The sequence below is a fragment of the Nocardia sp. NPDC051929 genome (assembly GCF_044548645.1).
GTDB lineage: Bacteria > Actinomycetota > Actinomycetes > Mycobacteriales > Mycobacteriaceae > Nocardia > Nocardia sichangensis.
In genome coordinates this window covers 1-57671 of sequence record NZ_JBIUCG010000021.1, presented here as the reverse complement: position 1 = coordinate 57671, position 57671 = coordinate 1, and the positions used below count along the sequence as shown (strand labels likewise).

Genomic DNA, 57671 nt, shown 5'->3' with positions numbered 1-57671 from the left:
ATGATGTGATATTGCCCGGACAGCGTGATGAGGATGTCCTCGATGTCCTCTTTGAGCCCCAGCTGGTCCATGGTGCGCAGCTTGGCGCGCACCACCTCGGTGTTGCCCGCACCCGCGATCTGGAGGTCCAGGGACTTGGAGCTGCCGAGCATGCCCAGCGCCATGCCGCTGTTGTAGTCGACGACGGCGGCGCCGATCGCGCCGTCGATCACCATCATGTCTTTGAGGGCCAGATCCATATTGGACATATGCTTTCCTTTCAGTGGGTTTTCGTTGCTTGTTCGCTTCCCGCGTCGGTGGTCACCGACGTCAGCAAGTCGGCGATCGCGCGGGCCGCCGGACGGGATTCCAGATGCAGCCTGCCGATGTTCACCTCGGGGGCGGCCAAAACGGTCAGCGACGTCCAGCCCGCCGCGTAGATGACCACGTGCCCTCCGGTGCCGTGGACCACGACCTCGCTGAACCCGCCGCCGTGCGCGGTGGTGGCGAGCCGGTGGGACAGCGACAGCTGCGAGGCGGCCATGGCGGCCATCCCGTTCGGCTCGATCTGCGCAGGCAGATCATGGGCGACCAACAGTCCGTCGTTGGACGCGACCAGCGCGCCGGTCAGTCGCGGAACTCGATTGCGCAGCGCTTTCAACTCCGTGAGCACCGCCGCGTTCGGTTCGGGTCCGGACATCGCCACCTTGGTCAACCTTCCCATCCAATCGCCGAGCAGTTTCTTCCGCGTGGTCACGCGAGCTCCTCCAAAGCCGCTTGCAGGCGGACGAGCAGGTCCCGGTCGGGCGGCTCCAACCGATCGGCGACCGGGACCGGTGGCGCCGAGTGCCTGCCACGGCGGCGGGGAAGCCGGCCCGGCTCGGCGAGCACAGGCGCGACCGCTACGGACTCGGGGCGCACCGGCTCGAGCCCGACCGGCCCGGCGGCCACCGGGACCGGCGTCGCGAGGGGCGGCTCGATCAAGCCCGCCGCGGTCAGATCCCGCACCGCCACCAGACATCCGTAGGTGGTACGGCCGAGTTCGCGACCGATCTCCGCGACGCTGCGCCTGCCATCCGCGGCGGCCAGCACCTCCGCCTGCCCTCCGGTGAGCACCAAACGCCGTCGCCGCACTCGGCGGACCGGCACGACCGGGACGCGATCGACCAGGTCGGCGGGCCACGGCCCGGACTCGGGATCGCCGCGCCGCGCGCACTCCTGCACGAGAGCACGGGGCGTGATGTGACAGACGGGGGCCAGCCAGTGCGGTGGGGCCGGGCGGAACTCCGGGACGGCGGGCGAGGCCAGCAAGAAATAGGCGGCGTCGAAGACCGAGAGCATCGCGAGGGTTTCCAGCCGTGGCCGTCCCAGCACACGGCCGGGATCGCCCGCATCGGCGCGCCGCCAGTCCTCGGCGGTCGCCACGCCCGCTTCGACGACCAGCCGGTCCAGCCCGGTGGTGCGACGACAGTCGGCGGAAACGATCGCGCCTTCGGCGAGATGGAAAGCACCGTCGGCCGCGTGCAGCACCCCCGTACGTCCTTCCTGCTCCAACCGCCGCAATTCGACCGCGAGTTCAGGACTCATGCGCGTCCTCGGCCAATTCGTCGAGAATTCCGTGCAGTTGGTATCGCGCCATCGCGAGATTTCCGGCGTCCTCGTCGAACAGCACGTGCACGAAAAGCCGTCCGTCGAAGTCGCCGTTCACCAGGTTCAACAGGTGATATCCGCGGGTGCCGTAGACGATGATCTCGGTGACGTCGTCGCCGTCGGTCGACAAAGCCGGACAGGCGAGCACCGCGCGCACCACATCCGTTGTGGCAGCGGCATCTTCGTGCTCGTCCACCAGGTCGTGCCTGCCGTCGGCGGCGATCGCCAGACCGCTCGCACCGTCCACCAGCGTCACGCTGCGCGCACCGGGAATATCCATGATGCGTTTCAGACAACCGTCGATTCCGATCACGCGCCACCACTTGTCATGTGAGGGGGTTTACGGGTTCCAGACGCTACACACGGGCACCGCGCGATGTACAGCAAATCGGTGAGAAATTTCCGGTAAAAAACGTCGTCCCTGGAAACGCGCGATAAATACCTTTCGGTATCAAATACCTATTGGTATTCATACCCTTCGGTTTTCGTTTTCCGACACGCCGACCCGGCCACAATAAATCCTCGATACGGCCGCTCGACGGCCCCCGTGCCACTTTCCCGGCACGCCTGCGTCCGCGCACGCACGAACGTGTACCGCCGGAACGACACAGCCGCGCGAGTCTTCTCGCTGTGCGCGGCGCACGGCGGCAGGGACCTGCCCGGAGACGGCAAGGGCAAGTAGTGATCTCGCAGCAATCACCAGATCGGCCGCACTGCCCGCCCGCGAAGCCGCGACTTCAGCGCCTGCCACGCAGGTAGTCGCTGACCACGGCGGCGCCCAAGCCGTCCAGGCCGGGCGCCACCACCCGGCCGCCGCTGCGGCGGGCCACCAGGTCGACGAACGCGGCCAGGCGCGGGTCCTCGCCGAGCATGAACACCGTCACCGACGCACCCAGCTTGGCCAGGGCGTCGACCTGCGCCATCGTCACTGCCAGCGTGCGTTGCGCGGGTGGCCAGTTGAAGTAGGTCTCCCCGTCCGGCTCCAGGTGCGCGGTCGGCTCACCGTCGGTGACCACGAGCACGACCGGCACCGCGTCCGGGTGCCTGCGCAGGTGCGCCGCGGCCAGCAGCAGTGCGTGGTGCAGATTGGTGCCCTGTTCCCAAACGCCTTCCAGCGCGGTGAGTTCGCCGATGTCCACGGTCGTCGCGTGCCTGCCGAAGGTGATCACGCTCAACGCGTCGGAGCGGAACCGGGTGCCGATCAGATGGTGCAGCGCGAGAGCGGTGCGCTTCATCGGCACCCATCTGCCGTCCTGCACCATCGACCAGGACGTGTCGACGCACAGCGCGACGGCGGCCCTGGAGCGCTGCTCGGTCTCCATGATCTCGACGTCGGAAACGTCCAGCCGCACCTGGCGATTACCCGTCGACGCCGACCGCAGCACGGCATTGCGCACGGTCCGCGACACGTCCCACGGCTCGGTATCACCGAAGCGCCAGGCCCGGGAGCCGCCGGTCGGCTCGCCCGCGGCGCCGGCCGCGGCGGTGTCCCGTTCGCCGCGCCGAGACCGCAAGCGCCCGACGACATCACGCAGCGCCACCTCGCCGAGACGCCGCAAAGCCTTGGGCGTCAACCGGAGCGAGCCGTCCTGCGCTCGTTCGAAGATGCCTTGCCTGCGCAATTCGCGTTCCAGTTCGGCCAGCCGCGCGGCGTCCACGCCCGCGTCCGCGCCGAGGTGGCGCTCCAGCGCGTCCAGATCGATGTCCTCCAGCCGGGCGCCCGCGTAGGTCTGGCCGAGTTGCTCGGCGAGCGCGTCGAGTTCGGCGAGATCTTGCAGGGCCTGCGCGCCCGCGCCGAGGCCGAGCGGATCCTCGCCGCGAAACCGCCGCGCGGAGTTCCAGTCCTCACCGGGACGCAGCGCCCGCAGATGCGCGTCCAGCGCGGCGACCTGCTGGGCGATCGCCGGATCGCCGAACGCCTGGCCGATCAACTCGGACAGCTCCGCGCGCTGCTGCTCGGTCATCGAATTCATCATGCGCTGCGCGGCGGCGGCTCGGGCCGCGAGCGCGTCGATCAATTCCTCGGTGTCGCGCGGGTTCTCGGGGAAGAACTCGCCGTGCTCGGCCATGAACTCGGCGAACCGCTGCTCGGTGTTCTCGCCCCTGGCATGGGCGGCGAGCAGGTCGTTGAGGTCGGACATCATCCGTCCGACCCGCTCGACGTCCTCCGGGGTGGTGTTCCGCAAAGCCTGTTTCATGCCCTGGAAGCGCGATTCCAGCAGCTCGCGGCCGAGCAGGTCACGGATCTTCTGATAGTTCTCGCGGCCGGTCTCCGATCGCCAGGCGTAGTCGGCGAGTTCGGTGACGGCGGCGGCCGTGCTCGACGGCAGGGCGTCCAGCTGCGCTTCGGCGAACCTGGCGTCGTCGGAGGGGTCGGGGAACAGTGCGCCGCGCTCGGCTTCCAGCGCCTCCTCCAGCAGTTCCCGGACCTGCTGCAACGTGCCGTCCAGCCGGTGGCTGCGAGCGATCTCCGCGCGGCGCTGCCACAACCGGCGAGTCAGCTCCTCCAATCCCGGCGTGCCGCGGGTGCCGCGCCGCAGCAGCTCTTGCAGGGCGTTGCGTGGCGAGCTGCCCTCCATCACGTCGCGACCGATCCGGTCCAGTGCCTCGCGCAGGTCCAGCGGGGGCGCCAAGGGATCGGGCCCCTCGTGGTAGGGGCCGTAGGAGTAGCGATCGGGGTTGGTCACGATGCCTCGCCGGGAACAGCGGCGGTCATCGGCCGTACACCGCCAGACCGTCGTCGGAGTCCTTCGCGATCTGCCGGGCCAGGTAGAGCGCCTCCAGCGCGAACTCGACGGCCGAGGCGATCCGCGGCGGCGGATCGGCAGCGTCGACGCCGAGCCGTCCGGCCACCTCGTGCAGGACCGGCAGTTCGGGCAACGCCGAGAGGACCTCCGCGCCGGGCACGCGTTCGCCGGTGGTGACCAGATGCCCGTCCCCGACCGCCTCGGCCAGCGGCCGCAGATTCAATCCGCCGAGCAGGGCCCGCGCGGTCTCGGAGAACGAGCGGCGCAGCAGATGGGTGAGATGTTCCTGCTCACGCCCCTCCTCCCCGGACTCGAATTCCAGCTTGCCGCGCAAGACGGCGGGAACGGATTCCAGGTCGACCGGACGCGCCACGGCAGGGCTCTCCCCCGTCACCGCGGACCTGCGCAAAGCCGCCGCGGCCACCGTCTCGGCCGCGGCCACGGCGAAACGAGCGGATACGCCGGACCGCTGGTCGATCGCGGACGACTCGCGCAATTGCCGCACGAACCGGGCGAGCACCTCGATCAGCGGGTCGCCCACTTCGGCAACGAGCTCGGCCTCCTGGCGCACCAGCGCCACCTCGGCCTCCACGCTGAGCGGGTAGTGAGTGCGAATCTCCGCGCCGAAGCGGTCTTTCAGCGGCGTGATGATCCGGCCGCGGTTGGTGTAGTCCTCCGGGTTGGCGGTGGCGACCAGCAGCACGTCCAGCGGAAGGCGCAGGGTGTAGCCGCGGACCTGGATGTCGCGTTCCTCCATCACGTTCAGCAACGCGACCTGGATACGTTCGGCGAGATCTGGCAACTCGTTGATCGCAACGATGCCGCGATGCGCGCGCGGGACGAGTCCGAAATGGATGGTCTCTGGGTCACCGAGACTGCGGCCCTCGGCCACCTTCACCGGGTCGACGTCGCCGATCAGATCGCCGACGGAAGTGTCCGGCGTGGCGAGCTTCTCGGCGTACCGCTGCGAGCGATGCCGCCACGTGACGGGCAGCTCGTCGCCGAGTTCGGCGGCCAGCCTACGACCGGCGGGGCTGATCGGGTCGAGCGGATGTTCGCCCAGTTCGGCGCCCGCGATCACGGGCGTCCATTCGTCCAGCAGGCCGACCAGGGTACGCAGCAGCCGGGTCTTGCCCTGGCCGCGCTCACCGAGCAGCACGACGTCGTGTCCCGCCAGCAGGGCGCGTTCCAGCTGCGGCACGACCGTCCGGTCGAACCCGACGATGCCGGGCCACGGGTCGCCACCGGAACTCAGCAGGGTCAGGAGGTTCTCGCGGATCTCGGTCTTCACGCCACGCGGCAGGTAGCCGGCCGAACGTAGCTCGCCCGCGGTCGTGGGCAGGTGTTCGGGAACTTTCACGAATTCGACGCTACGTCCATTCCGCCATCGGGTCGACCGAAAGAAATCGATGGACGCTAGATTGCTAGCATGCTAGCCTGGATGGCGCGCCGATCAAGACGACATCCCGGACAACCGAAGCAACCCGAGGAGAGAGCGATATGACGACGAAGGGCATCGAGGGCGTCCACGTGGAGACGCACAACTGGGGCGCGACCGCGAGATTCTTCCTAGCCCTCGGCTATGAGCCGGAATTCACCACCGACCACAACTCCGGGCTGTTCCGCAACGGCGACGGACCCTATGTCTTCATCGCGGAGATCCCGAACAATCAGACGCCCCGCACCCAACTGGTGCTGACCGTCACCGACGCCGACGCGTTCCAGCCGAACAGCGATATCGACGTGGTCGCACCGTTCGAGGCAACCCATTACGGCACAAAGGAAATGACGGTGCGCGATCCCGACGGGCGCACCTGGAGTCTGCAGGCTCAGGGCTGAAAACGCCCCAGACACTGTGCGCCGTTGCGCCGCGCCGCAATTCGGTCCGCGCTCCGGCACGCCGTCCGTTTGCAGGTGAGCGGCAAGACGGTCCGTAAACGAACTCGCCAAGTCGGCCTTGCTGAACTGTGCTGTCTCCGAACGGATTACGGCCCGTTCAGGTCATCGCGTGGTGAGTTGCGGTTCGTTGGACGCGTGCGGCGCGGTCGCGGCGGGGTCCTCCGGTTCGTGCACGACCGGAGACGGGTGCACGGCACCGACCGGCGTGACCTGCTCCATCCGCGGCGCGTGGTCGTTGCCATCGGGTGCGTAGTGCTGGGCCATGCCCGGCTCCAGCGCACGACCATTCGACTCCGAACGCGTCGCGGCAGCCTCCGAGAGCGCGACGTGCCCGGTGGGCTCCACCGTGCCAACGGCGTTCGACTCGGGGGGCACCTCAGGGGCCGCCGAGAGCATATGTTCGGTGACCGCCTCGGCCGCGCTGTGTGCCGTCGACTCGGGATGCGCCTCGGCGGTCTCGCCGCGCGCACCATGCTCGTTCGCCGCCACCGCGAATCCGGGGGCACTCGGCTCGGGCACGGCCACGGAAGGCTCCACCGGCTGCTCGCCCGGCTCCGCCTGCCTGCCGGTGCGAATCCGGTCGAGCGTCTGTCGCACCGCCGCCGCCAGACGTGCGTCCAGGACAGCTTCGTCCGGACTGGCTGCGGCAGGCGCTTCCGGACCGCCCGCGCCGGCCGCGGACGGCCGTTCGATCGCGGGCAGCGGCGTCGTTGCCAGCCACAGCTCGGTGAGTTCGGCCGCCGCGGCGGCGGGCGTGGCAATCGGGGCTTCGACGGCGGGCTGCTGCCCCGCCGCAGCGGCCTGTCCGTGCTGCGGAGCCGCGGGGGCCCCGCCCTCCCGGCCGGGTGCGGGCGGCTCACTCGCGGCGGATTCGCTCGCACGGCGAGCCGTCGGCTCCATGAGGATGCTCGGAAGGATCTGGTTCCCGGCGCCGCCGACCTGGGTGAGCGCCGCCAGTCGTTCCTGGAGATCTTCGTGGTCGGGGACGGCGGCGGTCGCCTGCTCGATCGCGCGCCCGTATCGCTCGGCGACGAGCCGGTGGGTGACGAGCGCGACGCCGATCATGATGGGCGCGATCGCGTGGATGCCGATCCCGGCCACCTCGCCCGTCCTGATGTAGGGAAACGTGTTCAACGCGATACTCGCCGTCAGCAGGACGCCCTCGACGGTGTAGACCTGCCACAGCCGATCGATCACGCCCCACTCGGCGGTGTCCCCGGTGGACAGCATCAGCGCGACGAGTACCGCGCTGATCAGCGCTTCCAGACCGTAGGACAGCCAGAACATCGGATTGGTCGCACCGCCGGACGGCGCGATGTTCTGCTGCACCGTCACCGCGGAGAACAGCATCGAGAACGCGACGACTCCGGCCAGCAATCCCAGCACCCGCGGCTTGCGCTGATGCAGGCGGGCGACTTTCGCGTGCGGGCTGCTGCTGTGCCGCTGCTCACCGATCGCCTGGGCGGCCCGCAGCAAGTCGGCGGCTTCCCGTTCGGCCAGCTCGGCGGCCGTGCGCCGCACCCGCTCCGCGGCGTCGGCGGCCGCCTGGATGCGCGCCCGTTTCTCGTGGCGTTCATAGTCACGCACGAGCTCGGCCAACTCGCGGGAGGCGGCGAGCTCACGCTCAGATAATGCTTCGAGCAGCGCCGGATCGTCCTGGTGCGCCAATCGCTCATGCGCGATCTGCACCCGATCCGGCAGCGCGCCTGCCACCAGATCATCCATCGGCGACGCCCCGGCGGGCGCGTTGGTCGTGAAACGACGGAACATCAGCAAAGAACCTTTCCGACGGTCGAGTGTTCCAGACGCAGCGCGCCATAGCTGCCTCGGCCGTCGAACCGGACGACCGACCCGGCCGAGAACGAAAAGATAACTCGTCATCGAAATCCGTTCGACCCGACGAGCAATCGGAGCCGCTCAGTGGCAGCGGAACGAATCCCGCAGGACAGATCGCAGATCCCATCCGGATCGCTCCCGTACCCGGGCTCAGTAGCCCTTCGGCGAACGATTCGGATCCGCTTGCTGAACCTTCGCTTGCAGGTCGTGGCCGTCGCGGGAGACACCGTACCGCTCCATGACGTAGTTCATGCTGGCGGCGACATTGGCCACCGGATCGTGAATGTTGCTGGAGGTTCCAGCGGCATGGTAGCCAAGGAAGGTGCTGGGGATCGTCTGGGTAAGTCCCCTGGACGCGTGTCCGGCGGCCGCGTTGCTGTCCCAATTGTTCACGGCGTTGGGATTTCCGCCGGATTCTCGTTCGATCAGAACCCGGTAGCCGCGCTTCCAGTACTCGCGGGCCACCGGATCGGTGATGCCGAGCGCGTCGAGCGCGCCGTCGATCGCGGCGTCGACCGAGACGTTGCCCTGGTAACGGGCGTAATCAGCGCTCGTCGCGGCAGGCACGAAGCCGGGGCCGGGTGAATAACTGCGCTGCATGTAGTTGCTCGGCACGTAGTTGCCTGCCGCCGAGGCGGGGGTGTAGGTGGGCGCGGAGCCGTCGATGTTCTTCGCGTGCGCTTGGACGCGGTCGGTGGCCTTCGCGATCTCGTCGTGTACGTCGTCGATCGTCTTCAGCACGGCGTTCGCCAGGCTGATCTCGATGTCCGTAGCGATGTACTGCTTGCCCGGGCTCGCCCCGGGAGCCGCGTCCAGTGTCGCCTGCAGATCTTTGACATGCTGCCTGATAGCGACGAAGGTGCCGCTGGAGATGTCGTAGGTGCCGTAGGCGGACAGATCGACGTTGTCGTCTTGCTTGCGGATGTCGTCCTTGATGTCGTCGAACTCCTGCGCCCGGTTGGCGTAACCCTCGGCCAAGACCGACTTCTTCTCGTCACCGGTGACGAGCTTCTCGTCGCGCAGCAACTTGACCACATCCGGCGCCTGCGAAGGCGAACCCGTCGCCAGCAGATCCGCCGACGTCTGGATCGTCTGGCGGCCCACTTCGACGACCGCCTTCAGGCCCGGGCTCGCGTCCGCGGGCGGGTCCAGCTTCACCACCCAGCGCTCGGTGCTCATCGAGACCCCCCAGCCCCGGTCGGCCGCGGCCTTGCGAATACCAGCATCATCACCTCACGCCTGACAACGCTCACCAGGCCGTGCGTGGCCTACCAGTCCGACGCCGTCGAGTATCCCGCAACGCCCCATGCCCCTTTCCCGGCTGTGGGAGTAGCGGCTTCGAGCAGCCGATCGCCACGTGCGCGCGCCGGCGCGGCGCGCGAAGACGTCAGATCGTTGCGGGGCGGCGGGCGCCGCGGCGCCGTGGACGCAGTTGGTAGAGGCGATACCAGGCCAGCGCGAGGAAGATGGCTCCCAGACCGGCGACCACTCCCATATCGAGCAGCCAGGTGCCGATGGTGTGTTTCCACAGCGGGTCGGGGCCCCCGTCATGCGGGGAGAGGGTATCGAGGTCGAGAGTGGCGGCTCCCGCGGCGAACCCCCACCGAGCCGGCGCGATGTATGCCAGCTGCTCCAGGACGGGAGTGCCGGGCAGCCGCACCAGACCGCCGGTGAGCACCAGTTGCGCCATGGACAGCACGATCAGTAACGGCAGCGTCTTCTCCGAGGTGTTCACCGATACCGACACCAGCAAGCCGAGTGCCAGCGACGAGATGCCGAGCAACGCCATCATCAGCATCAATTCCAGCTCGACCGAGGTGAACAGCCCCGTGGGCGGCATACTGACCCCGATGGTGCCGATCAGGACGAGCACTACCGCCTGCAGCGTGGTGATCACGCCGAGGACCAGCAGTTTCGACATCAAATAGACGCCGGCCGACAATCCTGCCGCGCGTTCTCTGCGATAGATCGTCTGTTCCTTGACGATCTCCCGGATCGAGTTGCCGGTGCCGACGAAGCATGCCGCGAACGCCAGGATCATGAGCTTGGTCGCGGCATCGACGTTCGTTCCCGGCGCACCGGTGAATCCCTGACCGGCCGGCACGGCGGCGATCAACCCACCGAGCAGCAGTGGCATGACACCGAGCAGCGCCAGATAACTGCGGTCCGAGGCGATCACCGCGAGGTAACGCCTGCACAACGTGCTGAGCTGGCTGAACTTGGACTGCGACGGTGGCGGCGGCGTCGGTGTGTGCACTTCCGCGGGGACGACATCATCGGTCGGGCCGACCGACACGTAGCGGTCGTAGCGTGGCGACTCCCGGAACTCACCGGCCCAGTCCCGCTCTTCCTCGCGGTCGAAAGCCTGGAACACCTCGGCCCAGCTCCCCGCGGCGAACTGCAGCAACCCTTCCGCGGGCGGACCGTAGTAGGCCAGCCGGCCGCCGGGCACCAGGACCAGCAGGCGGTCGCAGGCATCGAGGTTCGCGACGCTGTGGGTGACGACGATGACCGTACGCCCGTCGTGCGCCAGTCCCGACAGCATTTCCATGACCGTCTTGTCCAAGCCGGGATCCAAACCGGATGTCGGTTCGTCGAGGAACAGCAAGGAGGGTTTGGTCAACAGTTCCAGTGCGACGCTCACGCGTTTGCGCTGCCCACCCGAGAGCCGATCGATGCGGGTGTCGGCGTGCCGCGCCAAGCCGAGCTCGTCGAGGACCTCGTCGACCCGCTGCTCGCGCTCCTCGCGGCCCGTGTCACCGGGGAAACGCAGCTCGGCCGCGTAGAGCAGCGCCCGGCGCGTCGGAAGCTGGTTGTGCAGGATGTCTTCCTGCGGTACCAATCCGATGCGGTGGCGGAGTTCGTCGTAGTTGGTGTACAGATCGCGGCCGTCGTAGAGCACCGTCCCCTCGGTCGCGGGCCGCAACCCGGTGATCGCGCCGAGCAGTGTCGATTTGCCCGCCCCGCTCGGGCCGATCACCCCCACGAGCGATCGTCCCGGGATGGGGAACCTCACGCTGTCCATCAACACCTTGCCCTCGGGTGTCCGGACGGTGATGTTCTGCACGCAGACCGATACGTCACCGGTGTCGACGAACTCGCGCAGTTCGTCGCCGACCAACCGGAAGGTGGTATGGCCCATTCCGATCAAGTCGGATTCGGACAGATCGGCGGCGGCGACGCGGGCTCCGTTGACGTAGGTGCCGTTGTGGCTGTCGAGGTCGACGATCCGGTATCTGCCCGCACCGATCGTTCGCAACTCGGCGTGATGGCGGGAGACCATGAGATCGTGCGCGACGATGTCGTTGTCCGCGGCGCGCCCGATCCGGAGAGTGGGCGACGTTATCCGGACCACCGCGCTGGGGTGATCCGCCGGAGGCGCCGACCGCGACACCCGCCGGGGCAGGCCCGGATCGAACTTCGTGACCGTTGCTTCGTCGTCGAGAGCGTAGCCGGGGTTCGGCACGATCATCGTGTCGCCGCCGGCATCGCCATCGGGTTCCTGCTCGGGTGGGGTTTCCACCGAGCAAGCCAATTTCTCGCCGTCCACCGCGTGTCCGAGCTGGAACGTCTCGTCGTGATCGATCACCATCCGATCGACGCGGTGACCGTCGAAGAACGTGCCGTTGAGACTGTGCGCGTCCTCGATTTTCCAACCGTCCGCACCACGCTCCAGAACGGCGTGCAACGACGAAACGCGGGGATCGGAGACAACGATATCGGCCGCCGGATCGCGACCGACGTTATAGGCACCACCAGCGCGGAGCCGATAGACGCGTTCCCGTGTCTGGACCACGAGAACCGGCGCCTCGGGCAATTCGGTGGAGGATGATCCGTCCGCCATAAAGGGAGTATACGACCGCGCCACACGGTAGCCGCAATAGTCGCGACCGCCCGATCTCGCCACGAGTCTCATCGCCGCGATCTCGCTCCATCACACGAACCCCGGCTGAGCAGTACAAATAGGCATGTAAGACAGTGGGGCAGCCTCGTCCGCAGCCACCTGCTCACGCCGGATTCGAGAAACGGCAGTCGAATCCAAGGAATCGCAACCGATCGTGCCGTTACAGCTCGGATCGATAGGTGAGTCCCGCTTCGTCGCGATATTTCCGCATTCGGCACCGGGGTCAGCTAATACGGTCGCGGCAATACAAATCGTTCAATGTTGAAATCATCCTCGATCGCCCCAGGAGTTGTTCCGAAAACGTCCGACCGCCGCAGCCCGATTGCGTTTTCTTGCAACGAAACCGGCTTGCCACCCTGCCTTCCTTACCTATACAGCGTCGGCCGACCCCGTACCGGTTCCACTCCAGATGTGCACACGACTTCGCCTGTGCCGCAATGCCGAAAGGCTAGGCCGGCCGCCGCGACCGATGATTTTCGGTCGGGGGGCCCGTCCTGACACACATGACCGATCTGACAGAAGACAGCCGCATGCAGATCCGCGCACGCCTGTGCATGAGTGCCGACGGTTATGTGGCCACTCCGAACGGCTGGCCGCCCCAGGTGCTGGATCCGCTCCACGGGCCTGGCAGCCATGGCATCGCGGAATTCCTCGAGCCTGTCGAGGCGGCGCTGATGGGCCGGACCACGTTCGAACCGGCGCTCACAAACGACCGGTGGCCGTGGCCGGGCTTGCGGGTGTTCGTGCTCGGCTCGCGTCGTCCGGAGGGCACGCCCGACGATGTCATCGTCGAAAGCGATCCGGTTCGACTGCTCGAGCGCTTGCGCGCCGCCAATCGCGGTGGCGATGTCCATCTCATCGGCGGTCCCCGCACGGTCGACACCTTTCGTGCGCTCGGCGCGCTCGACAAGCTGGAGCTGGTGGTCCTGCCGTTCCTGGTCGGCGGAGGAATGCGCCTCACTGATGCCCTGAGCGTCGATACGGGCTTGGAATTCGAAGCCTCGCGCGCGCTGCCGGGCGGGTCGGTCGAGATCGCCTACCGGGTACGGACCGACGGAGCCGTCCCCGCGGCGCAGGAGCCGGACTGGGCGCCTGACTCGCAACGTCGACGCGGGAACTGACCCGAGCACGAGTCTGCCGATCACCGCCGCGCATCACCCGAGCACAGCCGGCGGTACACACTCCATGCCGCGCGCTTGGACAAACAGGCAAGCCTGGGTCTGAAGTGCCTGTGCCACAGCATATTCGCGACTTCACAAGGTGCACGAAGCGGTTCTCTCGAGCAGCGCGCAGTCGTGCTCGCGTGCTGAGCAGTTCAGCTGATCTACGGCGGGGAACAAACGGGCGCTATTGCGTGTTGTCGCTGATGCCGCTACCGTGAGGCGGTCTCCATCTTGTGGATGTAGGTGTCGACCCCCTCCCACAAGAATCCACAGTCGCCACGGCGGTCTCGTATACCGTGCGCCGGCAGCACGTCCGGAGCAGACAGCGCCCAGCCACCTAACGGCGCATGCAACGAGCGTCATTCCCGTAGGCGGCATTCATCGGCAACCCGCCACATTCATTGCCCCCCGTAGGAGAAAACCATGCAAGACAACACTATCCACAGTGAAGACAGCCCCACCGGGGAGAACCGGACTACATCGGTCACCGGCATCCTCGACATCACGCACAACCACGCCTCGCTGCACGTCGACGGTTATCTGCCCGGACCGCGGGACGCTCATGTGCCCGCGCGTTTGATCCGCGAGCACGGCCTGCGCCGCGGCGATACCGTCACCGGCACGGTCGGACCGAAACGTGAAGGCGCCAAACTCGCACCGCTTGTCGGAGTGGACAGCATCAACGGCTTGCCACCCGGCAATACCAGAGCGCGACCGCACTTCGCCGATTTGATCCCCATCTATCCCCAGGACCGTCTACGGCTGGAGACCGAGCCGCATGAACTGACCACCCGCGTCACCGATCTGGTCATGCCGATCGGCAAGGGCCAGCGCGCGCTGGTCGTCGCACCGCCCAAGGCGGGCAAAACCTCTGTGCTGCAAGCCATCGCGCACGGCATCGCCAAGAATCATCCCGAATGCCAGCTGATGCTGGTATTGGTCGGGGAACGCCCGGAAGAGGTGACCGACCTGTCCCGAGCGGTACCGGCCGAGGTCGCCGCCGCGACCTTCGACCAACCGGCCCAGGACCACATCGCACTCGCCGAACTGGCCATCGAACACGCGAAACGCCTTGTCGAAATGGGTCACGACGTCGTCGTGCTGCTGGACTCGCTGACCCGGCTTGCCCGCGCCTACAACCTGGCGGCCGCCGGGTCCGGCCGCATCCTCTCCGGCGGCGTCGATGCCGGGGCACTCGCGCCACCGAAGAAATTCCTCGGCGCCGCACGAAATATCGAGCACGGCGGCTCGCTCACCATCATCGCCACTGCCCTGGTCGAGACCGGCTCGCTCGCCGACACCGTGATCTTCGAGGAATACAAGGGGACCGGAAACGCCGAACTGAAGCTCGATCGGCACCTCGCCGACCGCCGTCTGTTCCCCGCGATCGACATCGACCGCTCCAGCACCCGCAAAGAGGAACTGCTGCTGTCCGCCGACGAGCTCACGGCCACGGGGTCCCTGCGCAAGACCCTCTCGGGCCGCGACCCGCAGCAAGCGCTCGAACTGCTACTGACCGGCCTCCGTCAAACCGGAACCAACCCGGAATTCCTGACCCAGATTCGCAACGCGGGCTGACAAGGGTCTACTGCGCCTGGAGACCGGCATCTACCCCACTCGCCGCACCGAGCGAGTCGACACAGTCCTCGCGGCTCCGCGGATTGTGGATCATTCCTGGGGTGTGCGATCGAGCATCGTGAGGTAGGCATCGAGCTGGGCCGCGCCGGCGAGCAGGTTGCGGCTGCGCGCGGTCAGCCGGTCCTGCCAGGAGTCGAGGAAAGCCCGCAGCGCGTCCGCTCCGCCTGCCTCGCGCAGTGACTCGATGAACTGCGCGACCTGGGACAGCAGGTAGCCGCCTCGGCGCAATTGTCGTGCGATCTCGGCGTCGCGTATGCAGTCCGGTCCGTATTGGCGATAGCCCGTTGCCCGATCGCGTTCGGGGCGCAGGATGCCCTGGGTCTCCCAGGTGCGCAGGGTCGCCGGGTGCACGCGGATTCGGCGTGCGAGTTCGCCCACGGTCAACGGTCGACCGTGGACCGGAGTCGGCATCGCGGTGGACAGACTGCCCAAGGCCTTGGCGACCTCGGTGCGTGTGTCGCGTTCGGTGAGCAGCGCGACGTGGGAGGCGTCGATGAGCCGGTAGGCGGACTCGGTATCGCCGCGGTTGGCCGCGCGCATGATCTCCCTTGCCTGCTGGTGCCCGTGGCCACCCCGCAACGCCAGGAAAGCGCGTAGCGCCTGCGCGTGCAGGAGCGTGTAGCGCCGGTAACCGGTCTCGCTGCGCTCGGTCGGCGGGAGGATGCCCGCGTCGTCGTAGTTGCGGATCGCCTGTGCGGACAACCCGTGTTCCCGGGCGATGTCGATGGGCCGCAGGATGCACCTCCGATCGAGTCTTTGCTCCCTGGCTTCCAGGTAAAAGCGGTAGAAGTCCCTGCGCGCCGCGCTTCCCCCATGGGCTCAGCGGCCCGCGGCGGTGAGCTGGTGATCCGCTTCGAGCAGCATCCACCCGCTCAGCTGTACCGAGAGATCGCTGCTCAGGTTCGCCGACGAAGCGGCGGACGAGTGGGTGAACTGGGGAAAGGTTTCCGGATGCGCCGGCACCGTGACCGGGCGGGTCCAGTCCACACCGAACAGTGGTAGCCCATCCACCTCGGCGCGGTGTTTCCAGGCCGCCTGCGCGGAGGCGTGCACGATATTCGCCGCGGTGGTGTCGCCCAAGGACAGTGCGGCTTCCGCGAGATATCTGGCGAGGATGCCCATGAACAGCCCGGAGTCGTCGCCGGAGGCCGCGACGATCACCCCGGCGTCGGTGAGCCTGTCCCCCGCCGCGGCGACGAGATCTGCCACGCGCCTGCGATGGTGCGATTCACCTGTGCGAAGCGCCAGCTCGGTCTCCAACCCGATGGCCACCCCCTGGCAGTAGGTGTGGACGGTCCGCTCTACTCGTCCGCCGGGCTCATGGACACCGTCGAGAACCAGGCCACTGGCGGTGTCGCGCAATCGAGTGTGCAGGAAATCGGCGAGTTGTCCGGCGCGCGACAGTTCGCCCGAACGCGCCATAGCGATGCCGGTCGGACCGATCGCGGGGGTGTTGTAGTACTCGTCGCCGGACCGCCAGGGCACCGCACCGACGTCCGGATTCCATCCCTCGATCAAACCGGCTCGCAGCTCGCCGACGGCGTCGCCGAAGCGGACGCCGAGCAGCCGGTCGGCGCGTTCGAGTGCCAATACCAACCAGGACATATCGTCGTAGTACCGGTTGGTCCAGCCGGTGAGGTTGCGGGTACGGATACCGCGTGCGATGGCGACGACCCGGTCTATGCGTTCGGGCGTGCCGGCACGATACGCGGCGTCCACCGCACAGTCGAGAAGGTGGGCTTGCCACCAGTAGCACCATCGCGCGAACGACTGGTCCAGCAAGGACCCTGGCCAGACGAGCGTGCCCAGCCGCATCTGCGGCCGACCCCAGAGCGTGCGCACGTGCCGCTGCACGATGGCCTGTTCCGCCAGGTCCGCCCGCCTCCCCGGCTCCTCCGGGCCCGGGGAAACTTTCCGCGTGATCGTCACCGCCTGCGCGGGCTGGGCCAATGCGGTCAGTGCGATCGCTGCTCCGGCCGCCAGCAACACACCGCGCCGACTGATTTCCTTCTTCCGGCGATCCATCCGCTCGGACTCCCTTTACTGAACAACGATCATCGGAGCCGGAAACCGGGCAGCTGGATCCTATCGCGCAACGACCATTACGGCGCGGCGGCGACGGCTCCCCCGGTGCAGGCGGCAACGCTCAGCGCGGCTCCTGCCGGTCCGAGATCGGGAACGCTGCCCACACCGCCGCACGGTTGTGCAAAACGCCCGAACATCATCGGCCTGACCTTTCGAACGCACTGCAAATGCCGCATACCGCGCTGGCCGGTTCGGTCAGCGCGGTATTCCCGAGATCGACGGTGCTGAGGGAATCTCAGGGATTCATTCGGCGACCCGCGGCGGTTGGCCTCCGCTCTTTCACGCGGCGTGCAGAGCCGCAGCCACCTTGCGGGTCATCTCGTCGACGACGGGGCCGGGCTGACCGTTGCGGCTCGTTGCGGCAGCGGCTTCGAGGGCGACCAGCACGGTGCTGCGGAAGTTGTCGGCCTCGGCGGGATCCTGCTGGTCGAGCAGAGCCACCGCGGCAGCCAGGGCCGGCAGCACTTGGTCGGCGAGCTCGGCGACGGTCCTGCCGGTCAGGTGGATGTCCTTGGACTTCGCGTTCAGCACGTGCCCGACCCGACCGGTCGCCGACGTCAACGCGATAGAGCCGGCGGTGGCGGCCTTGTGGGGCTTATCGGAGGCGGCGGCGAGCAAGGAAACCGCGCCGTAGGCGGCAGAGCGGACGGTGGCCTTGTCCTGGTCGGTCAGGGTGAGGGTGGCGGACATTTTGTGCTCCTTCGAAAACCGTTGTGGCAGTGGCCCGAACCGGTGTCGATCCGGGCCCGTTTTGTTCGATGGGCATACTTTGTCCGGAGCGGCTGACAGCGCACTGATGCCGACCTGACACGGTGACTGACACAGCGTCCGACCCGTTACCCCACGACGATGGTCACCGCTGACGGGTGCTGATGGTTGGGTCGACGCGGTATGCGGGCACTACGGCTCGTTCGGCCTACCGAAACCACCTCCGACGTGCCGACTTGCGGGGCTCCATCTGGACGACGATCCCGCCGAAACGTGCCTCCTGCATGGTCGCGGGGTGTCCGTCGATAAAACATGCCCCGGTTCGAGTGGTCTCGACGCATTCCTCCTTCTGGGAGCCGGAGCCGTCCGGGTGCTCGAGCGTATCCGCGTAGTAGCAGATCATCCCGCCACTCATACTGGTGTTGAAACCCCTGACCCGGCGCCCGGCGTGGTCGGTGGTGCGGCTCAGGCAGTGATCGCAGACCGCGCGGGGGTAGCGTTCCTCATAGATCGTCGGCCGGTCGCAGTGCGGGCAGGGTTGCGTGTATCGACGCCCAGCGGCCGGACTTTGCATCAGGAAATCATTGCGGGCGAAGATGCTGCGTGCCGAGTCTCCTCGGACGCCCCTGCGCCGCAGTCCGATTAGAAGGAACTCGGCGTAGTCGGCTACCTCGGGAGCGATCGCTCCGCTCCGGGGTATCTCGCCTATGCGTGTGAGGCCGCCGTCGTAGGCCTCGAGCGCCAGGCGGTGCGCCACCGACAGTTCGCTGTCGGGGATGTGTCTGTTGGCATGTTCGGCTTGGGACAAGTGTTCGGCGATTACCGATTCGATGGTGTCTCCGCTCGCGGACAGTAGCCCGCTGCCGTAACTGGTCGTGGTCACCAGGACGTAGCCGTCCATCTCGCCGCGGTCGGTTCCGATTGTCTGTAAGAACGCGAAACCTTGCCCGTAGCGAGCATTCTCCAGCCCCTGGTGGGGGTATGGGACAAGAGTGTCGGGATCCCGCACCAGATCGCGCGCGATTCGCAGCGCTTCATCGTAGGTCGGCGGAGAGCTCTGGTCTGGCCGCTTCATGACCGAAAGCCTATCGCGCTGAACTTCTCTGACCTGAAAGCGAATTCGGCAGTACAGGATGCTCGGAACCGCGGTCGAGGCGAGGGCCCGATCACTCCGCGACAGTCCCATAAGACGCACGACAGAATCTGGAGTTCCGAAGGTTATCCTTCGGTCGCCCTGGACGTTTGGGTCCCAGTGGAATCAGTGGCTGCGATCGCGAGAGCGGCCAGGTCGAGGTGGATGTCGTCCAGCGGGACGGTGGAGCATTCGGCACGAGCGATGATCATGGCACCCTCGACCGCTGACAGCATGAGTGCCGCGAGCCGTTCGGCGCGCGCCGCCGGAATGCCGTACCGCACCAGCGCCTGGGTCAAGGCGGTGCGCCATTGCCGATAGGCGTCACGGCAGGCGAGGGTGAGTGCGGTGGAGCGCGGAGCGGAATCGAGGGTGACCGTGCTGACCGGGCACCCGCCCAGATAGCCCGATTCGACGAGTCCGCGGCTCAAGTGCAGGGCGAATTGCTCGCAGAAGGAGCGCACATCCGGCGCGTGGGCGGCAGTTTCCCGAATCAACCGGGTGAACTCGTCCGCGGATTCCTCGATCGCCGCGACCGCCAGCTCTTGCTTCCCGCCCGGGAACAGGTAGTACAGCGAGCCCCGGGGGGCGCCGCTGGCAGCGACGATCTCACTGAGCCCGGTGGCCTGATAGCCCTGGCGTTGCAGTAACTCGCGGGCGGCCGCCACCAGGCGCGGCCGGGAATCGGACGGGGGACGAGGCATGTCTCCAGAATACTATGCCGATCGGTCAAGCTACGATCATACTATGATGACCGGTCAAGTTACTTTCGAGAAAGGTAGATAGGGATGAAGGTGCTGCTTACGGGTGCGACCGGGTTTTTGGGGCAACGTGTGGTGCATCGGCTGGTGGCCGACGGACACGACGTATCGACGTTGGTCCGGGGCACGGGCAGGCGCATTCCGCAGGTAACCGTCGTGCCGGGCAGCCTCGAGGACGTGGCGGCCTGGGAAGATCGGCTGGCCGGTATCGACGTCGTCGTTCATGCGGCGGGATTGGTGTCGACGTGGGCTCCTCAGCGTGCCCTCGATGAGGCGATCGTGGAGGGCACGCGCGATGTGCTAGCTGCGGCCGTGCGGCACGGTGTACGCCGATTCGTCTATATCAGCAGTGAATCAGTGCTGCAGGATGGCCGGCCGCTGCTCGACATCACCGAATCCCAGCCCACCCCGGCCGTGCCCAGCTCGCGCTACGGCCAAGCGAAACTCGCCGCCGAACACCTGATCCGCACGCACGCGGATGTGATCGAGACTATCGTGCTGCGGCCCACCTTCATCTGGGGTCCGGGTTCGGGGCAGCTGGCCGACCTGGCCACCCGCGCCCGCGCCGGCAAGCTGCCGCTGATCGATCACGGCATGGCAAGTTTCGAACATGTCCACGTCGACAACGTCGCCGCCGCTGTCGCCGCCGCGCTGAGCGAGGGCACGCCCGGCGGCACGTACCTCATCACCAACGCCGAGCCGATGCCGGTCCGCGAGTTTCTGACCGGCGTGCTCGCCGCCCAGGGCGCGTCGATGCCGACTCGGTCGGTCCCGTCCGGGCCGCTATTCGCCCTCGCCCGGGCCGCCGAATGGCTCTGGTCCACCCTGCCGCTGCCCGGGCGTCCGCCACTGACCCGATTCGAGATCGAATTCCTGGCCCTGCCAAGGCGATACGACATCACCCTGGCCCGCCGCGAGCTGAAGTACGAGCCCGCCGTCGGCTTCGCAGAGGGCATCGCCGGTCTCGACGAAACCCGCCAGCCCATCTAGCCGCAGCGCGGATCGGGCGGAGCCGCCCCATCACCGATCGAGGTTCCGCTTTCACGGGTCTGGCTCTAGTCGACTCGATGCGCGCTCATGCCGATGAGCGGATGTCAAGAAGCGAACTTGGCGACGGCTTGCGCGGTGACCGGCGTGAAGAGGTTGATCAGGTTGCCGTCGGGATCGCGGAACAGCAACGACCGGTTCCCCCCACGGCATCGTCGTGGGTTCGTTGACGAAATCCTCGACCGCATCCCGCAACCGTCGGTAATCGGCATCGACATCGGGGACCAGGAATTCGATGATCGCGGTGTGGTTGTCGGCTGGGCGCGCGCTGCCTGCCGCGAACAGCGCCACGGTGCGGGTGCTTCCGATCGCGAGTGCGCCGGCCGGTGTGACGATTTCGGCGAAATCCGGTGTAGCCCACGTCGCTTCGACACCGGTCACGTGCTGATAGAAGCTGACCAACCGCTGGATGTCATCGGTGATCAGGCGGATCGAGACTAGCTTCATTGTGTGCTCCTGCTGTCGGATGAGGCGGAAGTTCCGCCGCCGCATGCCACCGTAGAGTCGATACCGGACAGTTTCCGCCCGGTATAGATGCGAGAATTTCCCGATGACGCGCCCCACCGCCCGCGTGCTGGCCCTGCTCGAGCTGTTGCAGGCCGGCGGTACCCATACCGTCGGTGAACTGGCCGGACGGCTGGGCGTCGATGAACGCACCGTCAGGCGATACGTGACCCATCTCACCGACCTGGATATCCCCGTCCGATCGGCTCGGGGCCGCTACGGGGGCTACCAGCTCGCCCCCGGGTACCGAATGCCGCCGCTGATGCTGACCGACGACGAGGCGGTGGCGGTGTTACTCGGACTCCTCACCAACCACGGCGCCGACCGATCGACAGCTTCCGCCCGCGCAGCCGACAGCGCTACGGCCAAACTCCGCCGCGTCCTGCCCGCCCGCCTGACGGCCCGGCTGGACGCATTGATCAACACCGCCGAGTTCACCGCCGACGCTCGCCCGGAAGCCGCTGTCGAGACCGCCGTCCTGCTCCGCCTCGCCGAGGCCACCCGCGAGCACCGACCGGTCGCGATCGACTACACCGACCGAAACGGGCGGCCCAGCGAGCGGACCGTGCACCCCTACGGGCTCGTCGACCACTCCGGCCGGTGGTACCTCACAGGACAGGACAGCAACAGCGACGAACTACGCCAGTTCCGGCTGGACCGGATCACCGCGGTGACCACACTGCCCGGAACGTTCACTCCGCCCACCGGATTCGAGCCGGCAGCTCACCTGCTGTCCGCACTTGCCACGGCGCCCTACCGGCACGAGGTATCGATCCGAGTGCAGGGCACGCTCAGCCAGGTCCGCCCGCTGCTCCCCGCGACGATCGCGACCATGCACGAGATCGACTCACCGCCGGCCGACACCCGCCCGTGGGTCCGGGTCCGAATCCGGGCCGAACAACTCGACTGGATTCCCCCAGTCCTCGCCGGCCTGAATCGCCCGTTCGTCATCGAACACCCCGACACCCTCAAAGACGCCGTACGCGCCCTGGCCTACCGACTCACCGCGGCCGCCGACGGCCGATACCAAACCCACAGTTAGCCCCACCGGGCACCTAGACCCGATCCGGGCCGGATCAAGCCCTACCCCCAGTCTTAAGTAGCCGCATAGCGCGCTGATCGAAACCGGCTGGCGGGCAGTGCTGGCGGAACGACGGAGCCCCACCAGATACCAGATGGGGGCTCAACAGAGTCGCTACCAGCAGCGATACGCGCGCTACCCTACTTCTTCGCAGCGCCAGCGCGAGGGCGCGATACACCCTGCGACGGGCGGCCCTCATCCACATCGGCGGATGAGGGCCGTCCAGTCAGTGCGGTGGCTGGTTCACGCCGCGGCTCACTGGGAAGGCGCCAGTACCGGGCTGTTGTGATAGGCGGCGATCAGCCACTGATGGTTGCGCTTCTCGAGGACCCACGTCGCGTTCACCTTGCGCTCGTCGGTGGGAACTTCGGTCTCGCCGGCGAACAGGATGGCGGATTCGCTGATGACGATCGCGGCATCCTCGCCGATGAAGCGGACGCTGAGCTGTTTGTTGTAGGTTGAGCTGCCCGCGAGCGGCCCTGCGAAGGCCAGCGCCATGCTCTGGCGGATCACCTCACGACTGTCGCGGAGCGAGCCCGCCATGATGGCAGTCGCGTCCACGGTGTAGTTGGCGACCATGGCGTCGGCGTCGCCCGCCTCCCACGCCTTGTAGGAATCAGCCAGCACGGCCTGGATCGCGGCCTCGTCTGCGGCGCGATGGTTCGACATCGGAGTCTCCCTTGGTGGTCGGATCGCCTGCAGTGTTCCGGCGACCTCGGGAATACATACCGGCGGCGGCATCAGAACTCATCGCGCCGCTGGAAGGAAATTCTCGGGTCTAGGCGTCGAGTCGGGCCGCCAGGCCGAAAGCCGCGAAAATCTCGGGATCCTGGAACACCGAATTCCGGCTGATGCCCTCGGGGGTGACTGTGAAGATCTGGAGCGTGTGCAGTTCGTACCGGCCACCGACGCGCTGATAGGCGGCGAATCCGGGTTGGCCCCCGTTGGCGGCGACCTGCTGGAGAACCCAGTCCTTCCCGGCCGCCTCGAAGACCCATTCCATGAACAGGCCGTAGTTGCCGCGGCCGGAAAACCAGTTGAGCATCGGCGGCATCTCCATAATCACGTCCTCGGTGAGCAGACGCTTGAGGCCCTCGATGTCGGCGCGCGCGAACGCCGTCATGTAGCGCTCGACCCAGGCGCGCTGCTCGGTCGTGGACGGTTCGCGGACCCGTTCCAACCCGACCCCGATCTCTTTCAGGCGGGTGCGCGCCCGCTGCAAGGAGCTGTTCACCGATACGACGGTGGTGCCGAGAATTTCCGCCGTCTCGGCCGCGGAGAAGCTGAGCACCTCACGCAGGATCAGCGCACCGCGCTGACGCGCCGACAGGTGCTGCAGGGCGGAAGCGAATGCCAAGCGCAGGCTGCTGTGATCGATCACGGTCGCGGACGGATCGGCGTTGTCCAGCAACGAATCCGGTAAGGGCTGCAGCCAGGCGGCGTGCTCTCCCCGCACGAACGGCCCGAGCGGATCCGCCGCGGCCACCAGTCCCGATGGCAGCGGTCGGCCGCCGCGAGTCTGCAGCGCGGTCAGGCAGACGTTGGTCGCGATCCGGTAGAGCCAGGTGCGCAGTGAGCTGCGCGTTTCGTCGTACTGCTCCCGCGCCCGCCACGCCCGCAGATACGTGTCTTGGACCAGGTCCTCAGCGTCGTGCGCCGAGCCCAGCATCCGGTAGCAGTACGCCAGCAGCTCCGTCCGGAACGGTTCGATCCGACGATCGAAGCCTTCTTCCCTCGTCATCACGCCTCATCTCCAGGGTCGTCGCAAGCACCGGACCGGCGACTGCGGTGGTCATCCGCAGTGGAAGGGTCGACCACCACGCGGGTCGTCAACAGCCCGGACATGGCCGACCTCTCGGCCATCCGCTTCAGCCGCATACCGCGCTGACCGAACCGACCGGCGCGCAGCCCGGCCGTACGGCTGGGCCCCACCCGAGATACCGGACGGGGGCCCAGCAGAGTCTCTACTAGCAACGATGTGCGCGCTACCCTATTTCTTCGCAGCGCCTCAGACGTTGAAGCGGAACTCGACCGTCTTGACATCCAATATCCGCACGTCAAACCCCCGGTCCACAACGAACTCCGGTTCCGAAGCCGAATAACGTCTGTACCTGCCTGCCGTGCCCACGGCCGCCAGCACCAGTAGGGGTCCACCTCGGAGCGAGATCAGGCAACAGTATCTGCCACACCTAGACCAGGGCGCCGGGCCTCAAACCAACTACGCCACAACTGATCCGACCGCAGCCCAAGCGGCCCAACCTGGCCACAGGCCAACTTGCGGTAGCGCGCCTCCCGCGTCAGGAATGACTGCTGATGCTGAAGGGGGGACCACGTCGACTTCGGCACGGATTCCGTCGCCGAATGTCCCTTCTCGTGGTAGCCGACCGATGCAGCAAACCGCACGGTGGTGGAACTGCTACACGCCGCGGCAGGCGGTTCGGTGCCGGCCGGAACGAGGTCGGTCATTCGCATGGGTACAGGTAGCGGCCTAGCGCGTCGGTGACCGCTTCGACGAGAACGCTCTCGTCGACGACAACGTCGCGTGCCTGAAAGATCTAGACCTCAGCCGGGCGGATGCGCACGCAAGGGCCCGACACCCTTTGACATCGCATTGGTTCCCTCGATCGACGCACGAGTGGGCCACTCCAATGAAAGAGTTGGCGTATGCATGACAGTTGGCCTCTGCTGCGGAATGACCGGCTCAACGGCACGTATTCGATCGAAAGACTCTTCCGTCCACCTACACCGGCCCAGATTGTTGCCAGGGACAACTTTGCCAGTGCGTGCGAAGTGGTTGTCTCACTTTGCGACTCCTGGGGTGGCGCATACATGCCTCTGGTGCCGATAAACCCTGGCCAGCCGATCGATGATCTCTGGGTCCAGCTAGTCGATCGTAGTCCGGTCGACGGGATCAACGAGAGGGACCTAGTTGACACACAATCCCAACTCGGATACGGCTACTTCACGCACACCCCGACAGGGCTCTATTTGCTACGTATGCTGATGGATCTGCCCATCCCCACCAACCACGTGACAGTCCAAACTGCGCGTGGCGTTTCACCTGACGATCCTTGGTACCTCTCATATCTCGGCACCTTCGGCGATCATCCTCCAGAGGTGACGGAGGATCGACGAGAGTGGCACGGAATCGCGGCCGGTTTCAACTATGACGGTGTGGTCCCCATCAAGCAGTTCAGCGGGACGACTGGACCGGCTGACATCCTCAATCGCCTACGTAAACCGAACACCATGACTGCCGTGGAACTTACACTCAGTCGGCTTGGATACACCGAGGCACCAGTCGATCTCGGGTTTCCGTACTCCAATTCTATGGGCCTCCGGGAGTGGGCAGAAAGCTGGCGTTTCGGTCCTAATGTTGTCGTGGTCTATGAACAAGACAGTGTTGAGGACCTCGCCCTACTCTGGTACCTCCGTGCATTGAACGGCTTCCGCCGTGGATTCCCGCTCGCGGTTCCAGCAGTTGCCGACGTGCCGGCCGCTCTAAGCTGCTGGCAGCATATGGGAGCACAACGACATTGGGGCTTTGCTGGCGGCGACATGGCAGTCATCTCAGCAAGCGTGGACTCCGATCTCCTCAAGGAGCTAGTAACTAACACCCGCTTCGAAGTGGCATCGGCGTCAGAAGTCTTGCGCCCGCTCGGTGGTTGCCAACTTCATGTTACGGACACTGCTCACTACACCAACGGGCGCGCAGAGATACCGCGCTTTGTTCCAACTGAAATCGAGGCGCTTGGTCGCGCGGCACTGAAAGAGGCGGGTGGTTGGAGCAGAGTCACGACAATTGTCACCGACAGCTACCTTCCGCCAAGCCGTACCTTGAGGCGTAGCGGCTACCCGCACCATGGCTACCTTCATGGCTACATTGCGCAGACCTCGACCAATGACAATATTTTAGAGGTGTTTCACCCTAGCGGGCTAGAGGTTCTGGATGCCCTCGCTCGTGATCAGAGTCAGACTGTTCGCCGCTCGGTGCCTGGTCGTGCGGCGGCACAGTTGATTGAAATGATTGGCGGCATGCCAGGCATTACCAGGTTGGCATGCCCAACTGTGACCATACTCCTTGGCGAACTTACCCGTGGCCGGAGCAGCAGCATCGTCAAGAAGCAGCTCCGCCAGTTCTTGAAGGTGGAGAACGATGCCGAGACAAAAAACGACCGCTACCGCCTCCTCGAAAGCCGCCTCGAGGAGGCGCTGGCGAAGCCAGACGTCGAAGATGTCGGCTACAAGACCGTCAACGAGATCCGCACGATTGCAAAACTGAGTCGAGAAGCGGGAAATGAGTGGATCCAGTGGGCCAACCGGCGAGGCATGCTACTGCGCGGCTTCCAGTCCTCTTGCGAAAACTGCAGCCACAAGCAATGGAGACCGCTTGCTGATGCCGTCCCTGAGCTTATCTGCCATGGCTGCGGGCAAGTGGTGCCAGACCCGCTTGGTCTCGATACCGCACAGATCCGCTACCGAGCCGGGGAAACACTGCTGCGGGCTATGAATTTCGACGTACTCTCACATGTCCTCGCTTTGCGCTATCTGTGCGAGGTATGGGATGGGAGAGTCGGCGGGGGGCCACGGAACGTCTTCGGCGCATATCCCGGCCTTGAGCTCGTTGATGCCGAAAGCAAGCAAGTCGTTGCCGAAGCCGACGTCGCCGTAATTCTTTCGAACGGACGGTGGATCGTTGGTGAGTGCAAGACGACCGCCCTCGGGCTACGCGAGTCTGATCTTACGAAGTTGTGGGACTTCGCAGATCGTGTCAACGCCCCCGCCACGTTCGTCGCGACGCTACAGTCGTCGGCTGAGTGCGGGGAAATCTGGCAGCGTACGTCCAGCCCAAGCGGTCGCCCACACTTTGCTCTCACCGCTGAGCACCTCTACAACCTCAACTTCAGCACCGTATCCCACTTGGGCAAGGACCCTCTGGCCTGGAGAACGCAATACAACACTTCGGACGGTACGGCTGGATCAGCTGCATCAGATTTCAGCGCATTCCTCAGCAGCGTTGACGAGGACACCACCGCATGGAGGCGTGCACCTTGGACTCATGCCGAGGACTGATAGATTCCCGCTAGTGCCGGCGGAACGCCAGTATCTAAAGGAACCGGCGAACGACCCGGGCCTCCGGGGGCTCAGCAGAGTCTCTACCAGCAACGATCAAACAGAACTGCCTACTTCTTCCCAGACGCTAATCCGCTACGGAACTCGACCGCTATCGACTCCCATCGCTGCACGTCAAACGCCCTACTCGGGGCCCGACTCGCGTCCCGAAGCCGAATAACCTCTGCACACAACCCCCGATCCGACCGATGCCGGCAGCGACCCAAGACCGCCCCTCTGGCCGCATCACCCAGCTCGCTCTAGTGAGCTCGAGTGCGCGCTCATGTCGATAACCGCTCTCGCCGCCGGAGGTTGCGTGCGTTCGGTTCCACGTCAACTACAGCACGCTCACGTAGTTTCCGTAACGACCGTTCAGGGCGTCCGTGGCGGCTTCGGCGATGATCTGGCGGCCATCTTGTGAGCATCGGGTCAGAAACGCCCGCACACGAGGCCCGGACCAACCGGCTGCTGCGACCGCTGGCCAGTACGCCAGGAACTTGTGGTTGAGATCGTGGAAACTGGCCTCGGCGTAATCGATGACGGCGTCGACCGCGGTGTCGTGGAAGTTCAGTCGCAGCATCGCGACCGCGCGCAGCGCGCCGTCAGCGAGAAGTTCGACGTCTTGTTGCAGACACCACATGGCGGGGGTTGGGTCGTTGTCGACGTCACGACCCAGGCGGACGATGGCGTCGCCAAGAGCAGCGTTGACCATGGTTGCCGAGCGAGGTTGCAACGCCAGTGTTTTCAACAGTTCGACATCCTCGCGGCTGCCGGTCGTTCCCAGCGCCATGATCAATTGGTACTGCGTCTCCCAGGTGCGTTTGTCCAGCACTTCGCGTTCGAGCGCGGCGCGGACTTGGGCCGCTGTTGTCGGGTCTGCGAGCGCGCGCAGCCGTTTTGCGCCGCGTCGCCGCCGCGCCGAGAGCGAGTCTGTCAGTAGCGCCAACGCCTCATCGCGTGCCAGCGTCATCCAGTTCGGCCTATCCGTGTTCATAAATTGTCGATCCATCGCGAATAGTTCCACACACCGGCGACAAGGACGGACTCCTTCATCCGCGAACACGCTCATCTGCCGCATATCGGTCGAACAAGGCGCGAGACCGACTGCCGCGCCGAACATCCTGTACCACCTCCCATAACGGTGCCGGACGAGCGAGGAGAGGACTCGCCGCACACGGCACAGGCTCGCCCGTCGGGCTTGGGCACCACACCCTCCGCCGCGAAACAACAACTGTCATCACATGATTCGGAGGGTCGCGGGGTGGGCGGCCCAATCCGGTGACGTCCGCCCCGCGACTCCGATGGGACAGCCCGACCAACCCGACCGGACCGTCCCCGTAACGCACAACGCGGCTACCGGCGGCTGGGCGCCGCCGGTAGCCGGGCGTTACGCACGGGTCATCGCTTCATCAGCGCGCGCAGGGCGGCGATCGAGGCCCGGCGTTCGTAGGCGATCCAGGCGAAGATCGCAGTGAGCGCCAGCGGGAAGGGGGCCAATTCCGGGGTGTCGGCCAGGAACGCGTTGAAGCCGGCGGCGAGGAAGGTGACGATCGCCAGGCCGATCGCGGCGGCCGCGGTCAGGCGGGGCACCATGAGTCCGATCCCGCCCGCGACCTCGGCGAGACCGATGAAGACCAGCAGCGCCAACGGGATCGAGAAGGCGGTGGCGTTGTTTTCCATCAGGGTCTGCGGGATGACGAGCTTCGGGCCGCCGGAGGCGATGATGAAGAACAGACCGAGCACGATCTGCAGGGTCCACAGGACGCGGTTGCGGATCTTGCCGGGGTGGACGGCGGCGGTGGTCTGGGTGGCGGTGACGGCGGTCATTTCTTGTTCCTTCTGGGTCGGCCGCGCCGGGTTGGTGGCGCGTTCACCAGTACGGACGGGGGCGGTCCGGAAAACTCATCGCCGCGGTCGAAATAATCTTCACTGCGCCGTCGGGACCGGATGGGCGCTGTGTTTCCGGCCAGAGCTGCCCTCGGATCGAACTGATCGCGATCAGGACGCACGGAAATGCCGTATACCGTGCTGTCGAGGTCGGCCATCGCACCGCGCCGGCGAAACGACTGAGGCCCCCACCCGGTACCGGAGGGGGGCCTCAGTAGAGTCGCTACCAGCAGCGATGCAAGCGCTGCCCTACTTCTTCGCAGACGCTAATCCGCTGCGGAATTCGACCCCATTGACATCCCATATCGGCACGTCAAACCCTCTGCTCACACTTCGCGTCACGTTCCGAAGCAGAATAACCTCTGCGCCTCTCCTCAACCCAACCGGTGCCGGCGGCTCGTGAGATCCGACGCTCCGGCCGCACCGCCCGGCTGACTCTAGCGAACTCGAGTGCGCGCTCATGCCGATTCGAGTGCACTTCGCGGTGCGATCGGAGGTAGGTTCGCCCCTCTCCGTACTCCGCGACTCAGTGGTGGATCACCTCACCGAGCCGCGGCAGAACGGACCGTTTCCAACTGCGCTCGACGGCGTTGCGCACCATCCGCTGGCGCCGATCCTTGATGTCGAACCCTGTCTGTGTCAGCAGAAGTCGTGTACCCCGCCCTTGCGTCTGCAGCATCCAGTCGACAACCCACCGGGCGGGAAACTCGGCCTGTGGATAGTCCCAACTGTAGGTCAGCTGCTCGTATGGCCGGACCGCCAACACCTCACAGAGGATCTGCTCGGTGGCTGATTCCGGGATGATGAACCGGAAGCGGGTCCCGACCGACGCAGCGAACCCGGTCGGTCGCAGCAACCACCGCTGCAGCAAATCCGGCTCGGTCAACGCACGCCACACGGCTTCCGGCGGCTGCCGAAAGAAGCTGCCAAGCTCGACCGCGGCGGGGTTCAATTGCGGATCAGCGATCACCGGCGCACCACCTCCCCAAAGGGACGAACCGGCCCTGCTGCTCAATTCGCCTGGCCTTCCTTGAATTTCGCTTCCATTTCCGCTGCAAGTTGCGGCTGTTCGGCCTCCATCTTCTGGACATAGTTGACCGCATCGCCGACAGTTCGCAGGCTCGCCAGGTCTTCATCGGGGATCTTCACCTCGTACTTGTCCTCGAGCTGTACGGCGATCTCAACCAGCGACAGTGAGTCGATATCGAGGTCGTCGACGAACGACTTCTCGAGCACCACGTCTGCAGCGTCGATACCGGTGACCTCCTCGACGATCTCGGCGATGCCAGCGACGATTTCTTCCTGCGTAGTAGCCACGAATTACCCTTTCCCGATGCAACCACCTGTCTGCGTCGACCCGAGGCCCTGTGCCTCGCTGAAGCCGAGAGTCAGTGCCAGTACGCTAAGAGCTCCAGTGGGGTGGAGGTTCAACAGGTTGTGACGGACAACACACGATCCGGTGCGCTGGTGAGCATCGGCGAGTTGGCACGCAGGACCGGGCTCGCGGTGCGAACGATCCGGTTCTACTGCGACGAAGGCATTCTGGAATCGCAACGCAGCGCGGGTGGACATCGAATGTTCGACCCTGACAGTGCCGCCGAACGACTGCTCTTGGTACGGCGGCTGCGCATTCTGGGCCTCGGCCTCGATTCGATCACCCATGTGCTGCACGGGGAACGGTCGCTGACAGAAGCCATCGGCGCCGAAAGTGCACGACTGGATGTCGAATTGAGATCACTGGCGTGGCGGCGGGCGTCACTGCGGGCTATCGAGACGGCGCCCTCGCCACAGCGGAGTGCGCGATTGGCATTGCTGGCTGCCGCGCAGGACGGGTTTGCGATCCACGATCGCCTCGTCCGCTTCTGGCGGCGCATCCTCACACCGCTACCGCGATCCGCCAGCGATCCGTGGGTGTGCTGGAACGTCCCGCAGCCGCCCGATGATCCATCCATCGACGAAGTTGTGGCATATGCCGAGTTGGCCGCTCTCGCGGCCGACCCCGACGTGATCAGAGTTGTGCGGCAGCAATACTGGCGAGGTCGGCCGGAGTTGATTCATGATGCTCACGCTTTGTACGTCGCGGTGGGCGAGGTGATGGTGGATGTGGTGTCACTCGTCACCGAAGGCGTCCAGCCGCATCGAGGCAACGAACTCGATCGGTTCGTCATCGCTCACGCCAGCGCACGCGGCGAACGCGACACCCGCCGTTTCCGCGAGCAAATGATGATCGACGCCACCGACGCCGACCACCGGATTCATCGCTATTGGGCGCTGACCGGTCAGTTCCTCGGAACTCGTGTCACCGTTGGCCGAGCCCACAACTGGCTCTACGAAGCCCTGGCCAGCTCCACCGACCTCATCGACGCACCAGCCAGCCAGCAGACCGCACTACCGGAGGAACACCGTGACGGTTCCGGCCACGAGCCCGGGCAGGCTCGCCGCCGAGCCTCCCGTCGGGCCGAACTACTGCGGCAGCAGCTGTAGCGCCGGCTCGTCGAGAAAACCGACGCAAACGCACTGTCTTGCCGCATACCACGGTGACCGAACCGGCCAGATGGCCGTGCCAGCGAAACGACAGACCCCCCGCCCGGACACCGGATAGGGGCTCAGCAGGTTCTCTACCAGCAGCGATACGCGCGCTGCCTTACTTCTTCGCAGAGGCTAATCCGCTACGGAACTCGACCACGTCGCCGTCGGTCATGACGTAGTCCTTGCCTTCCATGCGGACCTTGCCCGCGGCTTTGGCGGCGGCCATGGAGCCTGCATCGACGAGGTCGTCGAAGGCCACCACTTCGGCCTTGATGAAGCCGCGTTCGAAGTCGGTGTGGATGACGCCGGCGGCCTTCGGGGCGGTGTCGCCCTGGTGAATGGTCCAGGCGCGGGCTTCTTTCGGGCCCGCGGTGAGGTAGGTCTGCAGGCCGAGGGTGTGGAAGCCGGCGCGGGCCAAGGCGTGCAGGCCGGGTTCGGTCTGGCCGATGGATTCGAGGAGCTCGATGGCGGATTCCTCGTCGAGTTCGAGGAGCTCGGCCTCGACCTTGGCGTCGAGGAAGACCGAATCGGCCGGGGCGACGGAAGCTTTCAGCTCGGCGACCTTCGCCTCGTCGGTGAGCACCGACTCGTCGGCGTTGAAGACGTAGAGGAAGGGCTTCGTAGTGAGCAGCGAGAGCTCTTTCAGCAGCTCGGTGTCCACCGTGTCGGCCGCGGCGAACAGGGTGGTGCCGTTGTTGAGGATCTCCTGCGCGGCCTTCGCGGCGTCGGCGACCGGCTTGCGGTCCTTCTTGACCTTCGCTTCCTTCTCCAACCGCACGACCGCCTTCTCCAGGGTCTGCAGGTCGGCCAGGATGAGTTCGGTCTCGATCACCTCGATGTCGGCGCCCGGGTCGACGCGGCCGTCGACGTGCACCACGTCGTCATCGGCGAACACCCGTACCACCTGGCAGATGGCGTCGGCCTCGCGGATGTTGGCGAGGAATTTGTTTCCCAGGCCCGCCCCCTCGGACGCGCCCTTCACGATGCCGGCGATGTCGACGAACGACACGGTGGCGGGCACGATCCGCTCGGAGGAGAAGATCTCGGCCAGCTTGTTCAGCCTCGGATCGGGCAGGGGCACCACGCCGACGTTCGGCTCGATGGTCGCGAACGGGTAGTTCGCGGCGAGCACGTCGTTCTTGGTCAACGCATTGAACAGCGTCGACTTGCCGACGTTGGGCAGACCGACAATTCCGAGGGTGAGACTCACGAGGAACAGAGTCTACGCGGCGCGCCGACCCGGCTCTCCCGCGAGTGGCACATGGCGGAGGGGTCTCTCGGACTTCGCCGCAGCCATGTGCCCCTCGCGGCCCGTTTCAGGGGATGAGGACGACTTTGCCGAGGTTGGCGTGGGCTTCGATGGCGGCGTGGGCTGCGGCGGCTTGGTCGAGGGGGTATTCGGCGTGGACGGCGGGACGTAGTTGGCCGGAGGCGAAGTATTGCCAGAGTTCTTGGCGCCAGTGTTCGTAGACGTCGGGCTGGGTTTTCGCGATGCGGGCCATCTGGAAGCCGATGACGGATTTCGCGCCGACGAGCAGGTCGTAGGCCTGAATGGCGCCGCCGCCGGAACTGTAGGCGACCAACCGGCCACCGGGAGCCAGCGCCGCGATCGCGGGTGAGAGCAGATCGCCGCCGACGGCGTCCAGCACGTAGTCGGCGGGAGCGCCCCAGGACTCCTGGCCGTACTCGACCACGTCGTCGGCTCCGAGTTCCCGCACGAACTCCGACTTCGCGAGATCCGACACCGCGCCGACCACCCGCGCCGCGCCACGGACCCGCGCCAACTGGACCGCGAGGTGGCCGACGCCGCTCGCGGCGGCGGTGATCAGGGCGGACTCCCCTTCCCTTGGCGATGCGGCGCTGAGCGCACCGAGCGCCACCAGGCCGCTGCGCACCAGCGCGACCGCGTCCACCGCCGACGCACCGTCCGGAATCGGCGACGCCATGGCAGCCGAGAGCAGGGCGTAGTCGGCGTAGCCGTGTCCGAACACGAGACCGGTCACGCGGTAGCCGGGCCCGTATCGGTCGACGCCCTCGCCCACCGCGACCACCTCGCCCGCGATCTCGCCGCCCAACGCGATCGGTTCGCGCTGCTCACGCACCTTCCGCACCACCGGCAGGGTCACCCCGACCGCCTCGACACGGACCAGAAGCTCACCCGGCCCTGGTGTCGGGACTTCGACCGAGACGAGCTCGAGCACCTCGGGACCACCGCTGCGCTCGTACTGCACCCGCCGCATCACACCTCCAGAAATCGTCAGGAGGCGCAACGGTAACCGGATCGCGGGTGGTGATCACAGTCCACTACACGCTGTAGTGGTACATCTCACCGCTGGTCGAGACCGGCGGAGAGCAGCCGGAGCATTGGGTCCGCGGCGATGCCGTGCGGTCCATCATCGAGGCGATGGCTATGGCGGACCTCGCGCGGATGGTCATCGTCAGCAACAGCGCCCGAGTCGCCGCACCCGGCGACGATCGGTTCCCCGCTTCGTGGTGAAGCCGCTGATCCTGTGCCCGCTGTTGCGGCACAGCCTGGCCGGCACGTCCGCGGCGGAGCACGTCGTCCGTGATTCGGCGCTGGACTGGACGATCGTCCGCGCGCTTCAACTCTCGAGGCACTCCTGTCGGTCCCCCGGCGTAGCGTGACCGCATGGAGCCGACCTCCGAGGTGGTGACGGCGCGTCCGGCACCCACGCTCGCCTCGTTCATCGACCGGTACGTCGGTTATCGCATGTCCGGGTTCGCGGCGGGGATGCATCGTGGGTTGCCGTCGCGGCACATGACTTTCATCGTCGCGATCGGGCCCACGATCGACGTCGTCGAGCAGACGGATCCACGGCAGTCGCCCCAGAACTATCGGTGTGTGCTGAGCGGCCTGCAAGCGAGCACGGCGCTGATCGCGCACGACGGTCGTCAGGAAGGTGTGGCCGTGTCACTCACGCCGCTGGGTTGCCGCACCTTGTTCGGCATGCCCGCGGCGGCGCTGTGGGACACGTCGGTCGAATTCGCCGACGTCGTCGGACCTGTCGGATCGGAGCTGTGGGAGCGATTGCAGTACGCGCCGAGCTGGCCGGAGCGTTTCGGTGTCTGTGATCGGGTGCTCTCGGCGCTGGCCGATCCGGTCCGTGTGGTCGGTCCCGAACTCACCTGGGCGTGGCGTGCGGTGGTCGGTTCCGGCGGCGGAATCGCGGTCGGCTCGCTCGCCGCGGAGGTCGGGTGGACCAGACAGCATCTGACGCGCCGGTTCAAGCGCGAGTTCGGCCTGAGCCCGAAACTCGCGGCCCGGATCACGCGCTTCGAACAGGCGCGCCGGATGCTGGCGCACACGCCCTCCTACGTCACCATCGCCCAGGTGGCCGCCACGTGTGGGTATTACGACCAGGCTCATCTGGATCGGGACTTCGCCGACCTCGCCGGAACCAGCCCGACCGCGTGGCTGGCCGAGGAGATTCCATCCGTCCAAGCCCCGGACGAGTCCGCCGGATGACGATGAAGGCATGACGAATCCGACAGAAGTCAGCACCCGCACCGCCGTCTGGCCCACGCTCGTTTTCCGCGATGCCCGCGCGATGGCCACCTTCCTGATCGAGGCGTTCGGCTTCCGGGAGGCCGCGCTCTACGCCCGCGAGGACGACCCATCGATCGTCGAGCACGCGGAACTGCGCTGGCCGCTGGGCGGCGGTGTCATGTTCGGCTCGGCAGGTAAGGACGACAGCCCGTTCAGCACCCGCCCGACCGGCACCAACTCGGTCTATCTCGTCTGCGAGGAGCCCGACGCGCTGTTCGCCCGCGCCACCGCCGCGGGCGCCGAAGTGGTCCGTGGCCTGCGCGACGAGGACTACGGCTCACGCGGCTTCACGGTCCGCGACCCGGAAGGCAATCTGTGGAGCTTCGGCACCTACTGGGGCGCTTGATCGGCCTGGGGACGAAGCCTCCTCGCAGAGCGCAGCCGCGGGATCGGCGACGACAGGCGAACCGAGCACACCCGCTCAGCGCCCGCCGAAGCCCGACATCGCGATGCCGCGGATGAACGCGCGCTGGGCTACCGCGTAGATGAGCAGCAGTGGGAGCAAGATGACGACCGCGGCGGCCATGAGGATGGGCCACTGGGTGTAGTACTGGCCTTGCAGCCGGACCAGTCCCAGTGTCGCGGTGGCGACGTCGTCGCGCTGGATCATGACCAGCGGCCAGAGGAAGTCGTTCCACACGGTGATCCAGGTGAGCACGGCGAGCACCATCAGGGCCGGACGGGTGTGCGGCAGCAGCACCCGCCAGTACACCTGCCAGGTGGAACAGCCGTCGAGGATGGCGGCCTCCTCGAGTTCCTCGGGCAGCGTGCGGAAGAACTGCCGCATCAGATACGTGCCGAACGCACTGCCGAACAGGCCGGGCACGATCATCGCCCACGGGGTGTCCACCCAGCCGAACGCCCGCATCAGCAGGAACTGCGGAATCACCGTCACGGTCAACGGCACCATCAGCGTCGCGAGGTAGGCCAGGAACAGCATGTCGCGCCCACGAAAACGCAGACGCGCGAAGGCATAACCGGCCAACGAGCAGAAGAAGACCTGCCCCGCCGTGACGCACAGCGCGTAGATGGTGGTGTTGAGCAGCATCCGCCCCATCGGCAGCAGATCGAAGACCTTCTCGTAGTTCGACCACTGCGGCCGCTGCGGAAGGAACGCCGCATCGGCGATCTCGCCGTCCCGTTTCAGCGAGCCCGACACCGCCCACAGGATCGGCAGCAGCGCACACCACGCGATGCCGACCAGCACCGCGTATATCGCGGTTCCGCGCACCACTCGCCGCACGATAGCCCGGTCGACGCGGCCGATCGCGACGAACGCGCGGTCGCGTCGAACCGGCAGCGCGCGCCGCACCGCCTCGTAGGTGTTCACTGTTCCACCTCCGACCGCCGGGCCATCCGCAGTTGCACCAGGGTCAACAGGAACAGGATCGCGAAGATCACCCAGGCGAGCGCGGAGGCGTACCCGACCTCGTAGAAGCCGAACGCATTCTGGAACAGCATGATCCCCAGCAGGTACGTACCCGTCTCCGGCCCCCCGTTGCCGCCGGTCAGCGCGTATGCCTGGTCGAACGCCTGCACGGAATTGATGATCGTGATGATGAAGACGAACGACAGCGGCCCCCGGATCAGCGGCACGGTGATCGCGAAGAATCGCCGCAGCGCCCCGGCTCCGTCGATCTCGGCGGCCTCGTAGAGCGTCTCCGGTACGCCTTGCATGGCGGCGAGCAGGATGACCGTCGCGAACGGCACGCTCTTCCACACGGTGACGATGCTGAGCGAGACCAGCGCCCAGTCGGGGTCGGTCAGCCAGGGCACCGCGTCGATGCCGATCCAGCCGAGCGCGACGTTGAGCAGCCCGTCGTCGGTGAACAGGAACCGCCACACCACGGCCATGGCGACCGCCGAGGCGACCAACGGCAGAAAAGCGATGGTGCGAAATAGGCCTATGCCGGCCGATTTTCGATTCAGCGCGGCGGCGACGGCGAGTCCGATCAGCACCGTGGGCACCAAGGTCAGCAGCGTGAAAACGGCCGTGTTGCGTAATGCGATGAGAAACAACGGGTCCGAGGCGAACAGCCGCCGATAGTTGTCCACACCGACAAATCGCATGGGGCTGAACAGGTCCCACGAATGAAAACTCAGATAGAGCGAAAAACCCAACGGGAACAACAAGAAAACCGCGACGGCCGCCACGTTGGGCGCGACGAATGCCCAACCGGCCCGCTCGCGCCGCCGCGCCAATCGGGAGGCGACCCCCGCTTTGCCCGATGTTTGCGATCGCCGCGCTGCCATCATGGCGTCTCCAGCAGCGCGTCGACGTCGGAGGCGAAACGGCCGTCCAACGAGGCGGCGGTGGCGGCGCCGCGCAGCACTCGGTTGGAGCCGCGTTCGAGCAGGGCGGACACCTTCCCCCAAGCGGGGGTGATCGGCAGCGGGCGGGAATTGGCCGGACCGGCGGTGAACACCTCGAGATTGCGGATCTCCCGGTGCGCGGCGGCGAACCCCGGTGAGTTCATCGCCGACTGGAGCACGGGGACGAACAGCCCGGACGCGGCGATGATCTCCTGACCCACCGGTCCGGTAGCGAATTTGACGAATTCCCAGGCCTGTTCGACACGCGGGCTGCCCGCGGCGATGGCCAGGCCCGTGCTGCCGACGTCGGTGATCGCGCCGGGACCGCCGTGCGGGCCCACCGGCAGCACCGTGATGTCGATCGGGAGATCGTCGTGCCCGGCGAATTCGGAATACAGCCAATGCCCGCCCAGCGCCATCGCGGCCCGGCCCCGCCGGAACAGGTCTGGGGCCGAGACGGAAAGCGTGTCGGCGGCTTTCGGCGCCACGCGGTGGCGTACGGCGAGGTCGGCGTAGAACTGGAATCCTTCGGCGAACCGCGGATCGCCGAGGTTGGTCCTGGTCGGACGCACCGAGGGCGAGAACCATTCGGCGCCGTTGTTCATGCCGAAGCAGGCCGCCGAGAAGTACGGCACCCAGGCGTCGGCGAACCCCCACCGGGTGCGAGACGAGTCATGCCTGGTCAACGCCTCGGCAGCGGCCAGGAACTCGTCGAAAGACCAGGCGTCGCGCCAGCGCGCGGGCGGAGTGATCCCGGTTCCGTCGAACAGCTCCCGGTTGTAGTACAGGAAGACGCCGGACCACTGTTCGGGCAGGGCGTACTGCCCGCCCGCGTAGGTGAAGGTGTCGTACAGCGCCGGATAGCAGTCGGCGCGCAGCTGGGCGGCGTACCGCGGATCGCGGTCGAGCAGGGTGTTCAGATCCAGCAGTACCCCGCGCTCGGCCAGCCCCGCGTAGGTCAGCTCCCACGCCATCAGCACGTCCGGGCATTTCCCGCCCGCGCAGTAGGTGAGCATCTGCTGGAGCGGGTCCGGACCCGACATGATGGTGCGAATCCTGATGTCGGGATGCAGCTTCCGGAACTCGTCGATGATCGTCAGCCGGACCCTGGCCTCTTCCGGCCTGGCCTGGAAGAAGAAGGTCAACGCGTCGTCGTCGGAGCCGCAGCCGCCGCTCGCCAGTAGTGGCGCGGCCAGCGCCGACCCGAGCAGCGTCCGGCGACGGACCCTGGCGACGGGATTCGCACGCAACACAGCCCTCCTCCAGGGCGGATGTGGAGCTTCTCGAACGGCATGGCAGCATACGTTCGGCAATCACATGGTGACGGCCGACACATGAACAATATTTCACGGTGCGCGTCCGACGTCCGGAATCGGCACGACGGCGATCATCGATCGGTTACGTTGTCACGTGTTTGAGCAAGATCCTGCGCGTTTTACAGGAGAGTAGGCAGATGGCGACAATCGAATATCTGCGGACCGATCCCGATCTGCCGCCCGTCGGCGTGGTCGACAAGTCCCCGATCACACCGGCCAAGAAATTGATCTTCGCGGGGATCGCCGCACTCGGCGCCATAGCGTGGGCGGTGCTCGCCATCTCACGCGGCGAATCGGTGAACGCGGTGTGGATCGTGATCGCGGCGGTGTGCACTTACATCATCGCGTACCGGTTCTACGCCAGGTTCATCGAACGCAAGATCGTCAATCCACGCGACGACCTGGCCACACCCGCCGAAATCCTGGAGAACGGCAAGGACTACATGCCGATGGACCGGCGGGTGCTCTACGGGCACCACTTCGCCGCCATCGCGGGCGCGGGGCCGCTGGTCGGTCCGGTGCTGGCCGCGCAGATGGGCTACCTGCCGGGGACCATCTGGATCGTGGTCGGCGTGGTGCTGGCCGGCGCGGTGCAGGACTACCTGGTGCTGTGGGTCTCGATGAAGCGGCGCGGGCGCAGCCTGGGGCAGATGGCGCGCGACGAGCTGGGCGTGATCGGCGGCTGGTCGGCCATCGTGGGCGTGCTGGTGATCATGATGATCCTGCTGGCGGTGCTCGCGCTGGTGGTGGTCAACGCGCTCGCGCACAGCCCGTGGGGCGTGTTCTCGATCGGCATGACCATTCCGATCGCACTGTTCATGGGTGTGTACCTGCGGTTCCTCCGGCCGGGCAAGGTCGGCGAGGTCTCCGTGATCGGGTTCGCCATGTTGCTGCTGGCCATCGTCGGCGGCGGTTGGGTGTCGGAAACCGACTGGGGCGCGGACTGGTTCACGCTCTCTCCGGTGACCATCTCCTGGCTGCTGATCGCCTACGGTTTCGTCGCCTCGGTGCTCCCGGTGTGGCTGCTGCTCGCCCCGCGCGACTACCTGTCGACGTTCATGAAGGTGGGCACCATCGTGTTGCTCGCGGTCGGCATCCTGGTCACGTTGCCGGTGCTGCACGCGCCCGCCGTCTCGTCGTTCGCGTCCAGCGGTACCGGACCGGCGTTCGCGGGTTCGCTGTTCCCGTTCCTGTTCATCACCATCGCCTGCGGCGCGCTGAGCGGCTTCCACGCGCTCGTTTCCTCCGGCACCACGCCGAAACTGCTGGAGAAGGAATCGCACGCGCGGATGATCGGCTACGGCGGCATGCTGATGGAGTCGTTCGTCGCGGTCATGGCGATCATCACCGCCTCGATCATCGATCAGCACTTGTACTTCGCGATGAACGCGCCGCTCGGTCTCACCGGTGGCACCGCGGAGAAGGCCGCGGCCTACACCAATAGCCTCGGGCTCAGCGGTCCGGCGATCACTCCGGCCGAGCTGAGCCAGGCCGCGAGCGATGTCGGCGAATCATCGATCATCTCCCGCACGGGCGGCGCGCCGACGCTGGCGGTCGGCATCTCCGAGGTGTTCCACCAATTCCTGGGCGGCGCGAGCATGAAGTCGTTCTGGTACCACTTCGCGATCATGTTCGAGGCGCTGTTCATCCTCACCACGATCGACGCGGGCACCCGGGTGGCCCGGTTCATGCTCTCCGACGCGCTGGGCAACTTCGGCGGCGCGGCGAAGAAGTTCCGTGATCCGTCCTGGCGGGTGGGCGCGTGGCTGTGCTCGGCCGTCGTGGTCGGCGCGTGGGGCTCGATCCTGCTGATGGGTGTGACCGATCCGCTCGGCGGCATCAACACGCTGTTCCCGCTGTTCGGCATCGCCAACCAGCTGCTGGCCGCCATCGCGTTGACCGTCGTGCTGGTGATCGTGGTGAAGAAGGGCCTCACGAAATGGGCCTGGATTCCGGCGATTCCACTGGTCTGGGACCTCTTGGTGACGATGACGGCGTCGTGGCAGAAGATCTTCTCCGCCGATCCGAAGCTCGGCTACTGGAAACAGCACAGCATCTGCCGAGCGGCGCAGGACGCCGGGAAGCTGTGCCTGACGGCGAAGACCCAGGACGACATGAACGCGATCGTGCGCAACACCTTCATCCAGGGCACTTTGTCGATCATCTTCGCTGTGCTGGTACTGATCGTGGCAGTGGTGGGCGCGCTGGTGGCCTTCCGCGCCTGGCGCTCCGGGGAGTCGACGACCACCGAGACGCCCGAACAGCCGTCGAAGATCTTCGCGCCCAGCGGATTCCTCGCCACCGCGGCGGAGAAGGAAGTCCAGAAGGAGTGGGACGAGTTGATCGCGACCGGGAAGGCGCGCGCCTCCGGCGCGGCACACGTACACGCGCAATGAGCGACTCCGCGAAGCAGGGCGCCGATCGGTCCGCGCGACCGGTCGGCGCCCGGCTGCGCGCCGCGGCCCGCGCCTGCGGCGACGGCATCCGAGCGGGCGTCTGGTGGTTCGACTCGATCCTGGGTGGGCAGGACTACCAGCGTTACGTGGAGCACCTGCGGCGCAGCCATCCCGGCTGCGCCATCCCGACCGAGCGGGAGTACTGGCGGCAGCGGCATGCCGAGGCCGATCGCAATCCGGCCAACCGGTGCTGCTGACCGAAAAGATTTTCGGCGCGCGTCACCACATGCCGATTCGGTAGTTGCCACAACTGTTGACCCGGCAACGGCTGTGCGATCTCAAGGTCGTCGTGCGAGGTCGCGGCTACCCCCAGCGATGGTGGCCGATTCCCGCTAGCACGGGTTCGCCGCAGCTGCCATTGTGGTGTGCGTGACGATCACGGCATTGGATTTCGAACGTTGCTACCGGGCGGTGTCGACCCGAGACTCGCGATTCGACGGGCAATTCTTCACCGCGGTGCGAACCACCGGAATCTATTGCCGTCCTTCGTGTCCGGCGATCACGCCGAAGCGGGCCAACGTGTCGTTCCTGCCGACCGCCGCCGCGGCGCAGCAGGCGGGTTACCGCGCCTGCCGCCGCTGCCTGCCGGACGCGGCGCCCGGCTCGCCGCTGTGGAACACCAGGGCGGATCTGGCCGCGCGGGCGATGCGGCTGATCGGAGACGGCGTGGTCGAGCGGGCCGGGGTACCGGGGCTGGCCGCCACGCTCGGCTATTCCCAGCGGCAGCTCACCCGGGTACTGACCACCGAACTGGGCGCGGGGCCGCTGGCGCTGGCCAGGGCGCACCGGGCGCACACGGCGCGGCTGCTGATCCAGACCACCGCGATGCCCATGTCCGACATCGCGTTCGCGGCGGGTTTCGCCTCGATCCGCCAGTTCAACGACACGGTGCGCGAGGTGTTCGCGGTCAGCCCCACCACCATGCGGCTCGAAGCGCAGCGCGCGAGAACCGGAGCCCCCGCGCGTCCCGCGCCGTCCGGCAGCGGCTCGCTCACGCTGCGGCTGCCCTACCGGGAACCGCTCGACCGGGCCTGGCTGGAATGGTTCCTGTCCGCGCACGTGGTGCCGGGCATGGAATTGTGGGAGGACCGCGCCTACACCAGGAACCTGCGCACGCCACACGGGCACGCCACCGCGCGGCTGAGCTTCCAGCGCGACCATGTGCGCGCGGATTTGTCCCTGCACGACATGCGCGATCTCGCGCCGACGGTGACCAGGCTGCGGCACCTGCTCGACCTGGACGCCGACCCGGTCGGCATCGATGAAGCACTCGGTGTCGGGCCCACGGCGCACGGCGGCTCCCCGAAACGGCCGCCTGAGCAGGCCGCCGAATATCTGCCGGACGCGGGGGCGGGGTCACCGCCGGAGAGCGAAGCGCTGACCGAGATCGACCCGGTCGACGTCGGTCGCCCGTCGTTCACCCCCGGTATCCGTGTGCCCGGGTGCGTCGACGGCGCAGAACTATTGCTGCGCACCATGATCGGGCAGCAGATCTCGGTGGCCGCCGCCGCCACGCACACCGCCCGACTGGTCGAGGCACTCGGGGAACGGGTGGACGGGCCGATCCCGCTGCTGTTCCCGACGCCGGAGGTGATCGCCGAACGCGGCGCCGATATTTTGACCGGACCGGCGCGGCGCATCCGATCCATCACCGCGGCCGCCGAGGCGCTCGCCTCCGGGGAGCTGGCGCTGCACCAAGGGCGCACCGCCGCCGACCTGCGCCGCGACCTGCTCGCGCTGGACGGTGTCGGGCCGTGGACGGCCGATTACGTGACCATGCGCCTGCTCGCCGATCCGGACGTCCTGCTCGGCACCGACTTGGTCGTCCGCCGCGGCGCGAGCCTGCTCGGCATCGATCTGACGGACACCGCACGCTGGGTGCCGTGGCGATCGTACTTGTCCATGCACCTGTGGAAAACGGCACTGACCAGCCGCGCCACACCTTCCGCCGTCCCCGCGCTCGCCACTACGAAAGGCAGTGTCGAATCATGAACGCCAGCTCCGCCGTCCGCACCGACGTCGGTAGCACCCGCACCGTCACAGCGGATTTCGCCGTCACGGAGACACCGCTCGGCCCGTTCGCCACGCTCGTCGACCCCGACGGCGCGGTGCTGGCCTCCGGTTGGACCTCCGACGCGGAAAACCTGCGCGGCCTGATCCATCCCGCCTTGCGGCCCGGCCGACTGCGGCAGCGGGATTCGCTGGGCGAGGTGACCGGTGCCGTCACCGCCTATCACGAAGGCGATCTCACCGCGATCGACCCGATTCCCGTTCGCCAGCAGTCCGGGGAATTCCTCGTGCACGCCTGGGAAGTGCTCCGCGCCGTCCCGGCGGGGAGCCCACTCACCTACACCGAATTCGCCGCCCGCGCCGGCCGCCCCGACGCCACGCGCGCCGCGGCCAACGCCTGCGCCCGCAACGCCGCCGCCCTCTTCGTGCCCTGTCATCGGATCCTCCGCATCGGCGGCGCACTCGGCGGCTTCCGCTGGGGATTGCCGGTGAAACGGTGGCTGCTCGACCACGAGGGCTGAGGTCTCGCGACTCGCCGCGCAGGGCATCGGCCACGAGCAGGAAAAGACCTGCAGCGACGGCGTGCGTCACGTCGGCGTGCTGGCCCGAGACGGCAACAGCCTGTCGTTCGGCGAGGCCGTAACGTGCTGATCGCCGACCGTCAGTCCTCGACGCTCAGTCAAGGGTGCGCCCGGGCAGCTCAGCGTGCCCCCGCGCGGCCTGCACGGTGCCGCTCATCCGGGTAGGTCGCGCGGACGCCTACGGTCGCCGTGGCCCATTCGCGCGGCTGATTTCCAGCCGGAAGCGTGCACGTCGTTTGGGCGGTTGCGAGGCGAACACGCCCACGCTCCGCCGCCTACGGGCCGGCTCTCGCGGGTAAGGACGTGGTGCGCTGCGTCCGGACAGGCCGCTCGGCAGTGCAGCCGATATGTTCACGTCCGGTACGCAGCGGCCGGTAAACCGTCGGCAGCGTGTCGCCACGGCCGGGTGCACCCACCGCCTGCAGGGCTCAACCGCCGAGCAGCCGGAACCGCCGAGCAGCCGGAGTCCGCGCTCAGGCGATCGTCGCCTGGAGGTGGGAGCCGTCGCGGCCGCGTACGACGTGCAGGCGGCTGGGGATACGCTGGCGCATCTCGTCCACGTGGCTGACCACGCCGACCACGCGTCCGCCCGCGCGGAGTTCGTCCAGCACGCCCATCACGGCGTCCAGGGTGTCGGCGTCCAGGCCGCCGAATCCCTCATCGATGAACAGAGTGTCCAGCACGAGGCCACCGGATTCGGCGGCGACGGTGTCGGCCAGGCCGAGCGCCAGCGAGAGCGAGGCCATGAAGGTTTCGCCACCGGACAGCGTCTTGGCCGGGCGGATGGCTCCGGTGTAGTCGTCACGGATGTCCAGGCCGAGGCCGCCTCGGCGACCACGCGGTCCTGCCTTGTCCGAGTGGACGAATTCGTAACGGCCGCCGGACATTCTGCGTAGCCGCAGCGAGCCCGCCTGCGCGACTTCCTCCAAGCGTGCGGCCAGGACGTAGGAGTGCAGGGACATGCGGCGGTTGTTCGCACCGCGCCCGGCGACCAGGTCGGCGAGACCGTCGAGTTCCTCGAACGCTCGTTGTGCCGGGGCGATCCGATCCACAGCGGCCCAGAGTTGGCCGCCGAGCTCCTCGAGCTGACTCGCTCGCCTGCTCGCCTCGGCATGGGCGGCCACAACGGCGTTGAGCGCGGTCTGCGCGGCCGTCACCAGCGCGTCGAGTTCGGCGGGATCGCCGGGCTCCTGCTCCGACGCCGCTCGGATCTCCGGTTCCGCCAGAACCGCTTCCGCCGCGGCACGGGCACGGTCGGCGGCCACGAGTTCCGCTTCGATCTCGGCCTGCCGCCGAGAGTCACGCGATGCGGCGTTGACGACTTTCGCGTAGGCGGTCAAGCGCGCGACATCGTCTCCCAACGTGTCGCGAGTTCGAGTGCCGACAAGCGCCGGTTCCTCGGCGCCGACGGAGTCCGAAGCGGCCATCTCGGCGGATTCCGGGAGCTGAGCCGGACCGCCGGACTGAGCCGAGCCTTCAGTAGTGACCGACGCGGAGCCCGGAGCCGACGACGAACCGCCATACTCGCCTTCCGGCACGAAACCCGCGACGCCGGCGAGATTTTCCACCCGATCGGCGATCCGGGACACCTGCTCACGCGCCGCCACCGCTTCGGCGCGGGTTTCGCGCAGGGCGGTCGCCTCGGCGACGAGAGCGGCGAGCCGGGCACGGCGGCGGTCGATGGTCAGGTCGGCGCCCGCCGCGCTCCGCAGCCGGTCGGTGAACTCGCCGAGGCGCCTTTCGGCGGAGGCGACGGTGGCGGCGACCGCGCTGCGGCGCGCCTCGGATGCGCGCAGCTCGTCGTGCAGGCGCGCCTCGTCGCCGCGCAGGCGCGTGAGTTCGGCTTCCAGCCCGTCGGCGTTGGCGGCCAGTTCCGAAGTGTCCTCGTAGCGGTCGGTCGCGGCGCGCAGGGCCGCGGCGAGTTCGACGCGGTCGGTATCGCCGCCGCGAGCGACCAGCGCTTCGATCTCGCGTTCCAGGCCGGTGATGCGAGCCAGCGCGCGATCGCGGACGTCCTCCGCGGCACGCTCGGCCGCCACCGCGGCTTCCTCCTCGTCCTTGGACACCGCGGTGTCGGTCGGCTGGGCGGGTGCGGGATGCTGCGCGGAACCGCAGACCGCGCAGGGGCTTCCGTCGACCAGCTCGCCGGCCAGTTCGGCGGCCATTCCGCTCAGCCTGCGCTCACGCAGATCCAGCACGAGTTCTTTGGCGTCGAGGTGCGCGGCGCGGGCGGCGTCGAACTCGATGCGGGCGTGATCGAGCGCGGTGCGCCGGGCGGCCAGCTCGACCGCGGCCGTGGCGGCCGCCTGCAGCCGTTCGGTCTCCGCGGTGATGCCAGGCAGGGCGGCGACCGCTTCGGCGGCCTCGCGCAGCCTGGCCTCGGCCGCGGTGAGCACGGCGGGCAGCTCCTCGCGCCGTGCGGCGAGTTCGGTGACGCGCCGGGCCAGCGTCGCGTCCTCGGTGCGCAGGGCGTCGAGTTCACCACCGAGCCGGGTGGCGGTGGCGGCGTCGGTGCGCACTTCGTCCAGCGCACCGATCTGCGCGCTCCAGCGCTGGACCGCCGCGTCGATGTCGGCGTCATCGCGTACTCGGTCGCCGTCGACCAGTTCGGCGCCGCCGAGTTCGGCGCTCTCCGGTTCCAGCAGGCGGGCTGCGAGTCGCTCTGCCGCCGTGCGCTTTTCGCCCTCGCGCCTGCGCTGGGTTTGCACCGCCGTACGCGCTTCGTCGATGGCGGCGACGACCGGCGCGGCCCGGCGAGCGAGGTCGAGTTCGGCTTGCAGTGCGGCGCGCCGATCCGCGCCCGCCACGTAGTCGTCCAGTTGCGCGCGTGCCGAGCTCATGCGGCGACGCAATTCGCGCAGCCGACGCTGCTGTTCGGCCTGCTCCCGGACGCGCGCCGATTCCGCCTGGCAGCGTTCGACTTCTGCCGCGGCCGTGGCCAGGTCGACGCGCGCGGTGGACAAAAGATCCTGCGACCACCCGACGCATTCGCCCGTACCGACCGAATCCGCTACCCCCGCGGCCATGCCCACCTGCGTGATCAGCCGCTTGATGCCGTCGGTACGAGCATCCAGATCCGCTTCGGCGGCGCGGCGCTTGTCGGCGAGCCACTGCTCGGCGGTGCCGAAACGCTTCGTGTCGAACAGTTTTTCGAGCAGCTTCTCGCGATCTTCGTTGTCCGCGCGTAGGAAGCGGGCGAAGTCGCCCTGGGGCAGCAGCACCACCTGGAAGAACTGGTCGGCGCTCATGCCGAGCAGGCGCAGCACCTCCTCGCCGATATCCGGTATCCGGGAGAGGTTCTCGCCTCGGCCGTCCAGCCAGGCCAGCGTCGCCTTCGGATTGATCGTGCGCATGCCCGTGCCGTCCCGCTTGGGACGCTGGAACTCGGGGCTTCTGGTCAGACGCAGTCGCCGCCCGCCCAACGTCGCCTCCAGCACCACCTCCGGTGGTGTCTGCTCCGGTGCGTGATCGGAATGCAGGCGCTTGCTCTCCCCGCGCGCACCGGGCACCCGGCCGTAGAGCGCGAACGCGATGGCGTCCAGCACCGTGGTCTTGCCCGCTCCGGTCTGGCCGTGCAGCAGGAACAGCCCGTCGGCGCCGAGCGCGTCGAAGTCGACGACCGTGGTGGCGGCGAACGGGCCGAAGGCGGTCATCTCCAGCTTGTGCAGCCTCATGCCGCCGCGCCTGCGCCCGGCCTGGGCAGGGCGCTCATGCGGTCAGTTCCTCGGCGGCGGCCACGGTGGCCACCTGCTCCGGTTCGGCGACGGCGGCGGACAGCGCCCGCTCCAGCCAGGTCATCTCGCTCGAGCTGGGTGCGCCGCGGACGTCGGTGAGGAAGCTGTGGGCTACTTCGATGTCGCGGCGGCCGTGCACTCGCTCACGGTAGCGCAGGTCCGGGCTGCCCTCGGGCCGCACCCATTCGACGTGCACCGCGTAGGGGAACCGTTCGCGCAGCTTGCGCATGGCGTCGACCGGGCGGGCGACGTCGGTGAGCACCGCGGACACGTAGTGCTGTTCGGCCGTGCCGTACTCCGCGCCGCTCAGCAGTTCGTCCAGGGTGCCGGTCAGCTTGCTCAGGCCCCGCACCGTCGGTAGGTCCCGGCGGCGTACCGCTCGCAGGCCGGACGCATCCAAGTCGACGATCCAAACCGCTTTGCGATGCGCGTTCTCGCCGAACGAATACGGCAGCGGCGAGCCGGAGTAGCGCACCGCCTCCGCGAGCGTCTGCGGTGAATGCAAATGGCCGAGGGCCACGTAGTCGATGCCGTCGAAAGCGGCCAGCGGAACCGTCTCCACGCCGCCGACCGAGATGGAGCGCTCCGATCCGGTGGCTTCCCCGCCGACCACGAAGGCGTGCGCCAGCACGACCGTCCGCACCCCGGGCCGCCGCGCGATGTCGGCACGTACGCGAGCCATGGCCGCGTCCAGGATCTCCGCGTGCGAGCGCGCTTGCGGCACTTCGAGTTCCGCGCGGGTGATCTCCGGTTCCAAGTACGGGATGCCGTAGAACGCCACCGGCCCGTGCTCGTCTTCCAGCAGCACGGGCCGATCGGCGTCGGCCACGGTGGTGCGCAGATGCAGCCCGCCCGCGGCGGCGAAGCTCGCGCCGGCGCCCAGCCGAGCGGGCGAATCGTGGTTCCCCGAAGTGGCTACGATCCGCGCCCCCGCACTGCGGATCGCCTCGAATCCCCGGTTGCACACCGCGATCGCGTCGGCGCTGGGAATCGACCGGTCGTACACGTCACCCGGCAGCACCACCACATTGACCGATTCCTCGGCTACCAGCTCCGCGATGGCGGTCAGTGAACGAGCCTGGTCGGCAAGCAGATCGACCCCGTGGAACGTGCGCCCGATGTGCCAGTCCGAGGTGTGCAGCATCCGCATGCCGCGAAACCGTAGGGCAAGGCACCGACAGACTTCAATCGCCCCGCCCGCCGTGTCGGGTTCGCCCAGCCGGAACCCGGCGTGTCCAGCGGACGTGTCCGAGTCGGCGGATCCCGTTCGGCGACGAGCCGAAACCTCACGCACCTCTTGGCCTCCCGAATCCCACGACGTGGGCGATTACGGATGCCAGAATCCGAACAGCTATGTGAAATATGCGGCAACGCACTGGCCGAGCCGGTTTCCGACGCGACGCCGGGCAGTTGCCAGATGCTCGTTCCTGTCGGTGACGTACGGCACTATCTCCGCTATGACCGCACCGATGCTCGTCGCCCTCGTGCTGGTGTTCGCCGCCGGTCTCGGCCTCGGCTGGCTGGGTCGCGCCGCGCGGGACGGGCATCGCGCGGCGGCGGCCCAGGCGCGGCTCACAGCGACGGCGGACAACGAACGGCTGCTGCGGCAGTCGCTCACCGCGGCCAACGAGGATGCCGCGCGAAGGCATTCGCACGCCGTCGGCGCGCTGGTGGAACCGCTGCGGGCGGCGGTCGGAGCGCTGAACGAGCACATCCAGCAGGTCGAGCGACAGCGGCTCACCGCGTATTCGAGCCTGCGCGAACAGGTCGCGAGCATGCAGCGCACGTCGCATCAGCTCACCGGGGAGACCGGCCGGCTGGTCGCGGCGCTGCGCGCACCGCAAGTACGGGGACGATGGGGCGAGATCCAACTGGAGCGGGTGGTCGAGCTGGCCGGGATGACCAGGCATTGCGATTTCCGGACCCAGGTGAGCCGCACCGGTCACGGCGAGGACGACCGCACGGTGCGACCCGATCTGGTGGTGCGCCTGGCGGGCGGCAGGCACATCGTGGTGGACGCCAAGGTGCCGTTCGCCGCCTACCTGGACGCGTGCGGCTCCGACGACCCCGACGTGCGCGCCGAGCTGCTCACCAGGCACGCCAAACATCTGCGCGCGCATGTCGACCAGCTGTCGGACAAGGCGTACTGGGCCGCCTTCGACCCCGCACCCGAATTCGTGGTGCTGTTCGTGCCCGGCGATCCGTTCCTGGACGCCGCCCTGACCACCGACTCCGAGCTGTTGGAGTACGCGTTCGGCCGCAATGTGATCCTCGCTACACCGACCACCCTGATCGCGTTGCTGCGCACTATCGCCTTCGGCTGGCGGCAGGAGGCGCTCTCCAAGGACATGGCCACCGTGCAGCGGCTCGGCCGTGAGCTGTACCAGCGGCTCGGCATGACGGGGAAACATCTGGACCGGCTGGGGGCGCAACTCGGCAGAGCTGTCGAGGCTTTCAATTACACGGTGGCCTCGGTGGAGTCACGAGTGATGGTTACCGCGCGCAAACTGCACGAGCTCGAGATGGCCGAGCAGGAAGTGCCCGAGATCGGGCGTGTGGATTCCCGGCCTCGCGCGGTGAGCTTCGCCGACGCGGGCGAGTAACCGGGACTATGGCCGTGCCGCCACGCCGCCGAGAGCGGCGGCAACTAATGTGCATATCGTGGCTGCTTCCGAACGTGTGCGATCCCGGGTGCCCGCGCCGCAACGCTCGATCCTGCCGTCGGTGCCGGGGATCCCGGTCGGCGCGGCGATCCTGATCGCGGTTGCCTGCACGTTTCTGGGATTCCTGATCGATGCCAGCGGCGGCAGTGCCGAGCTGACCGGCACGTTCGCCGCGCTGTACATCGTGGGCTGTGTGGCGGCCGTCGCCGCCGTTCGCTACCGGGGCTTGTTCAGCACGATGGTGCTGCCGCCACTGCTGCTCTTCGTCGCCGTCCCGCTGGCCTATCAGCAGCTCACCGGTCGTGGCTCGACCTCGATGAAGGACATCCTGCTGAACCTGGCGATCCCGCTGGTGAACCGGTTCCCGACCATGATGCTGGCCACGGTGGTGGTCCTGCTGATCGGTGGCGCCCGGATCTACCTGCACCGCCGGGAAGAGGGGGGCGACAAAGCGCCACGCCGTGGCGGCAGCTGGGGCAAGTCACCAGCGAAGAAGACCAAGCCCGGCCGGTCCTCCCGTGGCCTGCCGGACGCCGCGCGCCGCAGAACCCGCCGCCCGAAGGACGAGCCCGCCGAGCCGGAGTCGGCCGATGCCGAACAGCCTGCTCCCCGACCGGCCCGCCGACCCGCGGCGCAGGTCGCGGATACGCCGCCGCGCGTCGCCCCCTCCCGTCCGCGCGAAGGGCGGGCTCCCGCCCGGGGCCCTGCCCGCCCGACCGGGGCCATGCCGCGGGCCGAAGCCGAACCACCGCGCGGCGCGGGCCGCCGCCGAGAGATGCCGCCGCACCCGCAGCCCAATGTGCGCTATCGCGAACGCGATTCGAACCGCCCGGAACGGCGCAGGCCAGAGAATCTGTAGGCGAGGTCGCTCGGTGCGGTCGGAGCTGGATACCGCACGCTCGGTGCGGGCCCGGCGTCAGCGCCGGGCGTCGCGCAGTTCGCGGGGAAGGGCGAAGACGAGGGTTTCGTTGGCCGTGGTGACCGGCTGGACGTCGCCGTAGCCGTGCTCGGCCAGGCTGTCCAGCACACCGCGGACCAGGATCTCGGGCACCGACGCGCCGGAGGTGATGCCGATCGTGCGGACGCCGTCGAGCCAGGCCGGGTCGATCTCGCGGGCGAAGTCCACCAGATACGCGGCCTTGGCGCCCGCACCGAGCGCCACCTCCACCAAGCGCACCGAGTTCGACGAGTTGCGCGAGCCGACCACGATCACCAGATCGCATTCCGGAGCCATCGCCTTCACCGCGACCTGGCGGTTCTGCGTGGCGTAGCAGATGTCGTCGCTCGGCGGGTCCTGCAGGGCGGGGAAGCGCTCGCGCAGCCGCTGCACCGTCTCCATCGTCTCGTCCACGCTCAACGTGGTCTGCGAGAGCCAGATCACCTTCGACTCGTCGCGCACGCTGACCTGGTCCACCGCGCCGGGCCCGTCGACCAGCTGGACGTGTTCGGGCGCCTCGCCCGCGGTGCCCTCGACCTCCTCGTGGCCCTCGTGACCGATCAGCAGGATGTCGTAGTCGTCGCGGGCGAACCGCTTCGCCTCCTGGTGCACCTTGGTCACCAGCGGGCAGGTGGCATCGATGGTGTGCAGATTGCGCTCGGCGGCCGACGTGTGCACCGCGGGGGACACGCCGTGCGCGGAGAACACGACGACCGCGCCCTCGGGGACCTGGTCGGTCTCGTCGACGAAGATCACACCGCGGTCGCGCAGCGTCTCCACGACGTGCCGGTTGTGCACGATCTCCTTGCGCACGTAGATGGGCGCGCCGTGCTTCTCCAGCGCCTTCTCGACGGTTTCGACCGCCCGGTCCACGCCGGCGCAGTACCCGCGCGGCTCCGCGAGCAGCACGCGTTTTCCGCCGTCGGCGACGGCGCTTCCGGCACCTGCCGAGCGAGCGATTCCGACGTTCAAGGGAATGGCCGAAGACATGCCCACAGGATACGTGCGGCCCGGGATCCCGCCACGTCCGGGAGTTGCCCGTCACATTCCCGCCGCAACCGCGGATCGGAATCGTGAGCCGGGTCTACGACCGGGTGCGCCGATTGTTTCGGACGGCCCGCCGGGTTCCCGCGCGTATTTCCGCGATATGAGTGTGGTCCCGCCGATCGGCCCCGACCCGCGAATACCCGAACCGCGCGCCCCTCCTTTGCATAACACACCATTTCCGGCAGGCTAGGACCATGTTTCGACCACCCTTTCTGGCCCGGGTCGCCGCAGGCGCGGCCGTATACGCCCTCGAGGAATCCCGTCGGCTACCCACGGCGGCAATGAATTTCCCGATCACGGCCATCAGTCAGGTGCTGCAGACGACGATGCACGTCCAGCAGTTCGTCACCAGTCTGGCCCTGAAGGGCGACGCGGTTTTCGACCGTTTGTCCAACCGCCCGGTCGAGCAGCCGGAGTGGGCCACCTTCGACGAGGACCTCGCCGACGACCCGAGCCCCAGCACGCTGCGCGCCAGCCGATTCGACCTCTACACCGCCGATGATCCCGACGCGTCCCCCGCGCCCGAATCCTTCGCCACGGACGACAGCCGCGCAGGCGCGACCAACGGCCATGTCGCCTCCGTGACGCCGATCGGCGAGCCACCGGTCGAAGAGCCGGACCCGGATACCGATCCCGAACCCGTCGCGGAAGCGCCCGTCATCGCCGAACCGGAAGTCGCCACCCGCTACGACTACGCCAACATGACCCTGGCCCAGTTGCGCGCCCGCCTGCGCCTGCTGACGATCGATGACCTCACCGCGCTGCTGGAGTACGAGCAGCACACCCGCGCCAGGGCGCCGTTCGTGACCATGCTCACGAACCGGATCGCCACTGTGCAGGCCCAGTGACCGAACCCCGGACACCCTCGTCGCCGACGGCTGGCCGGGAGACCTCCGGCCAACCCGCCGCCGCTCCGGCCAACTCCGCCGAGCATCCGTGGCCGGTGCGTTCGGTCTCCATCAAGGTCGCCCAGTGGATCGACCGGCTCGGCAGCATCTGGGTGGAGGGCCAGATCACCCAGATCAATCTCCGGCCCGGCACCCGCACCGCGTTCCTGGTGCTGCGCGACCCGTCCGCCGACATGTCGCTGTCGGTGACCTGCGATCCCGACCTGATCCGCAAATCCCCCATTCCCCTGCAAGAGGGCAGCCGGGTGGTCGTCTACGGCAAGCTCTCCTTCTTCACCGGGCGCGGCACGATCTCGCTGCGCGTGCTGGAAATCCGCCCCGTCGGCATCGGCGAACTACTGGCCCGCATCGAACGGCTGAAGGCGCTGCTGGACGCCGAGGGCCTGTTCGATCCCCGGCTCAAGCGTCCGATCCCGTTCCTTCCCGGAACCGTCGGCCTCATCACCGGACGCGCCAGCGCCGCGGAGCGCGATGTGCTGAGCGTCGCTCGCAATCGCTGGCCCGCGGTGCGTTTCGAGATTCGCAACACCGCCGTGCAAGGGCCGACCGCGGTATCGCAGATGCTGACGGCGCTGGCGGAGCTCGATCGGCATCCGGACGTCGAGGTGATCGTGCTCGCGCGCGGCGGCGGCAGCGTCGAAGACCTGCTGCCGTTCTCCGACGAGGCGCTGTGCCGCGCCATCGTGGCCGCGACCACGCCGATCGTCAGCGCGATCGGCCACGAACCGGACAACCCGCTCAGTGACTTCGTCGCCGACCTGCGCGCGGCCACGCCGACCGACGCCGCCAAACGGATCGTCCCGGACGCCGCCGCCGAACTGGCCTGCATTCGTGAACTGCGCGAACGCACCGCCGCGGCGTTGCGGGGTTGGGTCGACCGGGAGACCGAGGCGCTCGCCCAGCTGCGTTCGCGACCCGTGCTGGCCGATCCGCTGCGCGAGATCGATCGCCGCCAAGAAGAGATCGAACGCCTGCGCACGGCCACGCACCGCTGCGCCGAGCACTTCGTCCGCACCGAAGCCACGGCCACCAGGCATCTGCGCGAGAAACTCACCGCCGTCGGCCCCGCCGCCACACTCGCCCGTGGCTACGCTGTCGTGCAGCGGGTCACCGGCCGGGAACGCGAGGTGGTGCGTTCGATCGAGGACGCGCCCGCAGGCAGCCAGCTGCGCATCCGGGTCGCCGACGGGGCCGTCACGGCCGCCGCGCTCGGCACCCAGGCCCTCGGCGCCAAGAACACCGACACAGGGAGGAACTGACTTGGCCCAGTCCGGCAAGTCCACCGAAGCCGACGGGACGGGCGCCGACCCGGCCGACGATGCCGAGATCGCCGGTTTCGGCTACGAACGCGCGCGCGACGAACTCGTCAACGTCGTCAAGATTCTCGAACAGGGCGGCCTCGACCTCGATGAATCCCTCGCCCTGTGGGAGCGCGGCGAGGCGCTGGCCAACCGCTGTGAGGAACATCTGGCGGGCGCGCGCAAGCGCGTCGAGGACGCGCTGCACCGCACCGACCTGGAGCGGCAAGAGTGACCATCCGCCGCGCCACGCCCGACATCCGCACCACCGACCTGGCCGCGAGCCGCGACTTCTACCGGCTGCTCGGCTTCCACGAGGCGATGGACCTGGGCTGGGTCGTGACGATGGCCTCGCCGTCCAACCCGACCGCGCAGGTCCTGCTCGTCGGCCCGAACGCCGAACAGCTCCAGCCGGACATGAGCGTGGAGGTGGACGACGTCGACGCCGTGCACGCGGCGGTGACCGCCGCGGGCGCCGAGGTCGTCTACTCCCTGCGCGACGAGCCGTGGGGCGTGCGCCGCTTCTTCGTCCGCGATCCGAGCGGGACCATCGTCAACGTGGTGAGTCACCGCTGACGACGGCCCCCGGCCTCGTCAGCGCGGTGCGGCCACGGCGCGGAACCGGGCGACGCCGTCCGCGCTGCTCACCCGCTCGAATCCGGCCTTTTCCAGCACCCGCGCCGACGGCGGATTCGACAGCTCCACCTCGGCGTGCACCGCACGAACGCCGGGTGCGGTGAGCGCGTGCGCCGTGAGGGCGACGGTGGCCTCGGTGGCGTACCCGCGACCGCGCCGCGAGGCGACGATGCCGTACCCGAGCTCCAGGGCACCGTCGGCGGGCGGCCAGAACAGCCCGATCGATCCGACGACGAGCCCGGTCGAGCGCTCGACGACGAGCCTGTGCCCGAACGGCCCGAGCCAGTCCGGGTGCGCCGCGAGCAGGCCCGCGATGACGCGATCGCCGTCGGCAGGGAAATCCGCCGCCCACTCGGCGTGACGGCGGCCATCGAGCACGGCGGCCGCCGCAGCGGCGGTCCACGACCGCAGGATCAGCCGTTCGGTGCGCAGGTCGGGGGAAAGGGAAACAGACACGTGACACTCCTGGTCGTCGAAGAGAGACCGGTCCGCGTCCGCGGAAAATCAGTGGCGCGCGAACCGGCGAAAGGCATGCGAAAGACGGCTGAGGACAGCCATATTCATCGACCTCCGAAAACCGGTTCGGCACGTGTCTCGTGCCGCGGCAAAATTAACGAACGCGCGCCGCCGAAGACAAGCGGATTTCAGGGCTTCAGCGGTTGCGCCGCGGTAATCGCCTGGGCGAGCGTGCTGAACGCCGCCTGGTTGCCCGCGCCGGTGATCAGCACGCGGGACTGGCCGAGGTCGGCGATCCACGCGGTCTCCGAGCCCTGCTCGGCGTAGACGATCCATTTCTGCGCGCCGACCTGCTCGGTGCCACTGGCGTAGCGCGACCCGAGCACGAACCTGGCCAGCGCCTCCTCGGTCGCGTTGCTCTGACTGAATCGCATGTAGGTGCCCTGCGGCGTGATGTAGCCGACCGTGCTGACCGGCCCGCCCCCGTTGCCGCCGATGGACTCGCGACTGCCGGAGTTCGGCGTCCAGTCCGCGGGCAGGGCCGGGTTGCGGATGGGGAACGGCAGGGAACGAGCGTCGGCGGTGAGCGCGGCGCGCGCGTCGAAATGCGGGATCTGACCCTGCGTCGGACCGTTCGCGGCGAAACTGCATTGGCTGGCCAGCCCGGCGAACACCAGCGCGATCAGGACCAACGGGATCAACGACCAGAACAGATCCCGGTAGTCGTTCAAGATGCGCGGCTTTTGGTACGACACGCTCCCAGTATCCACTCGCGCGGCGACGCCGCCCCCCGCACCCCGGCACCACGAGCAGGGGTGTACGGCCGTGCCACATCGAATGAGACAATTGACCGGTACGTACCGACGCACAGGAGGCCCCGCAATGACGGCAACTTCCCCCACACCTAGCCGCCGCGAGGCGCCCGACCGCAACCTCGCACTCGAGCTGGTCCGCGTGACCGAGGCAGGGGCGATGGCCGCGGGCCGGTGGGTCGGACGCGGCGACAAGGAGGGGGGCGACGGCGCGGCCGTCGACGCCATGCGGCAGCTGGTCAGCTCGGTGTCCATGCGCGGCATCGTCGTCATCGGCGAGGGCGAGAAGGACGAGGCGCCCATGCTGTACAACGGCGAGGCCGTCGGCGACGGCACCGGCCCGGAAGTGGACTTCGCGGTCGACCCGATCGACGGCACCACGCTGATGTCCAAGGGCGTGCCCGGCGCGATCTCGGTGCTCGCGGTCGCCGAACGCGGCGCCATGTTCGACCCGTCCGCGGTGTTCTACATGCACAAGATCGCCGTAGGCCCCGACGCTGCCCACGTGATCGATATCTCGGCCCCGATCGCGGAGAACATCAGCCGGGTCGCCAAGGCCAAGAATTCCGCGAAGTCCGACCTGACCGTCTGCATCCTGGATCGCCCCCGGCACGCCGAGCTCATCCAGCAGGTGCGTGACGCGGGCGCCCGCATCCGCCTGATCTCCGACGGCGACGTCGCGGGCGCGATCGCCGCCGCCCGCCCCGACTCCGGCACCGACATCCTGGTCGGCATCGGCGGCACCCCGGAGGGCATCATCGCCGCCGCCGCGATGCGCTGTATGGGCGGCGAGCTGCAAGGCATGCTCGCGCCCAAGGACGACGAGGAACGGCAGAAGGCCATCGACGCGGGCCACGACCTCGACCGCGTACTGACCACCGAGGACCTCGTCTCCGGTGACAACGTGTTCTTCTGCGCCACCGGCGTGACCGACGGCGACCTGCTGCGCGGCGTGCGCTACTACGGCGGCGGCGCGTCCACCCAGTCGATCGTGATGCGCTCGAAGTCCGGCACGGTACGCATGATCGACGCCTACCACCGCCTGACCAAGCTGCGCGAATACTCCTCTGTCGATTTCATCGGCGACGAACACGCGGTCCCGCCGCTGCCGTAATTTTGCAGCGCCTCCGGCGCTGGTGTTCGCGGCCCGCGTGTGGGGGGGGGGTTGGGGGCCCCCCCCGGGGGCCGGGGGGGGGGGGCGGGGGGCGCCCCCAACCCCCGCCCGGCCCCGCCCGCAACAGCGCCGGGGTCGGGGGCCCCGAAAACAACTGCGG

50 protein-coding genes and 1 pseudogene (1 of these 51 running past the window's edge) are annotated in these 57671 nt (G+C 67.6%); 20 read left to right on the top strand and 31 right to left on the bottom strand.

The genetic code is table 11. From position 1 onward, the window contains the following. From ACIHAX_RS27050 to ACIHAX_RS27025, 6 genes are all read right to left on the bottom strand, one after another. Nucleotides 1-248: the 5' portion of a hypothetical protein gene (locus ACIHAX_RS27050; RefSeq protein WP_043729685.1), read on the bottom strand. 124 nt of this gene lie to the left of the window's left edge; only the first 248 of its 372 coding nucleotides appear in the window; its start codon is at nt 246-248; its stop codon lies beyond the left edge, outside the window. 11 nt (nt 249-259) lie between these two features. Beyond that, nucleotides 260-736: a roadblock/LC7 domain-containing protein gene (locus tag ACIHAX_RS27045; protein WP_355078646.1), complete on the bottom strand. Its 477-nt coding sequence runs from the start codon at nt 734-736 to the stop codon at nt 260-262. Beyond that, complete coding sequence (locus tag ACIHAX_RS27040) at nt 733-1566, bottom strand: hypothetical protein (protein WP_364435216.1); 834 nt, start codon at nt 1564-1566, stop codon at nt 733-735. Before ACIHAX_RS27040 ends, ACIHAX_RS27045 begins: the two co-directional genes overlap by 4 nt. After that, nucleotides 1556-1942, bottom strand: a complete 387-nt coding sequence (locus ACIHAX_RS27035; RefSeq protein WP_356966682.1) for a hypothetical protein — start codon at nt 1940-1942, stop codon at nt 1556-1558. Before ACIHAX_RS27035 ends, ACIHAX_RS27040 begins: the two co-directional genes overlap by 11 nt. 424 nt (nt 1943-2366) lie before the next feature. Further along, the gene (locus tag ACIHAX_RS27030) at nt 2367-4316 is read right to left on the bottom strand and encodes a VWA domain-containing protein (RefSeq protein ID WP_397280277.1); all 1950 of its coding nucleotides are present in this window, start codon (nt 4314-4316) and stop codon (nt 2367-2369) included. A 25-nt stretch (nt 4317-4341) separates the two neighbouring features. Continuing rightward, a complete protein-coding gene (locus ACIHAX_RS27025) occupies nt 4342-5736 on the bottom strand; it encodes an ATP-binding protein (protein WP_355078642.1) in 1395 nt (464 codons plus the stop codon). A gap of 140 nt (nt 5737-5876) precedes the next feature. Between ACIHAX_RS27025 and ACIHAX_RS27020 the strand changes: the two genes are divergently transcribed. Next, entirely contained in the window at nt 5877-6215 is a 339-nt protein-coding gene (locus ACIHAX_RS27020) for a VOC family protein (protein WP_364435224.1), read from the top strand. Between the two features lie 162 nt (nt 6216-6377). On the opposite strand, the gene ACIHAX_RS27015 is transcribed toward ACIHAX_RS27020, so the two are convergent. From ACIHAX_RS27015 to ACIHAX_RS27005, 3 genes are all read right to left on the bottom strand, one after another. Continuing rightward, nucleotides 6378-8045, bottom strand: coding sequence for a hypothetical protein (locus ACIHAX_RS27015; protein WP_397280275.1), 1668 nt, complete (start codon nt 8043-8045; stop codon nt 6378-6380). Between the two features lie 216 nt (nt 8046-8261). Beyond that, entirely contained in the window at nt 8262-9290 is a 1029-nt protein-coding gene (locus ACIHAX_RS27010; RefSeq protein ID WP_397280273.1) for a transglycosylase SLT domain-containing protein, read from the bottom strand. 208 nt (nt 9291-9498) lie between these two features. Continuing rightward, nucleotides 9499-11955 (bottom strand): FHA domain-containing protein, encoded by a 2457-nt coding sequence (locus ACIHAX_RS27005; RefSeq protein WP_364435231.1) that lies wholly within the window; start codon nt 11953-11955, stop codon nt 9499-9501. Between the two features lie 563 nt (nt 11956-12518). On the opposite strand from ACIHAX_RS27005, the gene ACIHAX_RS27000 reads away from it, so the two are divergent. Both ACIHAX_RS27000 and ACIHAX_RS26995 read left to right on the top strand, forming a co-directional pair. Beyond that, nucleotides 12519-13136, top strand: coding sequence for a dihydrofolate reductase family protein (locus ACIHAX_RS27000; RefSeq protein WP_397280270.1), 618 nt, complete (start codon nt 12519-12521; stop codon nt 13134-13136). A 465-nt stretch (nt 13137-13601) separates the two neighbouring features. Beyond that, nucleotides 13602-14756: a transcription termination factor Rho, short form gene (locus ACIHAX_RS26995; protein WP_364435236.1), complete on the top strand. Its 1155-nt coding sequence runs from the start codon at nt 13602-13604 to the stop codon at nt 14754-14756. Nucleotides 14757-14846: 90 nt separating this feature from the next. Here ACIHAX_RS26995 and ACIHAX_RS26990 read toward each other — a convergent pair whose 3' ends face one another. The 5 genes from ACIHAX_RS26990 to ACIHAX_RS26970 all read right to left on the bottom strand — a co-directional run bounded on the left by ACIHAX_RS26990 (nt 14847) and on the right by ACIHAX_RS26970 (nt 19445). Further along, nucleotides 14847-15551, bottom strand: a complete 705-nt coding sequence (locus ACIHAX_RS26990; protein ID WP_364435329.1) for a MerR family transcriptional regulator — start codon at nt 15549-15551, stop codon at nt 14847-14849. 84 nt (nt 15552-15635) lie between these two features. Then, the gene (locus ACIHAX_RS26985; protein ID WP_397280267.1) at nt 15636-16841 is read right to left on the bottom strand and encodes a glycoside hydrolase family 76 protein; all 1206 of its coding nucleotides are present in this window, start codon (nt 16839-16841) and stop codon (nt 15636-15638) included. Nucleotides 16842-17180: 339 nt separating this feature from the next. Continuing rightward, a complete protein-coding gene (locus tag ACIHAX_RS26980) occupies nt 17181-17591 on the bottom strand; it encodes a hypothetical protein (RefSeq protein WP_364435242.1) in 411 nt (136 codons plus the stop codon). Between the two features lie 226 nt (nt 17592-17817). Next, entirely contained in the window at nt 17818-18795 is a 978-nt protein-coding gene (locus tag ACIHAX_RS26975) for a hypothetical protein (RefSeq protein WP_397280265.1), read from the bottom strand. A gap of 32 nt (nt 18796-18827) precedes the next feature. After that, nucleotides 18828-19445, bottom strand: a complete 618-nt coding sequence (locus tag ACIHAX_RS26970) for a TetR/AcrR family transcriptional regulator (protein WP_397280263.1) — start codon at nt 19443-19445, stop codon at nt 18828-18830. Between the two features lie 84 nt (nt 19446-19529). Between ACIHAX_RS26970 and ACIHAX_RS26965 the strand changes: the two genes are divergently transcribed. After that, nucleotides 19530-20492, top strand: a complete 963-nt coding sequence (locus tag ACIHAX_RS26965; protein WP_397280261.1) for an NAD-dependent epimerase/dehydratase family protein — start codon at nt 19530-19532, stop codon at nt 20490-20492. A 104-nt stretch (nt 20493-20596) separates the two neighbouring features. Here the strand turns inward: ACIHAX_RS26965 and ACIHAX_RS26960 are convergent. Beyond that, a pseudogene (locus ACIHAX_RS26960) lies at nt 20597-20996 on the bottom strand (VOC family protein). 103 nt (nt 20997-21099) lie between these two features. Here ACIHAX_RS26960 and ACIHAX_RS26955 point away from each other — a divergent pair. Next, on the top strand, nt 21100-22095 hold the full coding sequence (locus tag ACIHAX_RS26955) for a helix-turn-helix transcriptional regulator (protein WP_397280259.1): 996 nt from the start codon (nt 21100-21102) through the stop codon (nt 22093-22095). Nucleotides 22096-22389: 294 nt separating this feature from the next. Here the strand turns inward: ACIHAX_RS26955 and ACIHAX_RS26950 are convergent, their stop codons facing one another. Both ACIHAX_RS26950 and ACIHAX_RS26945 read right to left on the bottom strand, forming a co-directional pair. Continuing rightward, nucleotides 22390-22875: an SgcJ/EcaC family oxidoreductase gene (locus ACIHAX_RS26950; protein ID WP_397280257.1), complete on the bottom strand. Its 486-nt coding sequence runs from the start codon at nt 22873-22875 to the stop codon at nt 22390-22392. Nucleotides 22876-22912: 37 nt separating this feature from the next. Then, nucleotides 22913-23875, bottom strand: a complete 963-nt coding sequence (locus tag ACIHAX_RS26945; protein WP_355078627.1) for an RNA polymerase subunit sigma-70 — start codon at nt 23873-23875, stop codon at nt 22913-22915. 923 nt (nt 23876-24798) lie between these two features. Here ACIHAX_RS26945 and ACIHAX_RS26940 point away from each other — a divergent pair. After that, the gene (locus tag ACIHAX_RS26940) at nt 24799-27207 is read left to right on the top strand and encodes a hypothetical protein (RefSeq protein WP_397280255.1); all 2409 of its coding nucleotides are present in this window, start codon (nt 24799-24801) and stop codon (nt 27205-27207) included. 376 nt (nt 27208-27583) lie between these two features. On the opposite strand, the gene ACIHAX_RS26935 is transcribed toward ACIHAX_RS26940, so the two are convergent. The 4 genes from ACIHAX_RS26935 to acpM all read right to left on the bottom strand — a co-directional run bounded on the left by ACIHAX_RS26935 (nt 27584) and on the right by acpM (nt 30450). Beyond that, a complete protein-coding gene (locus ACIHAX_RS26935) occupies nt 27584-28216 on the bottom strand; it encodes a hypothetical protein (RefSeq protein ID WP_397280253.1) in 633 nt (210 codons plus the stop codon). A 428-nt stretch (nt 28217-28644) separates the two neighbouring features. Continuing rightward, nucleotides 28645-29073 (bottom strand): DoxX family protein, encoded by a 429-nt coding sequence (locus ACIHAX_RS26930; protein ID WP_397280251.1) that lies wholly within the window; start codon nt 29071-29073, stop codon nt 28645-28647. A gap of 586 nt (nt 29074-29659) precedes the next feature. Further along, a complete protein-coding gene (locus ACIHAX_RS26925; RefSeq protein ID WP_397280249.1) occupies nt 29660-30103 on the bottom strand; it encodes an SRPBCC domain-containing protein in 444 nt (147 codons plus the stop codon). 41 nt (nt 30104-30144) lie between these two features. Then, a complete protein-coding gene (acpM, locus tag ACIHAX_RS26920; protein ID WP_104364258.1) occupies nt 30145-30450 on the bottom strand; it encodes a meromycolate extension acyl carrier protein AcpM in 306 nt (101 codons plus the stop codon). Between the two features lie 120 nt (nt 30451-30570). Between acpM and ACIHAX_RS26915 the strand changes: the two genes are divergently transcribed. Further along, nucleotides 30571-31617 carry a MerR family transcriptional regulator gene (locus ACIHAX_RS26915; protein ID WP_397280247.1) on the top strand — a complete coding sequence of 349 codons (1047 nt, stop codon included), beginning with the start codon at nt 30571-30573 and terminating at the stop codon, nt 31615-31617. Between the two features lie 160 nt (nt 31618-31777). Here ACIHAX_RS26915 and ychF read toward each other — a convergent pair whose 3' ends face one another. Beyond that, on the bottom strand, nt 31778-32872 hold the full coding sequence (gene ychF / locus ACIHAX_RS26910; protein ID WP_397280245.1) for a redox-regulated ATPase YchF: 1095 nt from the start codon (nt 32870-32872) through the stop codon (nt 31778-31780). Between the two features lie 106 nt (nt 32873-32978). Then, nucleotides 32979-33902, bottom strand: a complete 924-nt coding sequence (locus ACIHAX_RS26905) for a zinc-binding alcohol dehydrogenase family protein (protein ID WP_397280243.1) — start codon at nt 33900-33902, stop codon at nt 32979-32981. Nucleotides 33903-34312: 410 nt separating this feature from the next. Between ACIHAX_RS26905 and ACIHAX_RS26900 the strand changes: the two genes are divergently transcribed. After that, nucleotides 34313-35149: a helix-turn-helix domain-containing protein gene (locus tag ACIHAX_RS26900; protein ID WP_379255259.1), complete on the top strand. Its 837-nt coding sequence runs from the start codon at nt 34313-34315 to the stop codon at nt 35147-35149. Nucleotides 35150-35159: 10 nt separating this feature from the next. After that, entirely contained in the window at nt 35160-35576 is a 417-nt protein-coding gene (locus ACIHAX_RS26895; protein WP_364435275.1) for a VOC family protein, read from the top strand. A gap of 75 nt (nt 35577-35651) precedes the next feature. On the opposite strand, the gene ACIHAX_RS26890 is transcribed toward ACIHAX_RS26895, so the two are convergent. From ACIHAX_RS26890 to ACIHAX_RS26880, 3 genes are read right to left on the bottom strand one after another with little or no spacing between them, the layout of a single operon-like run. Beyond that, the gene (locus ACIHAX_RS26890; RefSeq protein WP_397280365.1) at nt 35652-36497 is read right to left on the bottom strand and encodes a carbohydrate ABC transporter permease; all 846 of its coding nucleotides are present in this window, start codon (nt 36495-36497) and stop codon (nt 35652-35654) included. A gap of 59 nt (nt 36498-36556) precedes the next feature. Then, the gene (locus ACIHAX_RS26885) at nt 36557-37432 is read right to left on the bottom strand and encodes a carbohydrate ABC transporter permease (RefSeq protein WP_397280363.1); all 876 of its coding nucleotides are present in this window, start codon (nt 37430-37432) and stop codon (nt 36557-36559) included. Between the two features lie 50 nt (nt 37433-37482). Next, the gene (locus ACIHAX_RS26880) at nt 37483-38793 is read right to left on the bottom strand and encodes an ABC transporter substrate-binding protein (RefSeq protein WP_397280240.1); all 1311 of its coding nucleotides are present in this window, start codon (nt 38791-38793) and stop codon (nt 37483-37485) included. Nucleotides 38794-38996: 203 nt separating this feature from the next. On the opposite strand from ACIHAX_RS26880, the gene ACIHAX_RS26875 reads away from it, so the two are divergent. The 4 genes from ACIHAX_RS26875 to ACIHAX_RS26860 all read left to right on the top strand — a co-directional run bounded on the left by ACIHAX_RS26875 (nt 38997) and on the right by ACIHAX_RS26860 (nt 43846). Further along, the gene (locus ACIHAX_RS26875; RefSeq protein WP_397280238.1) at nt 38997-41255 is read left to right on the top strand and encodes a carbon starvation CstA family protein; all 2259 of its coding nucleotides are present in this window, start codon (nt 38997-38999) and stop codon (nt 41253-41255) included. An 86-nt stretch (nt 41256-41341) separates the two neighbouring features. Next, nucleotides 41342-41512: a YbdD/YjiX family protein gene (locus ACIHAX_RS26870; RefSeq protein WP_355078664.1), complete on the top strand. Its 171-nt coding sequence runs from the start codon at nt 41342-41344 to the stop codon at nt 41510-41512. A gap of 163 nt (nt 41513-41675) precedes the next feature. Then, nucleotides 41676-43307, top strand: a complete 1632-nt coding sequence (locus tag ACIHAX_RS26865; RefSeq protein WP_397280236.1) for a DNA-3-methyladenine glycosylase 2 family protein — start codon at nt 41676-41678, stop codon at nt 43305-43307. After that, complete coding sequence (locus ACIHAX_RS26860) at nt 43304-43846, top strand: methylated-DNA--[protein]-cysteine S-methyltransferase (RefSeq protein ID WP_397280235.1); 543 nt, start codon at nt 43304-43306, stop codon at nt 43844-43846. Before ACIHAX_RS26865 ends, ACIHAX_RS26860 begins: the two co-directional genes overlap by 4 nt. A 533-nt stretch (nt 43847-44379) precedes the next feature. On the opposite strand, the gene ACIHAX_RS26855 is transcribed toward ACIHAX_RS26860, so the two are convergent. Then, complete coding sequence (locus tag ACIHAX_RS26855; protein WP_397280234.1) at nt 44380-47580, bottom strand: AAA family ATPase; 3201 nt, start codon at nt 47578-47580, stop codon at nt 44380-44382. Between the two features lie 34 nt (nt 47581-47614). Then, entirely contained in the window at nt 47615-48790 is a 1176-nt protein-coding gene (locus ACIHAX_RS26850; RefSeq protein WP_397280232.1) for an exonuclease SbcCD subunit D, read from the bottom strand. A 307-nt stretch (nt 48791-49097) separates the two neighbouring features. Between ACIHAX_RS26850 and ACIHAX_RS26845 the strand changes: the two genes are divergently transcribed. Beyond that, nucleotides 49098-50243: a DNA recombination protein RmuC gene (locus tag ACIHAX_RS26845; protein ID WP_397280230.1), complete on the top strand. Its 1146-nt coding sequence runs from the start codon at nt 49098-49100 to the stop codon at nt 50241-50243. 58 nt (nt 50244-50301) lie between these two features. Beyond that, nucleotides 50302-51162 carry a DUF6542 domain-containing protein gene (locus ACIHAX_RS26840; protein WP_356966737.1) on the top strand — a complete coding sequence of 287 codons (861 nt, stop codon included), beginning with the start codon at nt 50302-50304 and terminating at the stop codon, nt 51160-51162. Nucleotides 51163-51219: 57 nt separating this feature from the next. Here ACIHAX_RS26840 and ACIHAX_RS26835 read toward each other — a convergent pair whose 3' ends face one another. Next, on the bottom strand, nt 51220-52230 hold the full coding sequence (locus tag ACIHAX_RS26835) for a 4-hydroxy-3-methylbut-2-enyl diphosphate reductase (protein ID WP_355078615.1): 1011 nt from the start codon (nt 52228-52230) through the stop codon (nt 51220-51222). A gap of 251 nt (nt 52231-52481) precedes the next feature. On the opposite strand from ACIHAX_RS26835, the gene ACIHAX_RS26830 reads away from it, so the two are divergent. From ACIHAX_RS26830 to ACIHAX_RS26815, 4 genes are read left to right on the top strand one after another with little or no spacing between them, the layout of a single operon-like run. After that, nucleotides 52482-53135, top strand: a complete 654-nt coding sequence (locus ACIHAX_RS26830) for a lipid droplet-associated protein (RefSeq protein ID WP_364435304.1) — start codon at nt 52482-52484, stop codon at nt 53133-53135. After that, nucleotides 53132-54454, top strand: coding sequence for an exodeoxyribonuclease VII large subunit (xseA, locus tag ACIHAX_RS26825; RefSeq protein ID WP_397280227.1), 1323 nt, complete (start codon nt 53132-53134; stop codon nt 54452-54454). Before ACIHAX_RS26830 ends, xseA begins: the two co-directional genes overlap by 4 nt. A 1-nt stretch (nt 54455) precedes the next feature. Continuing rightward, nucleotides 54456-54728, top strand: a complete 273-nt coding sequence (locus tag ACIHAX_RS26820; RefSeq protein ID WP_397280225.1) for an exodeoxyribonuclease VII small subunit — start codon at nt 54456-54458, stop codon at nt 54726-54728. Beyond that, a complete protein-coding gene (locus tag ACIHAX_RS26815) occupies nt 54725-55069 on the top strand; it encodes a VOC family protein (RefSeq protein WP_397280223.1) in 345 nt (114 codons plus the stop codon). Before ACIHAX_RS26820 ends, ACIHAX_RS26815 begins: the two co-directional genes overlap by 4 nt. Before the next feature lie 18 nt (nt 55070-55087). Here the strand turns inward: ACIHAX_RS26815 and ACIHAX_RS26810 are convergent, their stop codons facing one another. Continuing rightward, the gene (locus ACIHAX_RS26810; protein ID WP_397280221.1) at nt 55088-55585 is read right to left on the bottom strand and encodes a GNAT family N-acetyltransferase; all 498 of its coding nucleotides are present in this window, start codon (nt 55583-55585) and stop codon (nt 55088-55090) included. Between the two features lie 188 nt (nt 55586-55773). After that, entirely contained in the window at nt 55774-56340 is a 567-nt protein-coding gene (locus ACIHAX_RS26805; protein WP_355078611.1) for a DUF4245 domain-containing protein, read from the bottom strand. A 127-nt stretch (nt 56341-56467) separates the two neighbouring features. On the opposite strand from ACIHAX_RS26805, the gene glpX reads away from it, so the two are divergent. After that, nucleotides 56468-57511: a class II fructose-bisphosphatase gene (gene glpX / locus ACIHAX_RS26800; protein ID WP_355078610.1), complete on the top strand. Its 1044-nt coding sequence runs from the start codon at nt 56468-56470 to the stop codon at nt 57509-57511. Nucleotides 57512-57671 lie beyond the last annotated feature (160 nt).

What these genes read in the sequence shown, in the direction of transcription:
- ACIHAX_RS26985 (WP_397280267.1), bottom strand. Translation starts at nt 16,841, where the DNA reads ATGGATCGCCGGAAGAAGGAAATCAGTCGGCGCGGTGTGTTGCTGGCG.
- ACIHAX_RS26895 (WP_364435275.1), top strand. Translation starts at nt 35,160, where the DNA reads ATGACGAATCCGACAGAAGTCAGCACCCGCACCGCCGTCTGGCCCACG.
- ACIHAX_RS26970 (WP_397280263.1), bottom strand. Translation starts at nt 19,445, where the DNA reads ATGCCTCGTCCCCCGTCCGATTCCCGGCCGCGCCTGGTGGCGGCCGCC.
- glpX (WP_355078610.1), top strand. Translation starts at nt 56,468, where the DNA reads ATGACGGCAACTTCCCCCACACCTAGCCGCCGCGAGGCGCCCGACCGC.
- ACIHAX_RS26980 (WP_364435242.1), bottom strand. Translation starts at nt 17,591, where the DNA reads ATGTCCGCCACCCTCACCCTGACCGACCAGGACAAGGCCACCGTCCGC.
- ACIHAX_RS26905 (WP_397280243.1), bottom strand. Translation starts at nt 33,902, where the DNA reads ATGCGGCGGGTGCAGTACGAGCGCAGCGGTGGTCCCGAGGTGCTCGAG.
- ACIHAX_RS26835 (WP_355078615.1), bottom strand. Translation starts at nt 52,230, where the DNA reads ATGTCTTCGGCCATTCCCTTGAACGTCGGAATCGCTCGCTCGGCAGGT.
- ACIHAX_RS27015 (WP_397280275.1), bottom strand. Translation starts at nt 8,045, where the DNA reads ATGTTCCGTCGTTTCACGACCAACGCGCCCGCCGGGGCGTCGCCGATG.
- ACIHAX_RS26930 (WP_397280251.1), bottom strand. Translation starts at nt 29,073, where the DNA reads ATGACCGCCGTCACCGCCACCCAGACCACCGCCGCCGTCCACCCCGGC.
- ACIHAX_RS27000 (WP_397280270.1), top strand. Translation starts at nt 12,519, where the DNA reads ATGACCGATCTGACAGAAGACAGCCGCATGCAGATCCGCGCACGCCTG.
- ACIHAX_RS26955 (WP_397280259.1), top strand. Translation starts at nt 21,100, where the DNA reads ATGACGCGCCCCACCGCCCGCGTGCTGGCCCTGCTCGAGCTGTTGCAG.
- ACIHAX_RS26860 (WP_397280235.1), top strand. Translation starts at nt 43,304, where the DNA reads ATGAACGCCAGCTCCGCCGTCCGCACCGACGTCGGTAGCACCCGCACC.
- ACIHAX_RS26965 (WP_397280261.1), top strand. Translation starts at nt 19,530, where the DNA reads ATGAAGGTGCTGCTTACGGGTGCGACCGGGTTTTTGGGGCAACGTGTG.
- ACIHAX_RS26900 (WP_379255259.1), top strand. Translation starts at nt 34,313, where the DNA reads ATGGAGCCGACCTCCGAGGTGGTGACGGCGCGTCCGGCACCCACGCTC.
- ACIHAX_RS26875 (WP_397280238.1), top strand. Translation starts at nt 38,997, where the DNA reads ATGGCGACAATCGAATATCTGCGGACCGATCCCGATCTGCCGCCCGTC.
- ACIHAX_RS27005 (WP_364435231.1), bottom strand. Translation starts at nt 11,955, where the DNA reads ATGGCGGACGGATCATCCTCCACCGAATTGCCCGAGGCGCCGGTTCTC.
- ACIHAX_RS26995 (WP_364435236.1), top strand. Translation starts at nt 13,602, where the DNA reads ATGCAAGACAACACTATCCACAGTGAAGACAGCCCCACCGGGGAGAAC.
- ACIHAX_RS26855 (WP_397280234.1), bottom strand. Translation starts at nt 47,580, where the DNA reads ATGAGGCTGCACAAGCTGGAGATGACCGCCTTCGGCCCGTTCGCCGCC.
- ACIHAX_RS26975 (WP_397280265.1), bottom strand. Translation starts at nt 18,795, where the DNA reads ATGGGACTGTCGCGGAGTGATCGGGCCCTCGCCTCGACCGCGGTTCCG.
- ACIHAX_RS26940 (WP_397280255.1), top strand. Translation starts at nt 24,799, where the DNA reads ATGCATGACAGTTGGCCTCTGCTGCGGAATGACCGGCTCAACGGCACG.
- ACIHAX_RS27020 (WP_364435224.1), top strand. Translation starts at nt 5,877, where the DNA reads ATGACGACGAAGGGCATCGAGGGCGTCCACGTGGAGACGCACAACTGG.
- ACIHAX_RS26945 (WP_355078627.1), bottom strand. Translation starts at nt 23,875, where the DNA reads ATGACGAGGGAAGAAGGCTTCGATCGTCGGATCGAACCGTTCCGGACG.
- ACIHAX_RS26845 (WP_397280230.1), top strand. Translation starts at nt 49,098, where the DNA reads ATGACCGCACCGATGCTCGTCGCCCTCGTGCTGGTGTTCGCCGCCGGT.
- ACIHAX_RS26950 (WP_397280257.1), bottom strand. Translation starts at nt 22,875, where the DNA reads ATGCCGCCGCCGGTATGTATTCCCGAGGTCGCCGGAACACTGCAGGCG.
- ACIHAX_RS26830 (WP_364435304.1), top strand. Translation starts at nt 52,482, where the DNA reads ATGTTTCGACCACCCTTTCTGGCCCGGGTCGCCGCAGGCGCGGCCGTA.
- ACIHAX_RS27040 (WP_364435216.1), bottom strand. Translation starts at nt 1,566, where the DNA reads ATGAGTCCTGAACTCGCGGTCGAATTGCGGCGGTTGGAGCAGGAAGGA.
- ACIHAX_RS27010 (WP_397280273.1), bottom strand. Translation starts at nt 9,290, where the DNA reads ATGAGCACCGAGCGCTGGGTGGTGAAGCTGGACCCGCCCGCGGACGCG.
- ACIHAX_RS26850 (WP_397280232.1), bottom strand. Translation starts at nt 48,790, where the DNA reads ATGCGGATGCTGCACACCTCGGACTGGCACATCGGGCGCACGTTCCAC.
- ACIHAX_RS26935 (WP_397280253.1), bottom strand. Translation starts at nt 28,216, where the DNA reads ATGACGCTGGCACGCGATGAGGCGTTGGCGCTACTGACAGACTCGCTC.